Genomic DNA, 57,671 nt, shown 5'->3' with positions numbered 1-57,671 from the left:
CCGGGTTGCAGAATCTCCTCCTCATGTTCAATCTGGTAGCCGCGGTAGGCGTCCAACCCTTCTCGCTCAAATAAATCGTGGCTGTCACCCAAGTCGAACAAGGCCCGCGACGAAATCGCAACAACAAGTCTGTTGTCACCAGTGACGCTGGGATCGTGAGCGGTTTTAGTGGGGCGGATCATGAGGTCAATCTAGCGCAAAAGCGTAGGTTGGGGTGCAAACCCCAACATGGGAATGTATGCGCTTGGCAATGTTGGGGTTGTCACCCCAACCTACATCAGTCCGCCGCGAACTGCTCGTCCAAGATTCGCTGCTCCAGATTGTGCTCCGGATCAAACAACAGCCTCACGCCCTCTTCGCGCGATTGGTGCACTTCCACACTGCGCACATTACGTACTTCAAGAAAATCGGCGGTAGCGCTGACCGGACGCTTGCCAGGATCGAGCACGCGCAAGCTTACGACAGTGCGATGCGGCAGGATCGCGCCACGCCAGCGGCGTGGACGGAATGGACTGATCGGCGTCAGTGCGAGCACGTTGGCATCCAGCGGCAGAATCGGGCCGTGCGCGGAAAGGTTGTAGGCGGTGGAACCGGCTGGCGTGGAAACCAGGATGCCATCGCATACCAGGTTCTGCAGCTTCACGATGCCGTTGAGTTTCACCTCGACATGCGCCGCCTGGTTGGTTTGCCTGAGCAACGACACTTCGTTGAAGGCGAGCGCGTGGCGCGTTTGTCCGTCACCATCGATCGCTTCCATCTCCAGCGGAAACAGTTCTGCGGTATGCGCGCGTGCGATGCGTTCCGGCAATTCATCCAGATGATGCTTGTTCATCAGGAAACCGACGCGACCCAGCTTCATCCCATAGACCGGTAGCGCAACGGCGCGGTGGGCATGCAAGGTGCGCAACATGAAGCCATCGCCGCCCAACGCGACGATCACGTCGGCATCGGTTACCGGTACATCGTCGTAGCGTTCCACGAGTTTGCGGCGCGCTTGCTGGGCAACGCTGGTTTCGCTGGCGACGAACGCGAGACGCATGGTGGGAGATCCATCTGTTGGTGCTTGGCGATCGAGCTTACGACACAGAGGGAAGCATGACCATTCCTCAGTTCATGCTCCCTCCCCTGCGTGCAGGGGAGGGAGCAATCTGTGGCAAGTGCGAAATTACACCGGCACCTGCGCCAACTGCGCCAGACGACGCACCGCCACCGACGCGATCGGATAATCCGCATTCTGCGTGAGGATCTCCGCCAGCATGCTGCGGGTGTACTTCAGCGCAGGATCGTCACGCTCCAACCATGCCTGCACCGGCGACACGCTGCCATTGCCGCCATTGAGTGCAAGCACCTGGGTGACGAGCGCGCGATGCTGATGGTTGAGCTCATCCAGCAGCGAGCCACGTGCCTGCGCATGCCAGTGGCCATCCACCGGCAAGGCTTCGATCTGACCACGCAGCCATTCCAGATCCAGCGCCTGGCCCAACTCGTAGAACACGTTGGCGACCTTGGCGATGGGCTGGCCGGTCTGCTGCGCCACTTCCACCATGTCGAGCATGGCGCGCAACTCCGGCAGCTTGGCCAGGCGCAGGGCGAGATCGCTGGGCAATCCCAGGCCTTCCCATTTTTCCTGGCTGGTGGAGAAGTCAGCTTTGCCGGCCGGGGTCAGCGTCTCGGGCAAGGTATCGCTGAGCTGGGCCACCGCTGCCTGATAGCGCTCCACGTTCGCGGCGATTTCCAGCGTACCGCCCGGTCGGTTGAGCAACCAGCGCGTGAGATGACGCAGTTGCCCCCAGACCTGCATGATCGCATCGACCTGCGTGTTCTCGGCGACCTTGCTGTCCTGTGCTTCAATCTCGGCCCACAGGTCGCGTGCGCCGAGGATTTCGCGTGCAGCCGTATATGCCTTGGCGACGGCCGCCGGACCCTGCCCCGTGTCTTCCTGCATGCGCATCATGAAGGTGGCGCCCATGCGGTTGAGGGTGGAGTTGGTCACTGCGGTGGCGATGATTTCGCGCTTCAGGCGATGGCGCTGCATGTGCGCGGCATATTTGTCGTGCAGCGGTTTCGGGAAGTACCGCACCAGTTCTTTCGACAAGTACGGATCTTCCGGCACATCCGATTCCAGCAGTTGCTGGTACAGACGGATCTTGTCGTACGACAACAACACCGACAGCTCCGGACGGGTAAGGCCCTGGCCACGCGCCTTGCGATCGGACAGCTCCGTTTCGCTCGGCAGGTTTTCCACCTGGCGATCGAGCAGACCCTCGCCTTCCAGCGTGCGGATGAAGTGCGCCATCGAACCGATGCGCTTCACCGACTGACGCTCCATCAAAGTGATGGCCTGGTTCTGGCGGTAGTTGTCCCACAGGACCAACTGGCCGACCTCGTCGGTCATCGAGGCCAGCAGGCGGTTGCGATCGTCGAGCGTCATCTCGCTGCGTTGCACCGCATCGCCAAGCAGGATCTTGATGTTCACCTCGTGGTCGGAGGTATCCACGCCGGCAGAGTTGTCGATGAAGTCGGTGTTGAGCAGCACGCCATGCTGTGCAGCTTCGATGCGGCCCTTCTGGGTGAACCCGAGGTTGCCGCCCTCGCCCACCGTCTTGCAACGCAGTTCTGCGCCGTTGATACGCAGTGCGTTGTTGGCACGGTCGCCGACGTCACCATGGGTTTCGCTGCTGGCTTTCACATAGGTGCCGATGCCGCCGTTCCACAGCAGATCCACGGGCGCCTTGAGGATCGCGCTCATCAGTTCGTTCGGCGAAAGATGCTCGACGTTGGCCTTGATACCCAGCACCGCACGCACTTCCGGCGAGATCGGAATCGACTTCACGCTGCGCGGCCAGATGCCGCCACCGGTGGAAATCAGCGACTTGTCGTAGTCATCCCAGCTCGAACGCGGCAGCTTGAACATGCGCTCGCGCTCGACGAAGGACTTGGCCGTATCGGGATTGGGATCGAGAAAGATGTGGCGATGGTCGAACGCCGCCAGCAAGCGAATATGGCGGGACAGCAGCATGCCATTGCCGAACACGTCGCCGGACATGTCGCCGATGCCCACGCAGGTGAAATCCTCGCTCTGGCTGTCGCGGCCCAGCGCACGGAAGTGACGCTTCACCGATTCCCATGCACCCTTGGCGGTGATGCCCATGCCCTTGTGGTCGTAGCCGTTGGAGCCACCGGAAGCAAATGCATCGCCCAGCCAGAAGCCGTGTTCGATCGAGATGGCATTGGCGATATCGGAGAACGTCGCCGTGCCCTTGTCGGCAGCCACCACCAGGTACGGATCGTCGTTGTCGTGACGTATCACATCGTGCGGTGGTACCACCTTGCCTTCCACCAGGTTGTCGGTAATGTCGAGCAGGCCGTTGATGAACAGGCGATAGCAGGCAATGCCTTCGGCCAGCTGCGCATCGCGATCGCCCCCCACTGGCGGATGCTTCACGAAGAAACCGCCCTTCGAACCCACCGGCACGATCACGGTGTTCTTCACCATCTGCGCCTTCACCAGGCCCAGCACTTCGGTGCGGAAGTCTTCGCGGCGATCCGACCAGCGCAAGCCACCGCGTGCGACCGGCCCGAAGCGCAGGTGGATGCCTTCCACGCGCGGCGCGTACACGAAGATCTCGCGATACGGCACCGGTTTGGGTGCATCCGGCACCTGCCTGGAGTCGAACTTGAAGCTGATGTAATGACGAGGCGCGCCATCCCACAGCTGGAAGAAGCTGGTACGCAGCGTGGCGCGGATCGTGTTCATGAAACTCAGCACGATGCGCTCGTCATCCAGGCTGGCGACGTCGTCGAGCAGGGATTTCAGCGCCTGCCAAAGCATGTGCACCTGCTGGTCGCGCTTTTCCGCCAGCGCGCCAACGATTTCGTCGATCAGTTCCGGCTTGGCCTTTTGCGTGTCGACCGAAATGAGTGCCTGCATTTCGCGGCGCAGATCGTTCTTCGCCTGCTCCAGCTCGGCGGCGGAAAGCAACTCACGGCGCGGATCGAACTTGGCGTTGAACAGCTCGATCAGCAAGCCGGCGATGGCCGGATAGCGGATGAGCGTTTCCTCCATGTAGTTCTGCGAGAACGCGATACCCACCTGCTGCAGGTACTTGCAGTAGCCGCGCAACGTGGCCACCTGGCGCCAATCGGCTTGCGCCAGCAGCACGAGGTTGTTGAAGCCGTCGCTCTCGGCATCACCGCGCCACAGTGCTTCGAAACTGCGCTCGAAACGTTCACGCAGATGAGCCAGGTCGAACTTCAGCAACTGCTTCGCCTTCAGCTCGAAATCGTGGATGGTGAGCGTGCGGCCTTCGCTTTCCAGCGTGTAGACATGCTCGGCGAGCATGCGCACGCCCATGTTCTCCAGCATCGGCAGCGCATCGGACAGCGAGATCGGCGCACCAACGTGGATCACCTTGAAGCGCAGGCTTTGGTCGCGCGCGTCTTCATAAAGGTGGAGGTGGATCGAATCGTCGCTCTTCAACGTGGTCAGCGCGATCACGTCCAGCGCGGCCTGTTCCGGCGCCACATCTTCGATGTAGCCAGCCGGCAGCAACTTGCCGAAACGGTTGAATAGCGCCACGCCCTGCGCTTCGCCGGCCCTGCCGATCAAGCTGTCGCGCAGGCCGTCGTACCAGTTACGCACGATGTGCTGCAGGCGCGTTTCAAGCTCTTGCACGTTGAACTTGGGATAGTCACCCAGATGCGGACGCACGGTGACGTGCAAACGCGCGAGGGCGGATTCACCCATCAGCACGTTGGAATCCAGGCTCTCGCCGTGGAACACCTCGCGCAGCATGGCTTCGGTGCGCTCACGCACCGTGGTGTTGAAGCGCTCGCGCGGCACGAACACCAGGCAGGTGAAGAAGCGGCCATAGCGGTCGCGGCGCACGAACAGACGCGTGCGGGCACGCTGTTGCAGCTCCAGGATGCCCATGGCGGTGGCGAACAGTTCGTCTTCGGTGCTCTGGAACAGTTCTTCCGGCGGCAACGTTTCCAGGATGTGGCGCAGCGCCTTGCCAGAATACGCATCGCGTTTGAGACCGGAGCGCGCCAGCACCGCCTCCACGCGCTGGCGCACCAGCGGCACTTCCTGCGGACGCATCATGTAAGCGCTGGAGGTAAACAGGCCTAGGAAACGCTGCTCGGAAACCGGCGTACCGTTGGCGTCGAATTTGAGCACACCGACGTAATCCATGTTGCCGGCACGGTGCACGTGCGAGCGCGCATTGGTCTTGGTAAGAATGATCGCGTCGTACGAACCAGATTGCGGCAGATCGTGCGCGGCCAGCGAGCGCAGCGAGCGCGGCGCAACCGAGCGCTCGCTCTTATGCAGGATGCCCAAGCCGGATTCCTCGAGGGGACGCAGCACCTCATCGCCGTCGGCCTTGGCCACTTCGTATTCGCGATAGCCCAGGAAGGTGAAGTTGTCGTCCGCCAGCCAACGCAGGAATTCGCTGGCTTCGTTGATCGAGGCAGCATCCAGCTGCAACTTGCGGTTCGGCAGGTCAGACGCGATGGCGCGCGCTTTTTCGCGCATCGTGTTCCAATCGCGCACGGCGGCACGCACGTCTTCCAGTGCGTCTTCAATGCGCGTCTTCAGCCTTGCCTGGATGGATTCCTCCAGGATGCTGTCCACTTCAAAATGCATCACCGATTCGGGCACGCCCTGCTCGTCACCCAGCTGTTGCAGCTGGCCGTTCGCATCACGGCTCATCTTCACCACCGGATGCAGTACAAGGTGAATGGCGGAGTACTCGGCGAGAATCATGCTTACCGTGTCCACCAGGAACGGCATATCTTCGGTGACAATTTCCACCGCGCTGCGCGCCGTATGCGCGGCGCCGGTCACGCGTACTGCAGCACGCTGCGGCGTGCGCTGCTGCAGGAAATCGAGCAGGCCAGCAACCACCCGCGCCCACGCGGCAGGCGTGTGCAGGTCGATGTCGGTGCTGGCGATGCGCGAGAAAAAGGCGCTGATAAAAAATTGCGCCTCATCAAGGCGCTTGGTCGGATAACCGCTTTTCTTCAACTCTTCGAGCACGACAGACACGAGGGGGATGTCGTTGGCCGCACGGATCGCATTCATGGCTTCTACTTAAGAAGTGGAGATGATGGGGTTTGAAAGCTTTAAAAGGATACGCTTCGCTCCGCATTGAATCCATCGGCAGCGCAGCAACGTGTGTCATGTGCGAATAACCGTGCAATGTGTGCAGCACGAACCCATGCATGGCCGTCATTCCGACGAGAGCACGGAGATAGGGAAGGAAAGAACAATCCATCGTTGCTAGTTGCCAACGTGCAACATGGACGCCGCCCTGTGCGGGAAGGCGGCCATCGCATGGGTGCGAGCCTGGCCCGGCGCCTTTGTTCACAAGTAAGGCCTACCCGCCTGTGCCGTTCGTCATTTGCCTGAAAGGCTGGATTCCCGCACCGCAGAAATTGTAAACTGGCCGGTATAGTCTTGCTTACGTTCCTGCTAGCAGGGACCAACGACACAGGACAAACTGGCCTTGATCCGATAAACGTAAGAACTTCCGGCAAGTACAGCCGGGCGTCCGGCATGTCCTGCCGAGCCCACCCCATACCCCGATTACGCTAGTCATGGAGCTCTCATGAAGTCGACGCCAATGCGCACACCGGTGCTGTGCCTGAGTTTGCTGGCACTTGCCGCCTGTAGCAGCAAGGAACAAGGTCCGCCCAAGATGCCGACACCGACGGTGGGGGTGTTCGAAGCCCAGCCGCAGAACGTGCCGCTGACCAAGGACCTGGTGGGACGCCTGTCCGCCTACCGCAGCGCCGACGTGCGTGCCCGTGTATCGGGGGTGCTGCTCAAGCGCGTCTACACCGAAGGCACGGACGTCAAGCAGGGCCAGCCGCTATTCCAGATCGATCCGGTGCCCTACAAGGCCGCCCTCGCCAACGCCGAGGCAGCACTGGCATCGTCGCAAGCCAGCTACACCAATGCGCACGTGATCGCCAATCGCGATCGCCAGCTGGTGCCGCAAGGCTATATCTCACGCCAGCAGTTGGACACTGACGAAGCCAACGAACGTTCCGCGCAGGCTGCGGTGAAGCAGGCTGAGGCAAACGTGCAGACGGCACGCATCAACCTCGGCTACACCAACGTTACCGCCCCGATCGACGGTCGCGCCGGCGAGCAGCAGGTGACCGAAGGCGCCATCGTCGGCAACAGCACGTCGGATGCAGGCGCCAATGCGACCCTGCTGACCACGGTGGACCAGCTCGATCCGCTGTACGTCAACTTCACCATGAGTGCGGCCGACCTCGAGACACTGCGTCACGCCCAGTCCAAGGGCAACGTGCAACTGGCCGATCAGGACAAGACCACGGTGGAGATCACCCTGCCCAGCGGCGTCAAGTACGACAAGCAAGGCACGCTGGATTTCTCTGACACCTCGGTCAATCCGACGACCGGCGCGATCAACTTGCGCGCCGTGGTGCCCAATCCTGACCGCCGCATCTTGCCGGGCATGTATGTGACGCTCACCGCCAACATGGGTGAACTCAACAAAGTGTTCCTGATTCCGCAGGCCGGTATCCAGCGCGACCCCGCCGGCGCTTATGCCCTGGTAGTCGGCCAGGATGGCAACGTGGCACAGAAGCGCGTGTCGGCCGACACCATGCTCGGCCACGACTGGCTGGTCACCAACGGTCTTGCCGCCGGGGATCAGGTGATCGTCTCGGGCGTCCAGGGCGTCAAGCCGGGTGCACCCGCCAAGGCGACCCCATGGAAGCCTGACCAGGCGCCGGCCGGCCAAGATCCTGCCGCCGCCGGTCATCAGTAAGGAGAACACTGATGCCGAGTTTCTTTATCGACCGCCCCATTTTCGCGTGGGTGGTCGCCATTCTGATCACCCTGGTAGGCATCATCTCGGTGCTGGGCATGGGTGTGGAGTCTTACCCCAACATCGCGCCGCCACAGGTCACGGTGACAGCTACCTTCCCGGGCGCCAGCGCCCAGACCATGGAAGACACGGTCACCAAGGTGATCGAGCAGCAGCTCACCGGCGTCGACAATTTGCTGTACTTCAGTTCGGCCTCGAACTCGAACGGCACGTCCACGATCACGCTGAGCTTCGCCACCGGTACCGACCCTGACATCGCCCAGGTGCAGGTGCAGAACAAGGTATCGCTGGCCCAGCCGCAGTTGCCAGCCGCGGTAACACAACAGGGCGTGGTGGTAGCCAAGGCCAACCCGGACTTCCTGATGTTCGTGGGCCTGATCTCCAACAATCCGGAGATCGACTCCAACCGCCTCAGTGACATCGTCGGCTCGAACGTGATCAACCAGATCGGCCGTATTCCCGGCGTGGGCAGCACCTTCCAGGTGGGCTCCGAGTATGGCATGCGCGTGTGGTTGAACCCGGACAAGATGCAGGGTTACGGCCTATCCGCCACCCAGGTGGAAAACGCGATTTCTGCCCAGAACGTGCAGTTTGCGGCCGGCTCGCTGGGTTCCGATCCCGCGCCCGATGGACAGAGCTTCACCGCCACCGTATCGGCCGAGGGCCTGTTCAACACGCCCGAGCAGTTCGGCAACATCATCCTGCGTGCCAATCCCGATGGCACCGTGGTGCGCATGAAGGACATCGCGCGCATCCAGTTCGGTCCGCAGACCTATGGCTTCGTCTCCACCTGGAGCGGCCAGCCGGTGGGTGGTTTCGGCGTGCAGTTGCTGCCGGGTGCAAATGCGCTGCAGGTGGCCGAAGCTGTGCGTTCGAAGATGGACGAACTGGCCAAGGACTTCCCGCAAGGCGTCACCTGGTTCGCGCCGTACGACAGTACGCCGTTCGTGCGCGTGTCGATCAACGAAGTGGTGCACACGCTGATCGAGGCAATCATCCTCGTCTTCTTCGTGATGCTGATCTTCCTGCAGAACTTCCGCGCCACGGTCATTCCCACCCTGGTGATTCCAGTTGCGCTGCTCGGTACCTTCATCGGCCTGTCTCCGATGGGCTTCACCATCAACCAGCTGACCCTGTTCGGTATGGTGCTGGCCATCGGTATCGTGGTGGACGACGCGATCGTGGTGATCGAGAACGTCGAACGCATCATGACTGAGGAAAACCTGCCGCCGAAGGAAGCGACACGCAAGGCGATGAGCCAGATCACCGGCGCGGTGGTGGCCATCACGGTGGTGCTGGCGGCGGTGTTCGTGCCGTCTGCCCTGCAGCCTGGCGCCACGGGCGTGATCTACAAGCAGTTCGCGTTGACCATTGCCGTGTCGATGGGCTTCTCCGCCTTCCTCGCGCTGTCGTTCACGCCGGCGTTGTGCGCAACCATTCTCAAGCCCACGCACGAGCATAAGAAAAACTTCATCTATCGCGCGTTCAACAACATCTTCGACCGGGTCACGCATACCTATCAGGGTCACATCGGCAGTGCAGTGCGACACGCTCCGCGCTGGATGATCGTGTTCGTGCTGATCGCCATGCTGGCCGGCTTTCTCTACACCAAGCTGCCCACCGGCTTTGTGCCCAACGAAGACCAGGGCTTTGCGCTGGCCATCGTCAGCCTGCCGCCCGGTGCCTCGCTCGAACGCTCCGAACAGGTGATGAAGGAGATCAAGGACACGCTCGATCACAGCCCGCTGAAAGATGACTACGTGGGCATGTACCAGATCAGCGGCTTCAGCTTCGTGGGCCGCAGTGAAAATGCCGGCATGGTGTTCATCAAGCTCAAGGACTGGAGCGAGCGCTCGATCACCGCGGACGATTTCATCCTGAAGGCCAACGGCGTGTTGCACGGTGGTATTCGCGACGCGGTGATCTTCGTGGTGAACCTGCCAACCATTCGCGGCCTCAGCCAGTTCGGCGGCCTGGACATGTACCTGCAGGCACGCAGCGGCCAGTCGCGCGCCGAGTTGGGCCAGGCGATGGGCATGCTGCTGGGCAAGGCGTCCAAGAGCCCCACCCTGTTCGGCACTCGCCCGAACATCCTGCCGGATGCACCGCAGTACAACCTCACCGTGGACCGCGTGCAGTCTGGGGCACTGGGCTTGTCGGTCAGTGACGTGTACACCGCCATCCAGCTGATGCTCGCGCCGGTCTACATCAACAACTTCATCTACGAAGACCGCGTGAAGCGTGTGATGGTGCAGGCCGATGCGCCGTATCGCATGGATACGGATGCACTCAGCCACATCTACACGCCCAGCTCGCTGAGCACCAGCACCACCTCGAGCACATCATCAAGCACGTCGACCAGTACAAACTCGCCGTACGGTCCGTACAACATGATCCCGCTGTCCAGCGTGGTGCATTCCACCTGGAGCATGGCCGCGCCCTCCCTCACGCGTTACAACGGCTATCCAGCCATCGAAATCGTGGGCGATGCCAATAAGGGCTACTCCACCGGCCAGGCCATGTCGACCTTGCAGGACATCGTGAGCAACGACCTGCCCCATGGCTTCGGTGCGGACTGGACCGGTCAGTCGTATCAGGAACTGCTGGCCGGCAACTCGGCCACGCTGCTGATGATCCTGTCGATCTTCATCGTGTTCCTGTGCTTGTCGGCCCTGTATGAAAGCTGGTCGATTCCGGTGGCCGTGCTGCTGGTGGTGCCGCTGGGCCTGCTGGGCATGGTGGTCGCGTCCATGTTGCGCGGTTTCCCGAACGACATGTATTTCAAGATCGGCATGGTGACGGTCATCGGCCTGGCCGCGAAGAACGCGATCCTGATCGTGGAATTCGCGGTGGAACAGCAGGCCGAAGGCCAGACGCTGTTCAATGCCGTGGTCACCGCAGCCCGCCTGCGACTGCGCCCGATCCTGATGACCTCGATGGCCTTCATCCTCGGCGTGCTGCCGCTGGTGACATCCACCGGCGCGGGTGCCAACTCCCGCCACGAAATCGGTACCGGCGTGATCGGTGGCATGCTGTTCGCCACCTTCCTCGGCCTGCTGTTGATCCCGGTGTTCTACGTGAGCGTGCGCCGCATGCTCGGCGACAAGATGGACGAAGCCACGCATAAGCTGGCTCGGCATGAGCACCAATAGTCGTAGCTGACGTGTCAACGAAAAAGCCCCGGCCATGCCGGGGCTTTTTCGTTTCCGATCGCTATTTGGTAGCAAATGCCCCAAGACGCTAAGGTTGCCCCTGGGTAGCCTTAGCGCATGACCTGGAAAACACCATCATCGCTTAAGTGGCTGATCGTAAGGCGATCACGACTCTCAGGAATGCTCGAGAAACTTGAGCCGAAACACGCGGAGCTGAAAGGGCAATTCGAATCGATTGATGCCCGTGTAAATAAGCTAAGACAACAGCTTTCGGCACTCGATCAGACATTCCAGTTGCATGAGATCCAAATCGATCCTACTGGGTTGCGTCCGGTCGTTCCGCACGATCACCGTCGCTTGGTTCCTCATGGGCAGATGAGTCGTCAGATTCGAAGCATCCTCACCAATCGCCACGATTGGGCGTCAACGGCAGAGATCGCTCGAAGGATCATTCACCAACTAAACGCAACGGTGGATGATGACGCTTATGCATACGTGCATATAGCTGTCCGTCGACGATTGCGCGGCATGTTGAGAGAAGGTCAAGTACAGAGAATCCAGGGTATTTCCAAGGGACGTTGTTACGATGGCTCTAATCAAAGCCTATGGCGACTTCGCTAACAAAGCTTGCGAGCCAAAGAAATGGTGCAATCCAAGTTCATACGTTCGATAACGACCTTGCCAGTAGCCGCGCCACTATTCGGATTTTCCCGTCGATAGCAATACTCTCAGAATTTCCAATACCTGATCACGCTGGGATAACTTTCGGTTCGTTTCACGCCACGCGGATTCTGACATGTAATCTTGGAGATATTTCGGCCTAAAGCCATGATGCACGCCGAATTGGGCGCGACGCGCACGACTATTAAATGTCTCTGACATGTTGTTGCAGACGCCTTCCGCCGTGCAGAATTCCTCTGCGTGACAGACGCTGTAGTGCTCATAAGGCCCGGACAATACGCCATAAGCTGCGTGTTCATCGGTCATGACGATTGTGCCGGGCGTAAGAAGACGCGCTGCCAGGTTCTTTATGTCAACCGCGTTTTCAGAATGGCAAACAAATGCCAAAACGCGAGCTGAGCCATTTCCTTTACCGGCAGAGGCACATAGCGACATGACGACACGCTTATCAGCCTGACGACGCCAATTCTGCTGAGTCATACCCATCTCGATCCAAGGCCGAGATGTATTTTGGATCTTCTTACTGCCAAAGCGTTTAGCAATGGCCTCGGCGGGCATCTTGATTTTGCGATTCGGCTTTCGTGGCTTACCGCAAAAGTAAGCGCCATCCATGTGAACGGTGCCCTGCAGTGGAGTCAGGTCCGTGCACTTGACAAGAAATTCTCTAATTTTCCCCTCGAAGACTTGGCAAGTTTTCGGCGTTAGCCCTAGCTGGCGACTCATCTGCAAAATGGCGGCCCCTTTTACGTGGTTCACAAATTCGAACACAGCCTCGATGATGACCTTGAAGGGAATCTTATGGCTATGTAACGCAGACCCTGAGGTCACGCTAAATTCGCAAGTGCATTTTGAACAACGCCAACGGCGGCGGCGATGCTTACGATAGTGTCGATAAACAACTCCGCACTTCGGGCACATTTGCATGTCTTTACTGCCCCATCTGACCTCCGCCAAAAGGCTTTCTGCCTCTTCTTCAGTCATAGAGCGCCGGAAGGAGGCAAAATTTCTCGCCTCCTTGCTGTGAAGGTGGTGCTGCGCCATCTTCGATCCTAAAAACAGACGAAGGAATGGCACCCTCACAGGAATGTGAGGGTGGGCGGGGCCGATAGCCGACCACCGGGCGCGCAGCGACCTATCGCACCTGAACAGGTACGTTGGCACCTGCTCAGGCATGCCATCAACGGACTGGACCTGCCGCGATCGGTGACAAATAAGCCAGGCGCTCTACCTGATGTGGTTGTGACTCAGCTTAGAGAAAAAGCTGTGTTGGACGGTACCGAGTCGTGGTTCGAAGAACATCCAGATGCCAAGCGGCATCACGCTCTAGTGGATGCTCGTGCTCTTCGTGAGGCTTGGCTCAAAGTCAATTCGAAGGAGCGGCTTTAATTATTGGATGCCAGGGCATGAAAACCATAAAAATTGGCATCATGTCGCAAGAAAAAATCCGCGAGCGCGTGTTAGCTATCGCGACTGGAAAGCTCAAGCCATCACCCGATGACCCAAAAATATGGTTTCCATCCATGAAATCGCTTGCGACGATTCTGAGCGACGAAAACCGTGAGCTTCTACGGACCATTGCGGAGACACATCCAGCCTCTATTGCCGAACTAGCCACCACGATGGAAAGGTCGCCTAAAAACCTCTCTCGGATACTCAAGACCATGGCCAACTATGGCTTAGTCAAACTTGAGCACCAGGCCAATACGGTCAAGCCAGTTGCAGAAGCAGCAAGATTCCATATCGTGGCCATCTAAGTCGCGTCAACATCTAAATGTATGACGTGTCTACGATGGGCGTACATAGAAACGGTAGGTTCTGGATGAAAGCTAATTGTTGAGCAGATTTACTCGTAGGTTTGATTAAGGGCAATGTACTGAACTAACGCATCAAGCACGAATAGCCGCCCCTTTTAAGCGTGCCCTGCTTGTCGCCACATAGCTCTGCGCGACACATCATTCTCGCGCTTACGCTGTTGCGACTGCAGTCGGTCGACCGACAGTGGGTCGGTGATATCCGTCATCTGCAACTTATCTGAGATCACGATAAGCTCGCGACCGAAGTAACGCGCCTGCGCCGAGTAGCGAATGCCGTAATCTACTCGTTCACAGGTGCCATACAATTGCTCTATTTTCGGATGATTGTCGTAAGAAACAACCCACGGTTTATTCAGTTTCTTCTGAACAAATTTGGCGATCGCCGCGTGGTCATCAGGCCCGTAATGATTAGTGTAAAGACTTTGGCCCTGCACGTAATACGGTGGATCCAAATACACCAAAATTTGTTTTTTTAACGGATTGATCGTGTCTTTAAGGAACTCAATCGCATCTAGCTGACTGACATGAATCCGATCGGCATATCGAGCAATGCGCTTGATCTTCTTAATGAGCTCTTCTTTATTGAAGCGCGCCCCAAGCAGCCATTTGCCAGTTTGAGCCCGGCCCCCAATGGGGCCTGCAGCAAGTATTCCGGATCGATTGGTGCGATTCAGGTAGAACGCCGCAAAAGCCAACTTAGGTCCGACGCGTGTGCGGTATCGCAGATAATACTCACGCTGCACATGCCATTCGTCGATCGTGATTGGTGTACTAGCAATCAACGAACAGAATGCTTCGGGATCACGAACAATGGTTCGCCAGAACGAATAAATGGCGGGGTCGATGTCATTAAGGTAAACAGCATCGACTATCCCCTCGAACAGAAGTTCCAATGCTGCACCAGAGCCGCCGCAATATGGCTCCGCGTAGCTCACCGTGCCCAACCCATTTTCCTGAATAAGCGCCTTTAGAAACGGAGCGAGTGCTGCTTTGCCACCGGGATAGCGGAGAGGGGAGTGATTGATTGGCACGTTACATCTCCTGCGGAGGCCATTATCGTACAGAAGTCCATCGCGGCTGGCCAGCAGCACCGTGTGGATGCGTTTTGTGATGCCGCAGGGGCCGCTTTCCCGTATTCACGGCCGACGCTGTAGGCCTGTCTTCGTAATGATGTCGAGGACTTTTCCGCCCGGCATGATGCTGATCGATGCATGCCTGTGAGCGAGTGCCACGGGGACGATGGCGCTCTCGTAAAGATCGAGTTCAAAGTGCCTGATTAGGTCGCAGGCTCGCGAGATGAGCGAGCCATAGTTGGAAATTTGAGCTTTGGCGTCCGCGAATTTCTTCTGATCCCCCGACTTGTCCGAAAACGGATAAGGCAATGCAAAATTGAAGATACGGCCCTTCTCAGTTTTGAAAAGAAAATCCTGTCCATAGTAGGTTTCGAAACCAAAGTTGTCTGCTGGCGAATCGCTACCCTTTATGTATTTGTAGCGATAAGCGTCATCAAGGACGCGGAATACACCGTTTGGCAAGAAGCGACTCAACAGATTGGCGTGATCCATGACCTCACCAGTCTTCTGAAGGCCGACAATCAGCAAAGGATCCAGCTTTAGTTCCGCTAGGCGCGTGTTGACGCCATATAACAGCGCCATGATCCGGGCATGGAGCTTTGCGGGTTGACCAAATATCGCTAGCGGCCCATCCATAACAAACGCCATCTTGGATAGCGCGCGAGGGTCGGCGAGAAAAATTTGTTGGATGAGCGCAGCAAGGAGTAGATGTTCGATGGCATTCATCATGCGAGTCATCGCGCTCGTATTGTTACCAAAGTCGGAGACATCCTCGTGGAGTCGAAGCCAGTCCGTCACGAAGACCGGCTCATTACAGGATGGGCAGACTTTCTCTTGCTCGCTAATGGTGAACGTAAAGTCGTGCTCCGCGCTACAAGATGGGCACTGTCCAGCGCGGCTCGATGATCGTCCTACGCTGACTCGTCCGTCATTGACATTCACAAGAACATCCGATAGCACGAGGCGACTACCACCCCCATTACTCCGGTCAGCATTTAGTTGTCTGAAGACTGCGCGCCGGAAGCCGTCTTTGACACTCTTTGCTCCCAGGTAACGCACGTTGCTACCAGGGAGCGTGAATGTGATGGCTGCAGCGTTGCGATGCATTTCGGCAGCTTTGAACGGGTCAACGAACCGGCTTTGCGGGTCAATCAACTCGGCATAGCTATCCATGCTAACTAATATCTGGCTGACCTTGATGAAGCCGACCTGTGTGCTTGGAAGTCGATCGTTAATCGGCGTGTCACTCTTACTCGCATCCGATGCCACGACATACTTTGGAAGCAAGGACGGATCGCCCGCAGGCGCCACGCTAAAGGTCGAAGCCATCGCCCCTGCTTCGGCGTCGCTCGGCTGACGCATATAGTCGCACTCGGCCAGAAACGCCTGGACATCTGGATTTCTCACGAAATCCGAATGGCCACCTTTGCCAGCTACTTCACCTTTATACGGCATTACTTGCCACCTACTGCACTTAGTCCGACCATCTTTGCCTTGATCTCTTCGGGAGAGAATCGATTGATTTGGGCAGGAATCACAAATGGGGCGGAAAGAGTTTTGATTCGTGCAAAGCCGACGTCTTGGGCCGCCTTGAGCGAGCCGATGAAGTCGCTGAAGTCATAGAACTTACCGAGAGTCTTTAGCTCATCGTCATTGTTTAGATGAGTAACGAACCAGTTTTCGGTGTTTGCCAAGATATTCGGATGAACAGATGACGGTTCCTGGGTCGCATAGACGAACGCGATTTTCGCTTTTGCACCCTCTTTCGCCATTCGAGGCCATGTTTCGGTCAGTTCCGCACGCTTCCCGATAATGTTGTGCGCTTCCTCTACATAGATGACAACATTTTGAGGTGTATCACCACGATGCATCGTTGCCATCTGGCGCTCAAAAATTTGGCGCGCGATGCGTTCTGAAAGCACTGTGCGGATTTGGATTGGCCCCGCCGAAAGATCTAGGATGACGATTTTCCCGACATCAAGATGCCCAATCACCTCATTGGTCACGTCAGCGGCGCGCCTACTAGAATGATAATTGGTATATTTTTGTACGGCGCGCCATCCACCAAAAGACTGTTTGCGACTCGTCTCTCGGGCGAGCATGTTGAGGTACGCTTCGAGCATCGGGTCAACCCAGGAATTGCCCGGTGTCGAAGAGACCAATCCGATCTGAGGGATATTCTGATTCTTCTGCTGCTCCTTGAGCGACAGATTGATCTGTCGCAACTGCTCAAACCAAGCGCATGCCTCAGGCAACGAAACTCGTTCAGATTGCGGGATGGCAACATTCGGAACCGGGGTTTGGGAGTTGGCCCAATCGGTTACCTGCTTCGTCAGGGCCTTTGCGATCGGCACTTCGACAGCCAAACCATTGGGGGCGGCAAAGCCTGCGCGGTACAGGATGCATTGGAAAACTGCTCGGTGCCTCTTCCAGCGGGTGTGCTCAGACCGTTCACTTTGGTCTGGCTCCTCAAGCGTTGAGGACATAAAGGCGTCCAGATCTTGCCCCGAGAACGGGGACTTATCTATCTCAAATAGAGCTTGAATCAGGTTAATAGCCTGGTCGCAATCTCTGTAGAAGTTGGTTCGCAGGTCTTCGAAGCCGTTGGTTTCAATTGCTCGATACCGAACCGTTTGCGCGGGAAATACATCTGCAATCGAACTTCCGTCATCTTGATGGTTGGCATTCGCATATTCGCCATTTATGTCGAAAATCAATTGCCCCACTTTGATACCGTCGGTCATCGCTGCCAGCGCAACCGCAGAGACTGTTGTCTTCACAGTATTGGATTTACCCGTTCTGGTCATGCCAAGCACGGCAGTGCGTCGCGCGAGAAAATCTGTGGGCTGTATCATTACCGGCACAAGCGGCTCACTAGGGCCACGATGCATACGCGCCGTTGATGTATAGCGTACAGAGCCAATGTGGATGGCCGAAGGAATTCCCTTGAAGCCAGCTTTGAGAGCTTCCTCCTTCGCCTTGTCTCGAACCTCGGGATTAACGTGATTGACAATCGTTGCCAATGCCTCTCCTCGTGGCTTATATGCGCGGAGGCGCGACAAGGTCATGAAATTCTCAATATCGCTACCAAGGCGAAGGTTTGCCTTGTCGTCAATATAGAAAGTGCCTAGCACGCTGCAGCGCAGCCCTCCGGCCTGCAACTCCACCGCCGTAATGGGATCTAGGCCATCATTAACTTCGCCTGGATACTTCTCCGTTGCGGTACGGCGCTGGTGGTGCTCGATGCGGGTTCGGACAAAGTCGTTATCTTGAGGAAGGCTTACGGGTTCCAATACTCGAAGAAGCACAACCTCTTGATCAATGGTTTCCGCATCGCCGAATCGCGACGGATTGAAGCCGGCAGCAACCAAAAAGGAGTTATGTGGTATGCCATTGACCTTGTGCTTGAAAGCGTCATTGGTCAGAACAAGAACTTCGTCAAAGCGCATGCCATATACAAAACCAACAAATGACTCCTCGAAGTCCCCCAGAAGCTTCACCAGTGGTGATTCGCTCGTTACAACCTGATTAGTGATGTTGACCACGCTGTAATCCCCTTCCTTGAACTGTAGTTGCCTGGCGCTCAGCCCCTTTGACGAGCCAAGTCGTGGCGGCCTATGGCAAGGGGCCGGAAATACCTAGCTGCCGGCAGCGGCTTCCTTGCTGTCTATCTTCAGCATAACGGCAGCGGCAGGCTATCTGGAGCTGGCCAGCCTTGAAACCCCGTATCGCCGTTTCGCTTTCGGGCAATGGTGGCTGGACCGCCACGCATGGCGGTAGTTTGCGCCCCGAGTAGAGGGCGCTGGCAGCCATGACGCGCTCCCGACATGAGGTGCTTTGTATGTGACCAAGACCGATCCGCGCTTAGGTGGCAACGACAGAGCGACGGGATTGGGGGGGCTCTGCATTAATACTTAGAAAATTCAATTAGTTAAATCTTTTTGAGCCACCCTGTGGCCCGGAGCTGAGTTTGTGCAACAGCTTCCGTTTAGCGTCTTCGAGCACAAAAAATTAAAAAAGGCCCTCCAGGCAGGAGGGCCTATAATTTTCAATTAGTTATACGATGATGGTTCTTTGGGGCATTTGCTACCAAATAGCGTTTCCGATCCTCTGCACAACTCACGTGGCAGCCACTCCTGCGGAAGCGGGAACAACGGCCGTTCGGTTATGCGATCAGCGCAACCCGGTCTCCGCGCGCGCAATCACGAGCCGCTGAATCTCGCTGGTGCCTTCATAGATCTCCGTGATCTTCGCATCGCGGAAGTAACGCTCCAGCGGCATTTCCTTCGAATAGCCCATACCGCCGTGAATTTGCACCGCCTGATGCGAGATCCACATCGCCGCTTCGGAAGCCACCAGCTTGGCAACGGAAGCCTCCGTACCGAAACGTCCGCCATTCTTTTCCGCTTCGCCTTTCGCCCACGCCGCGCGTAGCGTCAGCAGCGTGGCGGCATCCAGCTTGCACTTCATATCGGCAATCTTGGCCTGCGTCATCTGGAACGTGCCGATCGGATGACCAAACGCCTTGCGATCGCGCGACCACTGCAGCGTCGCCTCATACGCCGCACGCGCAATACCCACCGCCTGCGACGCGATACCGATGCGGCCGGCGTCAAGCACACCCATCGCAATCGAAAAACCTTTACCTTCCTCGCCCAACAGGTCTTCCTTCGGACAAACGTAATCGTTGAATTCGATTTCGCAGGTCGCCGATGCGCGAATACCGAGCTTCGGCTCCGTCTTGCCCGCATGGAAACCAGGCCGTTGCGTGTCGATGATGAAGGCCGATACCCCTTTCGCGCCAATACCCGGCGTGGTGATCGCGAACAACACGATGTAGCGAGCCACCGGACCCGACGTGATCCAGCTCTTCTTGCCATTGATCACCCAATTACCATCGGCATTCTTCGACGCACGCGTATGCATGGCGGATGCATCCGAGCCCGACTGCGGCTCCGTCAGCGCATAAGCACCGATCGCTTCGCCCTGTGCAATCGCACGCACATACTTCTGCTTCTGTTCTTCCGTGCCGTGCTTGAGGATGCCGTTGCAGAACAGCGAATTGTTCACCGACATGATGGTGGACGTCGCCGCGTCGGCCGCGGCAATCTCGATCATCGCCAACACGTAGCCGACCGGGTCCATCCCTGCACCGCCGTATTCGTGCGGCACCTCGATGCCCATCAGGCCGAGCTGACCCATCTCGCGGATGTTGTCCAGCGGAAACTCGCCCTTGGCATCGAGTTCGGCCGCCACCGGCGCAATGCGCTTTTGTGCGAAATCGCGGGCGATGGATTGAAGGGAAAGCTGGTCATCGGTGAAACGGAAATCCATAAGCGGCTCCGGGGGAAGGAGGAGGGGAAAGCCGCTTATTTTAGCTGTGTGGCTGCATGAGCCTTGCTGCGGGGCAACAGAGATACAAACGTCAGGTCTGGAACGGATTGAGCAAAGCTACAGGGAAACGCTCGAAATCCCTCGTATTGCGCGTAACGACAGTGAGTTTATGGACGCTCGCCGTCGCCGCGATCATGGCGTCTTCCGACACCGTATCGGACTGTCGATGCATAAACTTGGCCCAACAGCGGAATGTGGCGACATCCATCGGCAGCACGTTGTAAGTTGCAGCCACTTGCTCAAGCCATGCCTCGATGATCGTGGCTTTATCAGAATCCTGTTCACGAGTGAGTTCAATGCCCGCCTGTATCTCGCCCAATGTGACAGCGCTCAGATGTAAGTGAGCATCGTCGACTCCTCCGATCCACGCAACGACCGCACCGTGCGGACGCGGCTTGCGCAACTCCGAGACGATATTGGTATCCAGCAAAAACATGCATATCCCTGCTTAGAACGAAGTTGGGCGACGACGCCGAACGCCGCGCTTAGGAATTTCGAGGTCGGTGCGGCCAACATCGGAAAGTAGCAAGGCCTTGAGCGAAGGACGCGCTATCTCGACCATGCGTCGCCATTCGGCAATAGGAATCAGCACGGCAGTTTCCTCACCTCGTCGGGTGATCAATTGCGCACCCTCCGTGGTGCAAGCATCCAGTAGTTCGCTGAAGCGTGCTTTTGCGTCTTGTACCGGCCAAGTGTGCATACGGGATCACCATCTGACTAGTCATATGACTAGTTTATCACTATCGAGCCCGGAACCTTAACCCTTGACGCTTCGCCATCTCGCGCCTACCCTTAACCATCTCTCTATCGCGATATAAGGATGCACGATGGATCTGGCCACCGCCTCCAGCGTGTTGCGCCTGCTGGCGGATCCCACTCGCGTGCGGCTGCTGGCCCTGCTCGAGCGGGAAGAATTGACCGTGGCGGAGCTGGCTGCGGTGCTGCATCTGGCGCAACCTCGCGTCTCCACGCACCTGGCCAAGCTGAAAGAAGCCGAGCTAGTGCGCGATCGCCGCGCGGGCGTTTCGGCCTACTACCGTGCCAACAGCGAAGGTGATGAACGCCAGCACGCGCTGATCCGCTCCCTTCGCGAAAGCATCGACGACGCCCTGCTGCGGGAAGACGCGGCACGGTTGATTGCCGTGCTGGCCCAGCGCGCCAACTCGCAAGGTTGGGCCGACACCGTGGCCGGCGACATGGAGCGCCATTACTCGCCCGGCCGCACCTGGGAAACGCTCACCCGCTCGCTGCTGCAATTGCTGGAAACCGGCGACGTATTGGACATCGCCTCCGGCGATGGCGTGACGGCCGAACTACTCGCGCCGCATGCACGCTCGATCGTCTGCGTGGATGCGAGCGAGCGCGTGGTGGAAGCGGCAGCCAAACGGCTGGCGCCTTTCAGCAACGTCGAAGTGCGCCAGGGCGACATGCACGCCTTGATGCTGCAAGCCGGCCGCTTCGACCTGGTGCTGATGCTGCATGCGCTTACCTATTCGGAACAGCCGGCCAAAGCCGTGGCCGAAGCCGCCCGTGTACTACGCCCTGGCGGCAAGCTACTGGCCGCCACGTTGGGCAGGCACGACCACCGTGCCGTGGTCGAACCGTTCGATCACCGCAATCTTGGTTTCACCGAAAGCGACCTCACCAAGCTGGTCACGCAGGCCAAGCTCGAGGTGTTGAGCTGCAATCGCCTGAGCCGCGAGCGCAAGGCACCGCATTTCGAAGTCATCAGCCTGCTCGCACGCAAGCCGTAAGGAGTCCACATGAGCACCCTCCCCTGGCGTCATCCCGACCGTGTTGCCGCGCTCGAAGCCGCCCTGCGCGAACGCATCCTGATTCTCGACGGCGGCATGGGCACCATGCTGCAAGGACATCAGTTGGACGAAGCCGGCTTTCGCGGCGATCGCTTCGCCGACGGCTGCGACAGCCAGCACACGCATGCGCACGATCATCCCGGCGCGTGCGATCTGAAGGGCAATAACGACCTGCTCACTTTGACCAAGCCGGACATCATCCGCGGCGTGCACGAAGCCTATCTCGAAGCCGGCGCGGATCTGGTCGAAACCAATACCTTCAATTCCACACGCATCAGCCAGGCCGATTACCATCTCGAACATCTTGCGTATGAGTTGAACCGCGAAGGCGCCAAGCTCGCACGTGCTGCTTGCGATGCATACACGGCGAAAAATCCATCCAAGCCGCGTTTCGCGATCGGCATCCTTGGGCCCACCAGCCGTACGGCTTCGCTGTCGCCCGACGTCAATGACCCCGGCTTTCGCAACGTCACCTTTGAAGAACTGGTCGACAACTACACCGAAGCAGGCAGTGGCCTGCTCGATGGCGGCGCCGACCTGATCATGGTGGAAACCATCTTCGACACGCTCAACGCTAAAGCAGCGCTGTTCGCATTGAGCGAATTGTTCCGCTCACGCGGCAGCCGCGTGCCGGTGATGATCTCCGGCACCATTACCGATCGTTCTGGCCGCACGCTTTCCGGCCAGACGGCGGAAGCGTTCTACTACTCGGTAAAGCACATCCGCCCGCTTTCGGTCGGCTTGAACTGCGCACTGGGTGCTGCCGATCTGCGTCCGCATGTGCAAACGCTTGCCAACACGGCCGAGTGCTACATCAGTTCACACCCGAACGCAGGCTTGCCCAATGCGTTCGGCGAATACGATGAAACGCCGGCGCAGATGGCCGCAGTGATTGGCGGTTTTGCGCGCGACGGGCTGCTCAATATGGTGGGCGGTTGTTGCGGGACGACGCCCGCGCATATCAAGGCCATTGCGGAGGCGGTGAGCAAGTATGCGCCGCGTGCGCTATCGGTTGAGAAGAAAGAAGCGGCATGAGCAGACCGAACATTCCGCTTGCCTTGATGGCCGTCATTCCCGCGAAAGCGGGAATCCATGTTGCTCTGACGCAAAAGGCAAAGATGGATTCCTGCTTTCGCGGGAATAACGTCCCCATGGGGTGCCGCTGCTATTCCGCAAGATTCATTCCTCACCCCAACCCTCTCTCCTAAGGGAGAGGGAACTGTCCGTCGCAAAATCGCCCTCGATGAATACAACTCGCCACACCCGCCTTTCCGGCCTCGAACCCCTGGTCATCACGCCGGACCTGCTGTTCGTCAACGTCGGCGAACGCACCAACGTCACCGGCTCGGCGCAATTCAAAAAACTGATCAAGGAAGATCGCTACGAAGAAGCCGTGGACGTCGCGCGCCAGCAGGTGGCGAACGGTGCGCAAATTATCGACGTTAACATGGATGAAGGCCTGATCGATTCGGAAGCCGCGATGACGCGCTTCCTCAATCTGATCGCCGCCGAACCGGACATCGCACGCGTGCCGGTGATGGTCGACTCTTCCAAGTGGACCGTCATCGAAGCCGGCCTGCGCTGCCTGCAAGGCAAGGGCGTGGTCAATTCCATCTCCATGAAGGAAGGCGAAGACCTCTTCCTGGAGCACGCACGCAAGGTGCTCGAATACGGCGCCGCGGTCGTGGTGATGGCGTTCGACGAACAAGGCCAGGCGGATACCTGTGCACGCAAAGTAGACATCTGCTCGCGCGCCTACACGCTGCTCACCGAGAAATTGGACTTCCCGCCCGAAGACATCATCTTCGACCCCAACATCTTTGCCATCGCCACCGGCATCGAAGAGCACAACAACTACGCGGTGGACTTCATCGAAGCCACGCGCGAGTTAAAGAAGCGCTTTCCGCATAGCCACGTGTCTGGCGGCGTCTCCAACGTCTCGTTTTCGTTTCGCGGCAACAACACCGTGCGCGAGGCGATCCACTCCGTGTTTCTGTACCACGCCATCAAGGCTGGCATGGACATGGGCATCGTCAACGCCGGTGCGTTGATGATCTATGACGACGTGCCCGAAGCACTGCGCGAACGCGTGGAAGATGTCGTGCTCAACCGCCGCGCCGACGCCACCGAACGCCTGCTGGAAATCGCCGACCGCTTCAAGGGAAAGAAAGGCGAAGTAGTCACCGAAAGCCTCGCCTGGCGCGAAAAACCCGTGCGCGAACGACTTGCCCATGCACTGGTACACGGCATCGACCAATTCGTCGATGAAGACACGGAAGAAGCACGTCAGCAAGCCACGCGTCCGCTCGACGTGATCGAAGGTCCGCTGATGGACGGCATGAACATCGTCGGCGACCTGTTCGGTGCCGGCAAAATGTTCCTGCCGCAGGTCGTGAAGTCAGCACGCGTGATGAAAAAAGCAGTGGCATACCTGCTGCCCTATATCGAAGCGGAAAAACTGCGCACCGGCGACGCCGGCAAGAACAACGGCACCATCGTCATGGCGACCGTGAAAGGCGATGTGCACGACATCGGCAAGAACATTGTCGGCGTGGTGCTCCGCTGCAACAACTTCGAGGTGATCGACCTCGGCGTGATGGTACCGGCACAGAAGATTCTGGATAGCGCGCGCGAACACAAAGCCGACATCATCGGCCTGTCCGGCCTGATCACGCCATCGCTGGAAGAAATGAGCCAGGTCGCACGCGAAATGCAGCGGCAGGATTTCCAGATTCCACTGTTGATCGGCGGTGCCACCACCTCGCGCGCGCATACCGCGCTGAAGATCGAACCGCATTACAAATCGCCCACGGTCTGGGTAAAAGATGCGTCGCGCGCCGTCGGCGTCGCGCAATCCCTGGTGAGCAAGGAGTTGATCGACGGCTTCATGGCGAAGATCCGCGCTGAATACGCAGACATCCGCGAACGCCACAAACAACGGGGTGCCGCAAAAACACTGGTGCCGCTGGAACACGCGCGCAAGCAGCGCTTTACCCGCGACTGGCAGAGCTACGCACCGCCACAACCCAAGAAGCCCGGCATTACGACGTTCGACGACTACGACCTGAGCGAACTGCGTACCTATATCGACTGGACGCCGTTCTTCCAGGCCTGGGAACTGGCAGGCCGTTACCCCGCCATCCTTGAAGACGACGTCGTCGGCAAGCAAGCCACCGAGTTGTTCGGCGATGCGCAGGCCATGCTCGACAAGATCATCGCCGAGCGTTGGCTGACGGCACGTGCGGTGATCGGCTTCTGGCCTGCTTGCGGTGTCGGTGACGACATCGAGATCCAGCTTCCGGAAGGAAAGCGGCACCTCCACAACCTCCGCCAACAAGCTGAAAAGCCCGTCGAGCGGCCCGATTTCTGCCTTTCCGATTTCATTGCTCCCAAGGAAACCAACAAGCAGGATTGGATCGGCGCCTTCGCCGTTACCGCCGGCATCGGCATTGAGGAGCACGTCGCGCGCTTCGTAGCAGAGCACGACGATTACTCCGCCATCCTGCTCAAGGCCCTCGCCGACCGTCTCGCCGAAGCCTTCGCCGAACGCATGCACGAACGCGTGCGTCGCGAGTTCTGGGGCTATCAGCCAAACGAGTCCCTCGACAACGAAGCGCTGATCGACGAAAAGTACAGCGGCATCCGCCCCGCTCCTGGTTATCCCGCCTGCCCCGATCACACGGAGAAGACCGCGCTGTTCGAGCTGCTCGATGCCACGCGCAACGCCGGCATTCAATTGACGGATGGCTTCGCGATGTATCCGGCCGCAGCGGTTTCCGGCTGGTATTTCTCGCATCCGGACAGCCAGTACTTCGTGGTCGGGCGTGTCACGCGCGAGCAGGTGGAAGACTATGCGAAGCGCAAGGGCTGGACGCGGGAAGAAGCGGAGCGTTGGCTGGCGCCCAACCTGGATTACGATCCGGAATAGTTTATAGGCTGGGATGCCAATCCCGGTTCTTATCAGCATGGCGATGCTGGGATTTCATCCCAGTCTACGTGCTACATGCCATTTCGAAGCGTGCCGTCATTCCGACCTACGCCTTATCCCCAATTTCATCTCCGCCGTGATTGCGCATATGCATCACCAGGTTGTACACCGACACGAACACCGGGAAGAAGTTGGAAAGAATGCCCACGGAATCATTCTTGCCGAATACGAAATACGCCAGCAACAAGGCGCTGCCCGACACCGACATCCACCAGAACGACAGCGGCATCACCACACGCTTGTATTTGCGCGTGTAATAAAGCTGCACGAACCAGCGCCCGGTGAACATAAAGGTGCCCAGGAAGCCGACCACCTTCCAAGGCGTAAGGTGGAAATTCTGCAGAGCATGCAGCATGTGCGAGAGATCGAAATGCATGGGGAGCCGTTTGGCAAAGGGAACAGGGTATTTTAGCCGCCCAAGGGCGATAGCCCACGCCAAGCAACGCAGCCACCCCACAAATGGTTGACGTTTTACCTCCTGGTCCGTATAGTTGCGCGTTCCCGGCGGGCGGTTAGCTCAGCGGTAGAGCACTGCCTTCACACGGCAGGTGTCACAAGTTCGATCCTTGTACCGCCCACCAATCTATTCAACGACTTAGGCAATTTTCGGCATCATCGAAAATGCCGAGTACGAAAAAAGTATGGAAAACCGCCCCTGTAAAAAGGGGCGGTTTTTTGTTTGTGTGCCAATGCCAACAATACAGCCAATTCTCGAGTTCGATACAGCTCAGTAACGTTGCTTTGTAGTGAACCTACAATCGGACAGCTCATCTGCAGCAACGCCACGGGGGGCTCGCATGGCGGAATGATTCAATGTTGGAGTAGCCACGATCTACAGATCGCTTCAAGAAAGTGTTTGAACGCTCCTTGGGCGAAGTCCGCAGTCATACACAGCAGTCCTCATCTACGGTGACGTCACATGCAAAGTGGACTCAAGAGATTTATTGAACTTCCCGAATCGATGGAGGTGCTTGGCACGGATAAATTCGAAGGGATTTTCCTCAACGAACTTCAGAGCATCAGCAGCGATCTCCCATTGGACGTAATGTGCAAAGAAGGTGGCCAGACGACGACTCGTTAGAGGTATCAATCGCGTCCATCCAAGATATCAACGGAAAGACTCACATTATCGTCAAGTGCGAATTCAACGAGGTTGTTCCTACGGGTTGCGCCGATATTGAGAACTCTGAAAGTGGTTACGGTGAGTTGGAAATAGTCATCGACCCAAAAAGAAAGAACGCCTATTTTCAGTGTGAGGAAGAGGACGTCTAGCCGTTTACTCAGATGCACAATCCATTTCACGAATGATTCATGCATCAGGCAATACAGGGGCTAAATAATGTCTCTAGTTAGCTTGGAGAAGCACTTTCTGTCCTTGCTCGTTCCGAGCAAATGACCACTTCCTTTCCAACACGCCAATTGTCCTGTGCCTGTGGACGAGCACCCAAAACTCATCTTCAGAATAGCGCAGTGGCCATGTTTTCTCGGTCACATTACTTCCTTAGCGCGACATCTATCTCTTCGCGAAAGCGCTCGTTATGCGTTTATGGATTGATAGAAGCAAGGATAAAATTTGGCAGTCAAGGATCAAACAAGCATCTCATCTAAAGTCAGCACTCGACTTTCCATGGCTAGACTCTTGAGATGCAAAATCACTCCCGGATCGTCGATAGCTAACGACTGAAGATCGTCAGACTGGCGATGCAATTCACGCTGGACGATGTCGCTCGCGACCACTAATTGTTCTATTTCAGGCGACCCGCGCATTTTATCGAGAGAACGTAGCGCAGCCTGATCTGCCGATTCATAGGCAATTCGTGCTGCCCACGCAGCCTCTTGAACGTCTGCAGACGCCAAGAGGCTTCGGATCGTGTATATCAAAGAAGATAGCGCATTGCCGCCGTAAACGTGAAACGGAGCCCAATGATCCTGTTCATCCGGATATGTCTCTTCAACTATAGCCAGTTGTTCGGACCACATGACCGGGGTGTTTTCCCCAAAAATTATTGTCGCCCAAAGGCTTTCAACAATGTGGCGGGCAGCTTCTCGCTTTTCAGGCAAAAACTTATCAGCGTAGGCTTCAAAAGCGTTCAGCTGCCGAGTAGAACAGCACAACGCAAATGCAACGATGGATCTCTCGGGCATTGCTGACAGCTGTTGCTTAAGTGCTTGCTCATCATATTTTAATACAGTCATTGCTTCGGCCACTGCGCTGTAGTCGGACTCGTAACCGTTCCACCCGACTGCTGTATCGCAGCTTGGCATGAAGGGCAAATTGGGCGTGATGTAGTGATCGATGAAGGAGTAAGTCCGTTGTTCGCAGCATGGTTGAGTGCGGTCACCTCAGCGTGCGCACCCGGCTGCCTCGCCAGTTGTTCACCCGCCTGCTGAGTTGCGCGCTGCGCTGGACTTAAATCTCGGCCACCAGAAGCAAGCACCCGTGTACCTTGGGAGGTATCTAAGACCGCAACTGTGCGCTTAGTCTGAGCGACCGGATCAAGGAGATTAGTTAGTCCCTGAACACGTTCTGCGGCGGGCACTTCTGAACCTGCAGCCTTCAACAATGTGGTCGTTTTAGACGCCGCAAAAGTAACATCAGCTACCTTGCTGATCATTGCTGGTACAGCACCAAGCTCAGGAGCTTCTGCAACGAGCGGATCGGTCAACTGCCGTGCAACATCCATGATGTTGTCGGCATTATCCAATTGAGCCACCTGCACCCGATTGATCACGGCTGGGTCATCTGTTCCCAACTCATTCGCAAGAGGTATCGTTTGCTTCCCGTTTGGATCAACATTTCCAATCGGGTTGTCACTAGCGTAAGCATATCGATTGAACGTGAATGTACCGCCCGCTGATGGCGTGGTTGGATCAACACTTAGAAAATGCCCAGTCGCAGAATCGTAATATCGAGCCTGCATGTAGACGAGATTTGTCTCGGGATCGTTAACATGTCCCGTATATCCCGGTCCATTAGGGGGCGTACCTAATGCCGTAGTTCCGTACGGCGTGTAGTCGTAAGTCTTGGTGATGTTCCCGTTAGCATCCGCTTCTGCTAAAGGCGTCCCCTGCGGATCGGTATATACGTACGTGACTGTCCCCTGTTGCTGGGCGTGCAATGCGCCACAAGCAAGCAGGAGCAGCAAATGGAATATACACTTGAACGATAACCGCCGAACTCCGTGACCGGTCATACTTACCCCTAATTGTCCCTAAACGGTTTCGCTAGGTTACCGCAAAGCAGCCCGTCAGCAATCTCAGATGGTCTAGCAACATAATACTGTCACTAACCTCCAGCGAAACGCTGAATCCTTGTAACGCCCACCAACCTATTTCACCTCCCGGTGGCTTTTTTATTGCTTGATTGATGCAAGTACCCGCACCCCTAGCCATCATTCGGACTACCCGCCCTTCTTGGCCAGGTCGCGGACGCGCTGGCTGAGTTCCGCGTAACCTTCCGGGCCCAGCTCTTGCTTACGGGCCTCGCCGCCCTTCTGGCCGGCTTCGCGTACCGTCATGTTGCCGGCAACTTGCGTCTGCTTCTTCGGCATGACGCTTACCTGTTCGTTAGATACGAGTGACTCGATTCCGCGTAAACCTGTCGAGGCGATTGAATCTATCGAGGCACCGGTGAAACACGCATCGAGCCCTTTGCCATGACATGTCAATAACCTTTGCGCCGGCACATCGGCTTATTTGCAAAGCGGCATGCAAGCGCCAATGAAACCTTGCGCAGCACGGGAGGCCATTCGATACGAAAAAGCACCTGCGTACGCACAAGGGATGTTTCATCGAACTGACATATCACCCCCGCATGCTTGCAACCGAAAACCGCCTCTCACTGCGCATCCCCGTGAACTAACGCATTGACGCGGCATGCGCATTCTCTTCAAGCCCCCGCTGCGAAGCTGCCGCATCGCTGTCTTTATTTGGAACACCATGAGCATCCGTAACGCCACCATCGCCAGACGCAGGCGCAAGATCAGCCTGTCCGAACAGGAACACATGACGTTGAAAGAGGCGTTGCGCCGTGCTGGCCGATCCGGCCAAAGCAAGCGGCAAGACGACCGCCTGCCTCTGAAAAAAGCAGACAAGGCTGCCAGCTGGCATGCCAATTGGGCCGAGTGGTAATCCCTTATTTGTCTCCCCGCCGATGCTCCGCGGTGCTGCCTTGCTTCATCAGCGTACGCGCCGCATCCAGATGTTCTTGCAGTACGGGAATGCCACGCGCAGCAATGGTTTTCAGCCGGTCGTCGGCGGAAGTTTTCGCGGCTGCTTCGTAAGCCACGATGATCTTGCGGTGCTCCTTCACCATCATGCCGGCAAAAGCTTGATCGAAGGCATCGCCTTGCAGTGATTGCAAATGTGCTTGCATCGCACGAATGTTCTCCGGTACGCCCTGCGCACGCCCCTTGCTGCCTTTCGTGGAGGCAAACTGCGCGAATTGCAGATTGAGCGCGGTGTGATCGCTGACGATCTTGCTTGCCAGCGCTCTCATTCGCGGATTGCCCGACTTGCTCATGGCAAGCTTGGCCAGCGTGATTTGCATGTCATCGTCCGACGTTGCCTGCGCCACAAAGGCCCGTTCGCGCGCATCGAGCAAAGGGCGGTGTTCGTTCTGCTTTGGTGCCTTGGGTGTCTTCTGCGCAAGACCAACGGCAGGCAGGACAACAAAGCACAGGAACAATGGAATGCGGGCGGACGCGAATACACGCACCCTCGTCACGGCTGCCTCCGCCCGCCGGATTCATCGTAAATCTGCTCCATCACGTAACTCGATTTGGCCGCAGCTAACTGCACATACACATACGCAATCTGCACGGCACCCAGAAGCTGCTGGAGCGTTTGCCGCGCCAGCATGGAATGTTCGACCCGTCGATCGGCACCCGAACAGGAAAACGCGCCGACAAACCCCATCCGGATACGCACCCGCGCGGATTCGTGCTCCATACACCAGCCTTTGCTCAAACTGTTTCACGCCGGGTTGCTGGCTTGCGTTCCTGCGTACGCTCGTTCCTGCGATTGAGGACGATTTGTGCCAGCCAGCCGATGCTCCCGCATCGTTACCGGCTTATGCATGCTCGGTGATGGCAGCCAGCAAGGTCTTGCGATCAAAGGGCTTGGATAGGTATTTCATCCATGACTGCAGTTCTCCCCCAGGCGGTTCGCTGTCGCCGGACATCACGATCATGGGGCATTTCAACCCTTCCTCGTGCATGGCCTTACCCATTTCGATGCCGCTCATGCCCTTTTTCAAGTTCAGGTCGGTCACCACCACGCCAATGTCCGGACGCACCGATGCCACTTGCAAGGCTTGCTCGGAATCGGCTGCCGCCACGACTTCGTAGCCGGCATCCTCAAGCATGAACGCGGTCACTTCGAGCACGTCCCTATTGTCATCCACGAGCAGAACAGTCTTCATGCCATCCCCACCCGACTTCATATGCCGAATCCGGCGATCCGCCGAACGGTATTCGGCGCCAGTACAACGGACAATGAACACACTCCTGACTCGTCGACAATAACGAAAACGGGGATGCGACTTGTGAAAGCAGAGTCAAGACAACGTCATCTTTTGCCAACGGATGATGTTCGTTCACGAATGGGCAACGTATGGCTGACTAGCTTGCCTAGGCAGCAGTCTTTTGTCTGGGGGCATAAACGAATCGGCTGGATCGTGTTCGTCGTGCTGCTGACGGGGTTCATACCCGCCGGTGCCTATCGCGCCATCTACCATGAGGAGGCACGGCTCCACACCGCACACGCCGTCTTACTGCTGATCGCCTCTTACCAGTGCTCCAGCCGCTCACTGTGGCTGTGTTCCGCATGCGGATAGCGCTTCAACGCATGCAGATCAGCGCTGCCTTCCTGCACCGATTCAAAGGCGTTCTGCACTACCGCGCGCGATAGTCTGGAAAGCCGGTCGTCCAGCAAGGCGCGCTCGTACTTTCCTTTGATGCGCTCCTCGCAGCGTTCCACTTCGTCGATCAGTGCGCAGTAGCCATAGTCCATTACATGGCGAAGATTGCCGAACAGGCGCAAGGGATGCGTGGTCGGCATGCTCTCGCTCTGCGGATTGCCGGTGACCGCCGACAGTTGGTCTTGCAGCTCCTCCGCAATCAGCTTGCGCTGGACCGAAAGATGATCGAACAAGGCACGAATTCTCGGATTGCCGACATTCCCCGCCACTTTGTGGTAATGCCTGGCACTATCCATCGTGGCACCAATGAGGACATTGAGTATGCTGATGTCGCCGTCCGCGTTCATGAGTTCTTCTCCCCACACCAGTACGCTATCTTGAATGCATGCGCGTACAAACCGGGCGGAAACTAGGTAAAAATTTTCGGCTTGCGACGTAAGTGACGCGGCAGCCGCAAAACGGTTGCCATGGCGATCAATGAATACCCGGTGGGCTGGGGTGCAAAACCCACATCGCGATGCATGGACATGCCGAAGCCGGGTTTGCACCCAACCTATCTACTACTGCACCCCTCACCTCCGCCTCTCCCCGGAAGGGAGAGGGAGTTTTTCTTTTTAACCCAAGCCGCTAAGACAAGAGCAAGTGTTACTGAGGTGTTATCAATGCCCAGCGGTCGACGGTGCGGCCGGTGTTGCTGGCGATGGTGCAGTACCGTTCGTAGCCGGCGGCATGGCTGCCGTACTTGCCGGTGCCGGGGCTGGAGCCGGGTTGGTGGCAGGCGCAGATGCGGTGGAAGGATTCGCCGGCGCGCTGCCGCTGGGATTGCTGTTGGGATTGTTGTTGCAGCCGCCCAAGGCAAAGCCGATACAGGCAACTGCAATAGCAAGTGTCGTGCGATTCATGAGATTTCTCCTGACGTGACATGGAAATTTTCGCGTCGTGCCAAGTGGATCTGTAATCGTTCATCGCCCTAAGCCGCCTATCTCATTTAACGATTACAAGCCTCACCTTGACCCCCTTGTATGCAAGATTTCGTGGAGTAATTGTCAACGCCATGTTTCAAAAACCGAATAGACCCTGACAATCGGCCTCAAGGCCGCTAAAAAGCCGGCCTTTCATGAACGAACTCTCAGTGCATCTATTCCCTCCTTTTGGTTCGCTCAACGCAGCAGAGACCTACCCGATCGACCGTAAACCCGTATTCCTTCACCACCGTTTCGCCCAGAGCCGAGGCGCCAAAACGGTTTACATCCAGCATGGCGCCACGCGGGGGAAACGGATAGTGTCGATCCCCTTCTGATCGAATTCGAGGGACATAGGCTTTGCAGTCTGCCGACGCTGGCTCATCCACTCTGAGCAGCCGTGCAGGCCTTGTGCCCGCAACTGCATTGCGTATTTTCTGTGCGCAGCTTATCCGCCTGGCGGCAGTTGTCACTGCAATACTCGCCCCATTGGGCAACCTTGCACTGGCAAGGTCCATAGGCACATTTGTGATCGATCTCCATGCGAATATCGCTTCCGTTCAAGAGAACAGCTGATGCTTTGAACACGCACAATGCAACGCAGCCGGTTTGCCTGGAGTGAAGATTAGCGATAGATCGATCTAAGCCGTATTGAATCGAGCCATGAATAAACAGATCAGCATGCCAGCCGCTGATCCATTAATTAATCAGGCAAGTTGATGAAGACTGCTGACACATGCACGACATCTTTCTTTCACATGCAGGTCACCCCGCAAGTGAATGATCGCAGCAGGGGAATGCGGGATTACCGTGCATGCGGAGGCGGGAATGCACGTACTCGTCGTCGAAGACGACCTGGACACCAGAGATCTTCTTCAGCACGCGTTGAAGAAAGAAGGTTATGAGGTTTCTCAGGCTTTGGGCGTCTCAGATGCCTTACGGCTATCACGCATGCATCCTGATATCGATGTGGTAGTGATGGACATGCATCTATGCTGCCGTCAATCGATCGAAGAAATTACGCGGGAAATCCGCCGATGCCTGCACAACAGCCACTACGTATTGGCATCCGGCGACTGGGATACGCTCGAATCTCGCTGCCGCAATCAGCGAGATACGACGGTGCTGCGTAAGCCTTACGGCAAGCAGGAATTGCTACGTGCCATCGGGCGCAGCGTTGCCCGCCTCAGCCTTGGCGACAGCTATAAACGGCACGATTGAAAGGCGACGTGCTGGCGCTGGTATCACGATCATCCCGCAAGGTATTGGCTCCCGTCGCGCGCATCGAATTGCTGAGTTTCGGATCGATGCGAAATACCTTGCAAAAAAGCTCACCCTTTAATCTCCTCTACCTGCTGGGGATAAAGTTAAGGTGATGAAACAATCTTGCGAAGGATTCACCTTTTAGCAAGAAACCCGCACAAACATTTCCAAGACTATCGCTCATTTCGCAAGCATGCCCCTCACCGTAATCATCTCCTTGAAGGCAGAGGGAGCGAGATGCCAACATCCTGGTCACATTCGCTTGCCCTGCCCTTGACATATCCCGTTGCAAGGTCGCCCATACACAAGACTGTCACGGCAGAGCGCACGTGAGCCTTCGGGAATATCAGCGAGAGCACGATTTCGGAAACGCCAGGGTGTCCAAACCAGATGCAGTGGTTCCGAAGGGTAGCCATGTGCCGCGGCAAGATCTTCGTCGATTACCTGCGCAACAGCCACGGCAGCACCAGCATCGCCAGCTATTCGCTGCGAGCCCGCACGGGTGCATCGGTCGCCACGCCACTGCGCTGGGAAGAACTATCGAAAATCGAACGCGGCAATGCCTTCAACATCCTCTCCCTTCCCAAGCGTCTGGCGCGATTGCGCAAAGACCCATGGGTAGGCATCGACACCGTCGAGCAATCACTCGATACAGCGCTCGGAACTTTTGCATAACGAACAGTGCCCTGTTCCATCTACCCCGGAGAACCGCACATGACGACTACGCTTGAAAAACCCCTGAGGCGCGAAATCGACGTAGAAGGGCAGCCCTACACGGTAGTGATGGATGCACAAGGGCTGAAGATCACGCGTAAAGCCCACCGCAGAGGTATCGAGTTGAAATGGGCCGAACTGATCAATGGTGATGCAGCGGGGTTGAACGGGTCGGCAGATGAGGATCAGGGATAACACCTGGCACTACTACTCCCTCCTCTATTTGCAAGGGAGCGAGTTGATCCAGCAAGCGTGCAAGAAGCGCAGTGGAGATCCCGCTGGTTTATCACCAGTGCCGCAAGCGTTGATTTAAGGTCCCCTGCTCGGCCGTCATTCCCGCCTTCGCGAGAATGACGGCCATCTACTAGCCATGTAGCAATGATCCACAAGGTTCATCGCATAGTTAGCATCGGCGGCGTGATTCGCATGTATCCATCGAGAAAACTTGCGCATGACGTTGTGGACGCATGGTGCGTCCATATCTCATCGCTCACGTGCAAGTTATGTTCAAAGTTCTACAGTGCCACGTAACAGCGAACGTCATGGAGCATGATCATGACTGAACTTGTCGTTGCCTGTTTCGATACACAATTCGACGCTAACGCGGCCGCGGAAAAGTTACTGTCCAGGGGCATTCGGCGTGAACAAATTGTTCTGAGTTGCGACGAAAGCGTTGGCAACTCGCCTTCCAGTTCCAGTGCCCCCACCACGGTGGTGTCGCAGGCCAGCCACACTGGCCGCATCGATACGAGCACCGGACGCGATAAACCGAAACACACTTTCTCATCCGATCGCATACCTCTGCAATTACCTGATCCAAGCCTGATCGGGCATTCCACACTGGTGATCGAGCTGCATGGCGAAATGACGATGGATGATGTGTGCGACTTGCTTGATGTCGCCGGTGCAAGTTCCGTCCGCTCGCACGAACAAGGTCTGCGCCGCCGCGAAGACCCGGCCATGTGGCCATCCCTGGGGCGTGCATCGCAGGAAGACGTGCAGCGCAGTGTGGATGCGGCCAAGGGCGGTTCGACGCTGAGAGTACGCCGCCCTCGCTAGCGATGGATCTTCGGCGTCACTGCCGCGCCTCCAAGCGCATTCCTCGCGGTGTAAGCCAGCGTTCCACGCCTTCAAACAAACCCTGCACCACCAGCGCCATGCATGCGGCCGGAATCGCCCCTTCCAGAATCAAACCCGTATCGTCCAACCGGATGCCGGTAACGATGGGCTGTCCATAACCACCCGCGCCAATCAACGCGCCGAGTGTCGCCGTGCCGACATTGATCACTGCCGCCGTCTTGATGCCCGCCAGAATCGAGCGCGTTGCCATGGGCAGTTCCACCTGGCGTAGCCGCACACCGCGCGGCAACCCCAGCGCGGCAGCAGATTCGCGCAGATCCGGCGGAATGCTGACCAGCCCCGCATACGTATTGCGCACGATGGGCAGCAGGCTATACAGGAACAAGGCAGCAATGGCCGGCCAGGTGCCGATGCCGAAGAACGGAATCATGAACACGAACATGGCCAGCGAGGGAATGGTCTGCAGCACGCCGCTAAGCGCCATGACCAGCTGGCCCAGTCGTTTCGCACGCGCCGCAAACACGCCCAGCGGTATCGCGAGCAACACTGCTGCCGTCAGTGAGATAAGCACCAGGCGCAGATGCTCCACGGTTCGCTGCCACAGCCGAGCCCATAACCCGGCGCCGTCGCTATCCGGCTGCACGCCAAGGAAACCTGCGGCGACCACGGTCTCCTTTTCGCCATGCAATTTCACCATCGCGTTCATCTGCCGCATCGCATCGGCATTGATGCGACCGGTGAGGTTCTTCAGCACCTCGACGAAGGCCGGCGAACGTTGTTCCAGATCGAGCCGGTACAGGTAGACCGCGTCGTACGGTGGGAAATAATGCCGGTCGTCTTCGAGCGTGCGCAGGTGATAGTAGGGAATCTCCGCATCGGTACTGTAGAGATCGATCGCATCCACCGCATTGCTGGCCAGCGCGCGGTAGGAAAGCGCGTGATCCAGCCCGCGCACCTGCTTCTGCAGCAAGCCGTACCGTTGACGCAAACCCGGCCAACCGTCGCTGCGCGCCATGAATTCGTTGGAGAAGCCCAAGCGCAGTTCCGAGTGTGACGCCAAGTCGGAAAGACGGCGGATGCCCAGTTGTGCAGCACGATCCTCGCGCATGCCGATGGCGTAGGTGTCATTGAAACCCAGCGAATCGGTGATGCCGATGCCGAGTGGCTTGAGCGCAGCGCGTAGCGTGGAGATATCCGCATCCGGCGGTACGTTCTTCAACAACTCATGGGTGAGCGTGCCGGTGTATTCCGGATACGCATCGATATCGCCGTGTTGCAACGCGCTCCACAAAATCGCAGTACCACCCAGCTCGCGTTGATGCATGGCTTGCACACCCGCCTGCCTTGCGGCCAGGCGCGCCACTTCGCCGAGAATCACCGATTCGGTGAATTGCTTGGAGCCGATGCGCACTGGCGCTGCATGCGTCCACGCGGGCAGCAGCAGCAAGGCCATCATCGCCAGCCACACTCGTTTCATGACGACACACCTTGCAAGGTGCGCTGCGCTTCCACGAAGCGGGTAACGAAGGGATCGGCCGGACGACGGCAGAAATCGTCCAGCCGTCCATCCTGCACCACCTTGCCGTTGCGCATCAGCACCAGGCGATCGGCGAACCACGCCGCTTCCGCCATATCGTGCGTGACGACGATGACGGTCTTGCCGAGCCGGTCGAAGATCGCCTTCAACTCGTCCTGCAATTCATGGCGGACGATCGGATCGAGCGCCCCCAGCGGCTCATCCAACAGCAAGGCATCGGGATCGAGCATCAATCCGCGCATTAATGCCACGCGTTGGCGCTGGCCACCCGATAACTCGGCGGGATAACGCTCCAGCACGCCATCGGGCAGATGCGTCAGCACGGCAAGTTCTTCCGCACGCTGGCGGATGCGGTCGCGGCTCCAGCCCAGGTGATGCGGCAACAACCCCAAGTTGCCCAGCGCGGTGAGATGCGGAAACAGGCCGCCTTCCTGGATCACGTAACCCACGCGCCGACGCAGCGCCAGTACTTGCGCAAGCTCAAGTACGGAACCATCCACCCAGATATCGCCGCTGTCTGGCCACTCCAGACCAAGCAGTACACGCAGCAAGGTCGATTTGCCGGAACCGCTGCTGCCGATCAGCGCGGTATTGCTACCCGCAGGAAAACGCAGGCTGACGTCATCCAACGCGATGACGCTGCCATAACGCTTGCTGACGCCGCGGAGCTCGAACGCTTCGGAGGAGGCGTTGCTGGTGGAGGGCATGCGGGAATGGGGTGGCGGCGGAGGGTTGAAATCTAGCGTATGCCTCACCGCTCGTCATTCCATCGTAGGTTGGGGTGCAAACCCCAGCATCACCATGTCTGTGGTCAAGCCATGTTGGGGCTTGCACCCCAACCTACGTGAGGAGACAAACCTGGCGATGAAAGGTGGATGTTGCAAAGCAGCATGTATCCTACCCAGCATGCCCTCCCACCCCGCCCTGCTCCATTACTGGCGCCGCCTCCGTGGCTCGGACCGTTTTGCCGAATGCCAGCGCGTGCTGCTCGCACTCGGTGGCGTGATTCTGTATTGCCTGTGGGGCCACCATGCTGCCGCGATGATCCCCGCCATGCTGGGTGTGATCGCCTGTGCACTGGCCGAAACCGAGGATCATTGGCGCAGCCGCTCACTCACCCTGCTGGTCACGCTGTGCTGCTTTGCCGGCGTGGCTTTTACGGTGGAATGGCTGCTGCCTTATCCATGGCCGTTCGCGTTTGCGCTGGCGGTGATGACCTTCGTGCTGGTGATGCTCGGCTCGATCAGCGCGCGCTACGCCACCATTGCCGGCGGTACGCTGATCCTGGCCGTGTACACCATGATCGGCACCGACCAGCCGCATCCACCCGCATCGCTGCTGACCGAGCCTTTGCAGCTGTTGGCCGGCGCCGCCTGGTATGGCTTGTTGTCGCTGCTGTGGAGCGTGCTCTCGCCCCAGCTCGCCGTGCGCCACGCGCTGGCCCGCGTGTTCGATGCGCTGGGCGATTACCTGGAAACCAAGGCCGCGCTGTTCACGCCTGTACACGGCAACGATCGCGATGCACTGCTGCTGACGTTGGCGATGCAGAACGAACAGGTGGTGGAAGCACTCAATGACACCCGCATCGTGCTGATCGACCGCATCGGCATGCGCCGCCCACGCGGTGCCACGGCGGCGCGCCTGCAGTTGTACTTCAAAGCGCAGGACATCCATGAACGCATCAGCTCCGCGCATTATCCCTATGCGGAGTTGGCCGAGGCGTTCTATCACAGCGATGTGCTGTTCCGCTGCGAACACATCCTGCACCTGCAGGCGCACCAGTGCCGCGGGCAGGCCGAAGCCTTGCGTCTGCGCACCTCACCTAAGCCTGCCGCCGATCTACGTGCCGCGCAAAGCGACTTGCGCAACGCCATCTACGCATCGCGCGGCAACCCGCAAACACCATCCGAACAACTGCTGCGCTCGCTGGACGCGCTGCTGCGGAATATCACCGCCATCCAGGCTCTACTGGAAAACGATCAAACGCCGATGACCCTCGACGGCGAAGACAGCGCCCTGCAAAACCCGGGGCCGCAAACCTTGGGGGAGGTCTGGCAACGCATCACCATCCAACTCACGCCGCGTTCGTCGCGCTTCCGTCACGCAGTCCGCCTGGCGCTGGCACTGACGGCCGGCTTCGGCGTGCTGCGCCTGGTGCATCCGCTGCACGGCTACTGGATCCTGCTGACCACCTTGCTGGTCTGCCAGCCGAGCTACGGCGCCACGCTCACGCGCATGCTGCAGCGTGTATCCGGTACGGTGATCGGCGTGGTGATCGGCTGGGCCACCTTGCGCTTGCTACCCGCTGCACCCTGGCCACTGCTGTTGATCGTGCTCTCCTGCGTGGTGTTCTTTGCCGCGCGGCTGCGGCGCTACACGCTCGCTACCGCATCGATCACCGTCTTCGTGGTGCTCTGCTTCAGCGAGGCCGGCAATGGCTACGACGTCATGTGGCCGCGCCTGCTTGATACCCTGATCGGCTCCGCCATCGCCGCCCTGTCCATCTACCTGATCCTGCCGGATTGGCAAGGCCGCCAGCTCGACCAGGTGCTGTCCAACACGTTGCGCAACGACGCGCGCTACTTGCAGCAAGTCATCGCGCAATATGTACATGGCAAGCGCGACGACCTGCCCTACCGCATCGCCCGCCGCGAAGCCCACAACGCTGACGCCGCGCTCAGCGGCATGCTCGCCAACATGCTGCGCGAACCAGGCCGCCAGCGACGCGGCAACGAAGATCTGCTGCGCTTCCTCACCATCGCCCACACCATGCTTGGACACATCTCCGCCTTGGGCGCACACCGCCAGGCGATCAGCCGCACAGATGCCCGCGACACCGTCACCCTCGCCGGCAATCTGGCCGTGACTAAGCTGGAACAACTGGCCGATGCGCTGCTGACCAACGCAGCCACCTTGCCACTGGAAAGTGAGGCCGAACAGAGCACCGTGCCGCAGGTGGATGGGGTGGAGGATGAAACGGCGCGACTGGTGCTGGGACAGCTGACGCTGATACTGGCGCAGCGGGATCGGTTGGGAAGTGTGGTGCGGGATATCCGAACTGGCTGAAGCCCGTAGGTTGGGGTGCAAACCCCAACATACCGATCCGATGGACATGGCGATGTTGGGGTTTGCACCCCAACCTACGAAAGAGGCGCCATTCTGTCCCGATATAGCGCCAGACCCCATGCACCAACCACCAACCTGACAAAACCGTCATAGACGTCTCCCTCCAATCAGCGGATAGTTACACTCACCTCTGAGCGCACCACACACAACTCCGAGACACCCGGCCTAAGGTTCCCTCACCCGGAATACGGCCAGGCGTCCGTGATCCCCTTAGGGACCACCAGGGCGACCGCGGAAACGCGACCGCCTCCCCACTTGGAAAGGAGCAAAGATGCATGTCCCCGCTGGCTGATCGCTACGGCCGTCGGTTTCCGTATTTGCGGTTGTCGATCATTCCTGCGTGCAATTTCCGTTGCACGTATTGCTTGCCGCACGGCTATCACGCCGAGGCGAATGCCGCCGCGCCGCTATCCCTGCCGGAGATCACGCGACTGCTGCGCGGCTTTACGGAACTGGGCATGCACAAGCTGCGCATCACCGGCGGCGAACCGAGCGTGCGCAAGGACCTGACGGACATCCTGCGTACTGCCGCAGCCGTACCCGGCATCACCAAGCTGGCGATGACCACCAACGGCACCTTGCTCAGCCGCCACTTGCACGAGTGGATGGATGCCGGCCTCAACGCCATCAACGTCAGTGTGGACAGCCTGGATCGCGCAGCCTTCGCCCGCATCACTGGACATGACCGGCTGGACGACATCCTGCACGGCGTCGACATGGCGCTGGCTGCCGGCTTGCCTTCGGTGAAACTCAATGCGGTATTGCTGCGCGACGTCAACGACCAACAATTGCCGGCCTGGCTGGATTACCTGCGCGACCGTCGCATTGGCGTGCGCTTTATCGAACTGATGCAGACCGGCGACAACCTGTCGTTCTTCCACGACCACCACGTACGTGCGGAAACCCTGGAAGCCGAACTGCTAGCACACGGCTGGCAGGTCCTGCCGCGTGCCGCCGACGCTGGCCCCGCGCGCGAATACCGTCATCCGGACTACGCCGGCCGCATCGGCATCATCGCGCCGTATTCCAAGGATTTCTGCACGGGTTGCAACCGCCTGCGCGTCACGGCGACCGGCGATCTGCGGCTCTGCCTGTTCGGCGAATTCGGCATTCCCTTGCGTCCGCTGCTGCAGTCGGACGACCAGGTCGAAGACCTGGTACGCGCCATCGGTGGCCAGATCGGCCGCAAGGAACAGGGGCACTTCCTGCACGAAGGCCGCACCGGCATTACACCTCATCTTGCATCTACCGGAGGCTGATTCATGCATGAGCGCGAGGATGGCGCCCATTTTCATATGGCAGATGTGCGCCGCAAACGCATCACTGCGCGACGAGCAGTGGCAATTGGCGAATTGAGCGCAGGTGCCGACGCTTTTGCGCAAATCGTCGAACGGCGCCTACCGAAGGGCGACGCCATGGTGATGGCGGAAATCGCCGGCCTGCAAGGCGCGAAGAACGCCTCGCAACTGATGCCGCTATGCCATCCGCTGCCATTGGAATACATCGACGTGCGCTGCGAGCCGGTGAGCGAGCGCCACGCCATCCGCGTTTACTGCGAAGTCGCGACGTTTGCCCGCACCGGCGTGGAGATGGAAGCACTGGCCGGCGCGAGTGCTGCCCTGCTTACGCTTTACGATCTGACCAAACCGGTGGAACCCGCACTTTCATTCGGTGGCGTGCGTTTGCTGTTCAAGGAAGGCGGCAAGAAAGGCTTGTGGCTGCATCCGGATGGCATGAGCGACGCGGAGCGCGAACACTACAAGCCGCGCGGCCTGGCAAAACTCGACGGCATCAGCGCTGCAGTCATCACGCTGAGCGACCGCGCAAGCCGTGGCGAATACACGGATGCTTCCGGCCCACTCTTGGTCGAACGCCTGCGCGAACTGGGCGCGGACGTGCATGACGTCGAGCTGCATCCGGACGAACCTGCACCACTCGCCGCACGCCTGCGCGAACTGGCCGGCAGCGGTATCAAACTGATTCTCTGCACCGGCGGCACCGGCCTCGGACCGCGCGATCGCACACCCGAAGCGCTGGCGATGGCGGCAGATCGCCACGTCGACGGCATCGGCGAACTGTTCCGCAGCGAAAGCAGCCAGCACACGCCGATGGCCTGGCTGAGCCGCGCGGATGCGGTGCTGGTCGGCAGCACGCTGGTGATCGCGCTGCCCGGCAGCGCGAAGGCAGTAGCACAAGGCATGGATATTCTGGCGCCCATCCTCGCGCATGCGATAAGCATGGCCGCAGGCGGAGGACACGCATGAGCCAGGACACGCTCGCCTACGACGAAGCCTTGCGCATCGTGCTCGGTGCCAGCGCGAAACTCGGCACGGAAGATTGCTCGCTCAGTGCATGCCTTGGTCGTGTGCTTGCCGAGCCGGTGATCAGCGCCGTCAACCTGCCGCCCTTCGACAACTCCGCCATGGATGGTTTTGCGCTGAGCGGCAGCTCCATCGTTCCGGCAGGCACCGAACTGGCTATCGAAGGCGAACAAGCCGCCGGCGACGGCGTTGTGCACGCCGGCATCGGCGCGTGGGAAATCATGACCGGCGCGCGCATTCCCGATGGGCTCGATCGCGTGATTCCGGTCGAACAGACCGAACGCTTCGCGCCATCGCGTGTCCGTTTGCTGGCCGACGTCACGCCCGGCCAGAACGTGCGCACGGCAGGTTCGGATGTGGCGTGCGGCGAAACCTTGCTGGACGCCGGCATCGCGCTGCAAGCGCAGCACCTGATGCTGCTTGCAGCACTCGGCATCGCAAACGTGACGGTAACCGAGCGGCCGCGAGTGGCGGTGATCTGCACCGGCCGCGAGCTGGTCGACGATCCCGCGCAAGCGTTGGAACCGGGGCAGATCCGCAATTCCAACGGCCCCTTCCTGGCTGCACGCCTGCCACTGGCTGGTGCCGACGTGGTGCACGTGGAAACGGTAGGTGACGATACGGATGCCTTCGAATCCGCCATGCGCCGCGCGCTAAGCGCAGGCGCAAAGGTCATCGTGACCAGCGGCGCCGTCTCCATGGGCCGCTACGATTTCGTGCCGCACGCACTGCAACGTCTTGGCGCGCAAACGCTGTTTCATAAAGTGGCCATACGCCCGGGCAAGCCACTGCTGTTCGCGCGCTTGCCCGGTGACGTGTTGCTGTTCGGTTTGCCGGGCAATCCCATCGCCGTGGCCGTCGGACTGCGTTTCTTCGTGGAGCCGGCGCTACGCGTGATGCTGGGCATGCCGCGGGAAACGTCGCGCCGCATTGCGCTGGTCACGCCATACAGCAAAAAGCCGCGCCTGCGTTTTCATCTCAAGAGCCGCTTGCATGTCGACGCTCAAGGTCGCTTGGGCGTAGAGGTGCTGGACGGCCAGGAGTCTTACCGCATCCGCCCGCTGGCCGGCGCCAATGCGTGGGCGGTAGTGCCCGCCGAGGTGGATGCGCTACCCGCCGGTGCACTGGTCGATGTCTACGGTGTGGGCCATCTTGAATTTCCCTTGCCTTACGGGAGTGCTGCATGAAGGTCCGCATCGCCCTGTTCGGCGCCCTACGAGATGCCGATCCGCACGGCTTCCTCGAACTGGAAGCACCCGAGCATTGCACGGTCGCCGAGTTGCGCGAATTGCTGCGCGATCATCTGCACGAGCATGCGCCGCATATCAGTGCGAGCCTCGTGCAGCGCTCGGCGTTTGCCAGCAACGATGAAATTCTGCATAACCATCGCACGTTGCCGGAGGATGGACAGCTGGCGATCTTGCCGCCGGTGAGTGGGGGTTGATATACCTGGCACTCGCCTCACGGCCGTCATTCCCGCGAAAGCGGGAATCCATCTTCGCTCTTGCATCAGAGCCAAATGGATTCCCGCTTTCGCGGGAATGACGACACAATGAAGGCCGAATCTCAACGCCTTTTGAAGACACTAGAAGAAACATGACTGACCTACACACCGCCGTCGTCGACATCTGCGAATCGCAACTCGATCCCGCCGCCGCCCTCGCCTTCGTTTCCGATCCACGCTTCGGCGGCATCGACATGTTCATCGGCAAGGTACGCGAGCACAATCTCGGCCGCGTCGTCACCGGTATCAGTTATGACTTGTTCGAGCCGCTTGCCCTGCGCATGTTCGAAGCCATCGGCGAACGCGCCCGCAAGGAAATCGGCGGCCCGATGAAGCTGTACATCGCGCATGCCAAAGGTGACCTACGCATCGGCGAAATCGCCGTCATCGTCGCCGCCGGCACGCCGCACCGCGATGAAGCTTTCCGCGCCTGCCGCCTGGCGATTGAAGCCGTCAAGCATGAAGCACCGATCTGGAAGCAAGAGCACTACGTCGACGGCGACAGTGCATGGAGTGAAGGCTGCTCCCTGTGCGAGGAACACCGCGAAGCCGAACGCACGGCCGTTCATGGCAAAAAATCGCATGCCCACGGGCACGAGCACTGAACATATGCCCTTGATCGGCGTGGTGCTGGCCGGTGGACTTTCTTCGCGTATGGGGCGCGACAAGGCATTGTTGCCATGGGAAGGCCGCCCGCTGATCGAGCACCAGATCGATGTGCTGCTGGCCGCAGGTGTGCATGAGGTGAGAGTGAGCGGGGATCGCCCTGACTACCACGGCGTCACCGATCCGGTACCGCAAGCCGGTCCGGTCGGCGGCATTGCAGGTGTCGCTGCGGCTTGCGAAGACGGCGAGCTATTGATCATTCCCGTCGACATGCCACGATTGCAACCTGCATTGCTTGCGCGCCTTTGCAACACCAAGGCTGCGGCCGGTTGCGTACGCTTTACGGATCACATGCTACCCATGCGCCTGCGGCTGGATGCAGCGTGCCGCGATGCCTTGGCGTCGCTGCTGGCATCCCGTGACAAGCACGCACGCTCCGTACGTGCGCTGCAGGAACAGGTTGGCGTACAGGAGATCACACTGTCCGCTGAAGAAGCTGCACAATTGATCGACTGCAATACGGAAGAAACCTGGCGAGAGGTGAATGCATGAGAGTGCAACTGGAAGGCCAGAGTCTGCGGCTGCGGATTGATGAAAACGAACTGGCCCGCCTGCTGGAAGGCGGCTCGGCCGACAATCGCACCAGCCTGCCCGATGGGCATGTGGAGATGCAGCAAGTCAGTTTGTCGCCGCGGATCGAATGGCGGCGGGAGAGCACGGTGCTGCATATCTCTTTGCCGGAATCGGAGGTGCGCGCGCTTAGCGAACGGTTGCCGACGCGGGATGGGTTGCAGTTCTCGCTGTCCACGCCGAGTGGCGAGACGTTGCAGATCATGTTTGATGTGGATGTGCGAGATAGCGCACGCAAGCGCTTGCATAAATCTTCAGGAGGAGATGTTTCATGAACGCTTTGCACTGCCATTTGGACACAATGGTAGTCACTCGTCATTCCGGCGAAAGCCGGAATCCAGTCAAATACGTTGCGCGAAGCGCGCAAAACCTTATTTTGAGTGCTGCGCACAGCGTACTTAAACTGGATTCCGGCCTTCGCCGCAATGACGGCCAGGCTCCAAGAAGCTTCCAGAGAAAGCTGTTGCACTTCTTCGCTTTTGTGGCGTGCAGCCTGATGTGCATGACAGCTTTGGCACAGACGCCATCGGTGATCCGCATCGCATACGCCGGCTCCATGGGCGTCGTCATGGACAACGCCGCCGGCCCCGCCTTCGCCAAAACCCATCACGCCACCTACCAGGGCATCGGCCAAGGCTCCTATGCCTTGGCGCGGCTGCTCGCCGCGCACCAGTTGCAGGCAGATGTCTTCGTCACCATCACCCCAGGCCCCATGCAGGTGCTTAAGCAAGCCGGGCTGGTGACCAGTGCGGTTCCTGTCGCCAGCACGCAGATGGTCGTGATCTACAGCCCGCACAGCCGCTTCGCCGCCGACTTCGCTGCAGCGTCGCGTGGTGAAAAGAAATGGTACGACGTGCTCAGCGAAAAAAGCTTGCGCCTCGGCCGCACCGACCCGGCCGTCGATCCGCAGGGCGCGAACATGTTGCTGACGCTGCAGCTTGCGGCGGACTACTACCATCAGCCCGATCTGCTGAAGACCATTGCAGGTGCGCCGCAGAATCCGACGCAGATCTTCACCGAACCGTCGCTGATGTCGCGCTTGGAAGCCGGTCAGATCGATGCGGCCATCGGCTATCTCAGCGCGGCGCAATCGCATCATCTTCCGACGATTGTGCTGCCGGATGAGATCAATCTCGGTAATCCGGATATGCAGAAGCCCTGGTATGACCGCGCCTCCATCACGCTGGACAACGGCAAGACGCTGCGCGTGCAGCCGCTGGTGTTCTACGCGGGCGCACTAGGCAATGCGCAGCAGCCGGCGTTGGCGCGCGACTTCGTGAGCTTCCTGCAAAGCGCGGAAGGTCAGGCGTTGTTTCGCGAGCATGGTTACAGCCCGCCACGTGGAAACGGCTTGTGATTCGCCGCTCGCGGCAATCTGCGCTCTCCCAACCTCCCCCCGCAAGCAGGGGGAGGGATCGCATCCCGCAAACATGACGTCGGCCGTGCCTCGGTCAGGCCTATCCGCTTTGATCAGCGCATTGACGCTGCTCCTGCTCGCCGCCCCCTTCATCGGCCTCGCCTTCGTCACCTCATGGAGCCACTTCGGCTTCGCCGACGGTGATGGCAGTGCCATCGCGGTATCGCTCTGCTATAGCGTGCTCGCCCTGATCCTGATCATTGCGCTGGGCACACCGCTCGCATGGTGGTTGGCGCGCCACCACATGCGTGGCCAATGGCTGATCGATGCGCTGCTGCTGCTCGCCCTGCTCACACCACCGCTGGCGCTCGGCCTGCTGCTGGCATCCATGTACGGCCCGTACGCGCTGGCCGGCAGCTTGTTGGAACGTGCTGGCCTTACGCTCACCAATTCCGGACCGGCCTTCGTCATGGCGCAGTTCTACAGCGCCCTTCCCTACTACGTAATTGCCGCGCGCGCTGCGTTCGAAGGTGTACCGCGCGAGTTGGAGCAGATCGCCCTGACGCTTGGCCATTCGCCATGGCGTAGTTTCGTGCACGTCAGCCTTCCGCTCGCACGGCTTGGTCTCGCCGCGGCGATCGCGCTTGCGTGGGTACGTGCACTGGGTGAGTTCGGCGCGGTGCTGATCGTGGCGTATTACCCGCAAGGCATCCCGGTGAAGCTGTGGGTGAACTTGCAGAACATCGGATTGAATGCGGTGTATCCGCTGCTGTGGGTGTTCTTCCTGGTCGCCATGCCGCTGCCGCTGATACTTGGCCTAGCTGCCCGTCGCAGGCGCCTGATCTGATGCGTATCGATTACCGGATCGAGCACCCTGTCGCCTTGCATGCCACCTTCGACGTCGAAGGCTTTACCGTGCTGCTCGGCGCCAGCGGCGAAGGTAAATCACTGCTATTGCGCGCAATTGCGGGACTGACACCGGCGCAAGGCGAACCGTTCGGCGGCATGGCGCCACAGCACCGTGCCGTGGGTTATCTGCCGCAAGGCTATGCGTTGTTTCCGCACCTCAATGCCTGGCAGAACGTAGCCTTTGCATTGCGCGGCGCGCAGCGGCGTGCGCAAGCATCGCAACTGCTGGAACGCGTGCATATGGCAGCCTTTGCGGAGCGTTATCCAGGCACGCTATCCGGCGGACAACAGCAACGCGTGGCCCTGGCACGCGCCCTGGCACGCAGGCCGCAGCTGCTGTTGCTGGATGAACCCACCTCTGCCCTCGATCCGGTCACTCGCGACGACGTGATTGCGGAATTGATCGGTGAAGTGCACGAATTCGGCATACCCGCGCTGGCAGTCAGTCACGATCCGCACTTGGCGGCCGTCGCGGACCGGTTAGTGTTGATGCACGGACGGCACATCATCCAGATCGGATCACCTGGCGAGGTCAATGCGAACCCCATTGACGGTTCGGCAGCACGTTTGCTTGGGCATCGCAATGTGTATCGCGGACGAATCGATGGTGCACGACGATTGATATGGCAGGACGGTGCCATTGCGTTTCCCATCGACAGCGATACGTTTGCAGGAGACGTCGATTGGGCGATCGATCCGGAAGCGATTCGCTTGGTGGACGCACATGATGATTTGCCGGATGCCGTTCCGGTGTCGGTCGAAGTGCGGCATGTCATGGGGCGCACGGTGCAACTGGGCGTGCGATGCGGCCAAGGGCGATTGTGGGTGTCGGCGGCGGTAGACCAGGCCGTTCCCGAATCGGTAGCCGTGCAGCTTCCTGTTGAGGCGATTCATTGGTGGAAACGGAATTCGTAGGTTGGCGTGCAAACCCCAACATGGTGTGATGACACGTATGGCGATGTTGGGGTTTGCACCCCAACCTACGGACTCAACACAACACGAAAACCCTGATCAGGGCCGCTACCGTTCGCCGCCAGGCTGCCCCGAAATGCCACTGCAGCGGTAAAGGCAACACCCATCCAACCACCACCCTTCCAAACCTTGCCAAAGCCGCTTTGGCTGCCTCGGGGATCCGCGACGTTGCTCGCCAGACTTCCTCGCCAATCCCAGCACCATTCCCGCACGTTGCCTGACATATCGTAGAGCCCCAGCTCGTTGGGCTTCTTGCTGCCGACCGGTTGGGTTTGATCATGGTTCTGCGCGATGGCGGGCCAGCTCCACCATCCCGTCAACGTGTTATCGCCGGAATTTCTCCAATACCAGGCGACGTCGTCGATGTTGTCGCTGCCGCTATAGGTGTAGCCCTGACTCAGCTGGCCACCGCTGGCTGCATATTCCCATTGCGCTTCCGTCGGCAAACGGTAACCGTTGGCGCCTTCGTTGATCGTCACCGTCCACTTTATATGGTCGAGCTCGCCGAATTTGGGATCTGGCTGATTGTTGGGATCTTTGCTGCGTCTGTCGATGCGGTAATAGGGTTGCAATCCCTCCTTGATGCTCCGCTTGTTGCAATATTCAATGGCGTCATACCAGCTCACCGTTTCTACCGGCCGATTGTCGCCTTTGAATTGCGAGGGGTTGTTGCCCATCACCTCGATCCATTCTTTTTGGGTAACGTCGTATTTGTCGATATAGAAATCCGATACGACCACGCCTTTCCCGTAGTAATTGGACGCCTTGTTCTTGAAGGTACCGCCCTTGACCAAGATGAAGCTGTCGGGCACAGCGCCACCTGCAGGCATGGCAAGTGCCACGTTTGCAACCAGCAAGACGGCCATCAAAAGGAACGACTTTTTCATCGGCGTGGATGTTCCGGATGGTTCTTTCACATGCATGAAACCGCCGGCGACCCGGTCGCCGGCGTCACCATGTCGAGCGTGCTTACCACACGGTTGCGTTCACTTCCCCGCTGGCGCCGTTATAAGCCTCCGTCGCCAGGATCATGTAATTGAAGCTGCCGAGATTCATGCCAAGGCTCTGCCAATGGCTGAAGTGGTTGCCGGTGGTGACGGTGTAGTTGCTGCCGATCGATGCCCCACCCCAGTCATCCAGGTACTGTTCGAACGTGGCAGTGCCTTCGATGGAAGGCTGGTTCACCTGCAAATGCTCGTAAGTGCTGTAGCTGTGCCCATCGCTGGTCATGCTGCCTTTGTAAGTGGCATTGGCGGTGTACAGCGAACCAAGCTCGGTGATGTAGTACTCGACGAGCGGATTCGTCGTCCACCCATAAACCGATATCGTGTTGTAGCCACTGGCGGAGCCGACGTTATAGCCCACGCTCATGTTGCCGCCGGTGCTCCAGCCTTTGCCGCCAACCATGTCGCCGACACCGGACCAGGTGATGGCGTAATTACCAGGATAGGTACCGGCTTCGGGAAACGTCATGCTGGCCGAGCCGCTGCTGGTATACAGCGAATAGTAGTAGCCGTTGTTCGTGCCCGTTCCGTTGTTTTGTACCGTCTGGGCATTGGCCGCCATGGCTGAGCAAGTTGCCATAACGGCGAAGAAGATGCTCTTTTGAACGCGTGACGCCACGAAGCTAGATGCTTGCATAGGATGGTCCTCGTTCGTTGATGACGTACGACGACAGCGCGTAGCGTGCGCTAAGCGAATCGACGCAGCTTTACATATAGTCAAACCACGTAGCCTGATGCTTGCCACGCTGCGCCCCTGCATGCCATGGAAAGGAGCCGATCATCGCAAGCAACAAGCAATACGCGTCAAGTTAGCGGCATTTGTGTTAACGCTATCATAGACGCACCAAAATCTACGCATGATGACATCAGGAAAGTCAAGTGAAGAGTGAGCCGCAACGATGGGCTCCTGCAAGTTTCAGTCAAACGCGTCGTGTTGTTGATGTTTTCCGATCCAGGCATGCAACGCCGTAGGTATAACCCGCCAGAGTGGCCTGCGGCGCAATGCTGGGCAAAAAGCACCGTTTCCTGCACAACGCACGAAGCAGCTTTATGGATTTGCGTATGCAAAATTCCTTTCCGTGACGCATCACGCCGTATGGTCATGCTTTCTTCACCACACTCGTTTCGCCGTACGGCCGTGCGCTTTTTCGCGCTATCGTCACGCATTCCTGCACCATATTTTTGCATCGCATCAAATGTTTTTACCCATAAATCATGATATTGGTAGCGCTAACTCAATGCGGCGAATGCAAATGAAAAATCATTAAAGTCCATCCGCTGTTTCGTAATTGTGCGTGCATGACCCGTCATATCCACTACGCCAACGCCCAAGACGGGGCGCCGGGGGCGCCTTGCCAAATGGCTTGACCGGCTTAAGTCCGGCATGACGATGAAAAACAGATAAGCCGGCTGGCGCACGCCAGTAACGGCCTTGCATACCGACGAGGGGAGTGTCGAAAGATGAAGAGCAAGAGGCAAACTTTGGGGTTGCAGCATGGCGCGTATCCATCTGCCACCGTTTCGTTGTCCGGCCGCCGACTGGCCATAGCAGTCGCCTTGGGTTTGGCATGGCTGGATGTACCGGCGGCGTCCCTGGCGCAAAACACCGGCCCCACCGCCAACGCTTCGGCACCGAAGCCAGCTACCGCTGACGCAAAAGCCGATCCCGCGAAGAAGAAAAAAACCGAGCAACCGAACGACATCAAGAATCTTGCCGGCGTCACCGTTACGGGTATTCGCGCCAGCCTCGAATCGTCGCAGTCGCTGAAACAGAACGCAGACCAGATCATCGATTCGGTCACCGCCACCGACATCAACGCACTGCCCGACCGCAGCGTGACCGAAACCCTGCAGCGCATCAGTGGCGTGACGGTCGACCACTATCTGGCCGATGACGATCCGGACCATCCGTCCGCCGAAGGCAGCGGCGTGCTGATCCGTGGCCTGCCCTACGTCGCCAGCCTGCTCAACGGCGCCGAAAGCTTCTCCGCCAACAATGGCCGCGCGCTGAGCTTCGAGGACGTACCAGCGGAGCTGATGCAAGGCGTGGACGTCTACAAGAACCCATCCGCGGAACTTATCGAGGGCGGTATCGGCGGCACGGTGGATCTACGCACGCGCATGCCATTTGACGCACCAGGCCAGGTGGCCGCTTTCTCGACGGGCGTCAATGAAGGCGACATGTCGAAGCGGAGCAAACCGTCCGCATCGTTCCTGTACAGCAATCGCTGGAAGACCGAAAACCTCGGCGAATTCGGTGCATTGTTCGATGTGTCTTTCTCCGAATTGGCCTCGCGCACCGACGGCATCCAGATCAATCCCTACGTGCTCGAACCTCAAAACAATCTCGGCAATTGCCCGTGCGAACCCACGTCATCCGCCGGCAACGTGGCGATTCCGGGCGATATCAACTATTACGAGATGGACATGCAACGCAGGCGCACCGGTATTTACGGCGCCTTCCAGTGGCGTCCGACCGACAACCTGGAATTCGATTCGCGCTTCTTCCGCTCCACTTACAACCTTCAGTGGCAGGAGCACGAAGTCCAGACCAACGAGGGCAACTACTACAACATGATCCCGGTGCCGGGCACGTCGTTCGACTACGACAACGGCGTCTACGAGAGCGGCGACATGGCGTCCGCGTCGTGGCAGGGAGGTGGCACCGGCCCCGCCAAGGCAACGCTGAACACGGGTTACCCGCCGATCGGTGGGCCCAATTACTACGCCCTCACCCGCCAGCAGACCCAGTTCGTGCGCACTACCGACTGGACCAACACGTTCAAGTACAACATCAGCAGCAACATGATCTGGTCGGGCGGCATACAACTCGTCAAGTCCACCGCCAACACGATCGACTTCACGGTGTACAACCAGTTCTTCATGCCGCCCGCCGAGGTGAACATGGATGGCGGCATACCCAGCCTTACGCTGCTGAACAATACGACGTACAAGTACATTCCATCGAACACCACCAATCCCAATAGCCTGACCAACTACGCCAACTACTACCTCGGCGCCGCGCTGGATCATCTCGAGTACGACTACGCGATGATGCGCACCGTGCGCACCGACCTCGAATACAACTTCGAGGACAGCAACTGGCTGCAGTACTTCCGTGTGGGCGTACGTTTCACCAACCACGATACGTACAGCAACAACAACAGCAGCAGTTACAACTGGGGCCCCATCAGCCAGGACTGGGAAGGCGGCTACAAAGGCCCCTCTTCACTGGACTGGACTAACAACGTCCCGGCGTGGATGAACCAGCAATTTACATTCAGCGACTTCTTCCGCGGCCAGACCAGGCTGCCCAGTACGCTGGTATTTCCCACCATGGCGCTGGTGGGCAATTACTACGGCGCGATTTCAGCATTGCGTGCGCTTGAAATGTCCGGCGGTGCAGGCGGCTGGTGTCCGCAAATCTTCAGCACGAGCCAGGGCGACGTATGTAATCCCGGCTCAGGCATGAGCGCCGACTACATGCACGAATCGACCCAGGCCGCCTATGCCTCGCTGTATTTTGGCAACGACACGGCGCTGGGCACTCCCTTCGACGGCAACATCGGCCTGCGCTTCGTCCGCACCAGCGTGAATGCGAACGGCTCCGTCACCTACCCCTCGTCGAACACCATCCAGAATTCCGCAGGCATCACGCCCGCCGAGATGGCGCTGTTCAACGGCGCCACGACACCCATCAACGGCGCTTACAGCTACCACAACGTGCTACCCAGCCTTAACCTGCGCTTCAAGCTGACCGACACGTTGCAACTGCGTCTGGCCGCCTCCAAGGCGATGACCCGCCCGACCATCAGCCAGCTCAATTCGTACATGGTGATCGGCACGTCGTGGAGTGCAGCCGGCGCGGGCCAGCAGGCAAAGCTCGCCGGCTTCAACGCCACCACCGGCGGCAATCCCAACCTGAAGCCGCTGGAGGCCAATCAGTTCGATGCCGCACTGGAATGGTATTTCGCGCCTACCGGCGAGCTGTACACCACGCTGTTCAAGAAGAACCTTTCCAACTACACCACGACCGAAGTCCACACGCAGATCATCGACGGTGTACCGGTGGCAGTAAGCGGCCCCACCAACGCGGGTCGTGGCACGGTCAAAGGTGCCGAAGCAGGCTACTCGCAATTCTTTGATTTCTTGCCGGGCGCCTTGAAGGGTCTAGGTGTGCAGGCCAACTACACCTTCCTGCAGAGCAGCAAGATCCAAGGCACCACCTCGTGCGATCCAAACCATGGCAACGGCTCGTGTCCATCGAGCGATGTCGTCACCAACCCTGGCCTCCCCATGCAGGGCCTGTCGCCACACAACTACAACGTCACAGGCATGTATGAGTACGGCAACTGGTCGGCTCGCCTGGCCTGGTCGTGGCGCAGCCGCTATCTGATCACGCCGGTTGATTCAGGCGACACCTATCTGCCGATGTGGAACGCTGCATCAGGCCAGCTCGACGCCTCGATCTTCTATCACCTCAACAAGAGCATGCAGGTGGGCCTGCAAATGAACAATCTCACCAACACCGTGCAGAAGGTGCTGATGGGACCCACCACGTACATCAACGGTTACGTGGATTGGAACTTGTACACGCGCGCGCTGTTCATGACCGATCGTCGCTACGAACTCGTATTCCGCGCAAGCTTCTGACGATTCCCCAGCTGACACGCAAGCTGATTGACGTTTGCCTGTCCCCGTTCCCGCCGCCGGTGTTGTATGCATGCCGGCGGCGGTTTTTTTTATGCAGTTTGGGGTGCAAACCTCAACATGGCGCACCAATGGGCATGGCGACGTTGGGGTTTGCACCCCAACCTACTTACGCATGCAACTTGCCATCGATTTCTGCCAGCCGCCCGACGCCCTTCTTCGCCAACGGCTCCAAACCTTCGCCACCCGCTGCCAGATGCGCCACGATCTGCTTGCGCATCCCCGGCTCCCAGAACCGCTTCAAGTGATCGGCAATTCCCGCCACGCCCAGCGCTTCATCCGGCTCGGCAGCAAAGTAGCGGCCGATATCATTAACCATCGCAACCAGACGTTCGATATTCATGCCGTTGCTCCTGCAGCGTGCAGCAAGCGCTGCGGATGAGTGTAGACGACGTAGCTTCCAGGCCGCGCAAAACCGACCAGGGTCATACGCGTGCTTTCGGCCAGGTGGATGGCCAGCGCGGTGGGCGCGGAAATCGCCGCCATCAAGGTGATACCCGCACTGGCGGCTTTGGTGACCATTTCATAGCTGGCACGGCTGGTGACGAGCAGGAAACCCAGCTGCGCATCGAGGCGCGCCGTCACCATCGCACCAATCAATTTGTCCAACGCGTTATGGCGGCCGACGTCCTCGCGCACCAGCATGATTTTGCCGTCGACATCGACCCACGCCGCAGCATGTACGGAACCCGTGGCGTTGTTCACGGGCTGCTGGGTCTGCAGCGCTTCCAGTGCATGCTCCAACGCGGATGCTTCGATGCTCGGTCCATGGCCTACGGGAGCAGGATGGCGCACGGCATCTTCCAGCATGCGCGCACCGCACAGGCCGCAACCACTGCGTCCCGGCAGCAGCCGCTCACCACCCTCACCGACGCGCTGGTTGACCGTATCGGATGCCACCTGCATCGCCAGTTCCACGCCTTCCAGGCGCGGGCGCACGTCGATGGACAACAAGTCTTCCGGCTTCGCCACCAGCCCTTCGCTCAGCGAAAAGCCCAGCGCGAAATCCTCCAGATCCAGCGGCGTCACCATCATCACGGCGAAAGGTACGTCGTTGTAGAGCATCGCCACCGGCACTTCTTCGGTGATGGCGTCGTTCGCGTGCTCGTGCTTGCCGTGGCGGTAGCGATCCACACGGCGAGTCACGTAGCCGTTGCCGGCAGGCGATGGATCAAGATGTTTCCGCTGCATCCAACAAAGCCTGCTGCGTTTGGGTGAAAGCCTGATAGCGCTTCTGCCATTCCGAAGGCTGGTTGACGCGCGTCACCTGTACGGCCGTCACCTTGTATTCGGGGCAGTTGGTGGCCCAATCCGAGTTTTCGGTGGTGATCACGTTGGCGCCTGAGCCGGGGAAGTGGAAGGTGGTGTAGACCACGCCCGGCTGCATGCGCTCGGAAATGCGTGCGCGCAATACCGTCTGGCCTGCACGGCTTTCAATGCCGACCCAATCGTCTTCGCTGATGCCGCGTTCCTCCGCGTCGTGCGGGTGGATCTCCAGGCGATCCTCGTCGTGCCACATCACGTTGGCGGTGCGGCGCGTCTGCGCGCCCACGTTGTACTGGCTGAGGATGCGTCCCGTGGTCAGGATCAACGGATACGTCGCATTGACCTTCTCCGATGTCGGCACGTATTCGGTAAGCATGAAGCGGCCCTTGCCGCGCACGAACTCACCGACATGCATCACGGGCGTGCCTTCCGGATGTTCCTCATTGCACGGCCACTGGATCGAGCCGAGGCGGTCGATCTTCTCGAAGCTCACGGCATGGAAGGTGGGCGTCAAGCGTGCGATCTCGTCCATGATCTCGGAAGGATGCTGGTAGTTCATGGGATAACCCATGGCATTGGCCAGCCATTGGGTCACCTCCCAATCCGCATAGCCATTCTTCGGCTCCATCACCTTGCGCACGCGCGAAATACGGCGTTCGGCATTGATGAAGGTGCCGTCCTTCTCAAGGAACGAGCAACCAGGCAGGAACACGTGCGCAAACTTGGCGGTTTCATTGAGGAACAGGTCCTGCACCACCACGCATTCCATCGCTTCCAGTGCAGCCGTGACGTGCTGCGTGTTGGGATCGGATTGGGCGATGTCCTCGCCTTCGATGTACAAGCCTTTGAAACTGCCATCGATGGCAGCCTCGAACATATTGGGAATACGCAAGCCGGGTTCGTCATGCAGGTGTACGCCCCAGGCCGCTTCGAACGAGGCGCGCACCACCGGATCGCCCACGTGGCGATAGCCGGTGAACTCATGCGGGAACGAACCCATGTCGCAAGAGCCCTGCACGTTGTTCTGCCCGCGCAGCGGATTGACACCCACGCCTTCACGGCCGATGTTGCCGGTGGCCATGGCGAGGTTGGCAATGCCCATCACGGCGGTAGAACCTTGCGAGTGTTCGGTAACACCCAGACCGTAATAGATCGCAGCGTTGCCGCCTGTGGCGTACAGCCGCGCTGCGCCACGGATCATCGCAGCAGGCACGCCGGTTTCGGCTTCCATCGCTTCGGGGCTGTGATTTTCCTGCGCGACGAACGCACGCCACTTCTCGAACGCCAGCTGTTCGCAACGCGCGGCGACGAAGTCCTCGTCGACCAGCCCTTCGGTGACGATCACGTGGGCCAGTGCGTTGAGCATGGCCACGTTGGTGCCAGGCCGGAGCTTCAAGTGATAGTCCGCCTTGATGTGCGGCGTACGCACCAGGTCGATGCGGCGCGGGTCGATCACGATCAGCTTGGCGCCGGCACGCAAGCGCTGCTTCATTTGCGAACCGAAGACTGGATGCGCATCGGTGGGATTGGCGCCAATCACCAGCACCACATCGGTGTATTCGATGGAATCAAAATCCTGCGTACCGGCCGACTCGCCCATAGTCGACTTCAACCCATACCCCGTCGGCGAATGGCAGACACGCGCGCAGGTATCCACGTTATTGTTGCCGAAGCCGGCACGCACCAGCTTCTGCACGAGGTAGGTTTCCTCGTTCGTGCAACGCGATGACGTAATGCCGCCGATCGAAAACTTGCCATATTTGGCCTGCAGCCGCTTGAACTCGCCGGCAACGTGCGCGATGGCTTCGTCCCAGCTCACAATGCGCCAGGGATCGCTGATCTTCTGGCGGATCATCGGCGTGTTGATGCGATCGGGATGGGTGGCATAGCCAATGGCAAAACGCCCTTTCACGCAGGAATGGCCGTGGTTGGCATGGCCATCCTTGTTCGGCACCATGCGCACGATTTCCTCGCCCTTCATCTCCGCACGGAAACTGCAACCTACGCCG

Annotated in this window: 50 protein-coding genes, 1 tRNA gene and 1 riboswitch (2 of these 52 only partly in view); of the genes, 25 read left to right on the top strand and 26 right to left on the bottom strand. The window is 58.8% G+C overall.

The window, feature by feature from the left end; all coding sequences use genetic code 11:
* From IEX75_RS19965 to IEX75_RS19955, 3 genes are all read right to left on the bottom strand, one after another.
* Positions 1–182: the start of a 5'-nucleotidase gene (locus IEX75_RS19965; protein ID WP_188797036.1), read on the bottom strand. Its footprint begins 748 nt before the window's first position; the window shows 182 of its 930 coding nt (coding positions 1–182); the start codon lies at positions 180–182; its stop codon lies beyond the left edge, outside the window.
* A 95-nt stretch (positions 183–277) separates the two neighbouring features.
* Positions 278–1,039, bottom strand: a complete 762-nt coding sequence (locus IEX75_RS19960) for an NAD kinase (RefSeq protein WP_188797035.1) — start codon at positions 1,037–1,039, stop codon at positions 278–280.
* A gap of 126 nt (positions 1,040–1,165) precedes the next feature.
* Positions 1,166–6,085 (bottom strand): NAD-glutamate dehydrogenase, encoded by a 4,920-nt coding sequence (locus IEX75_RS19955; RefSeq protein WP_188797034.1) that lies wholly within the window; start codon positions 6,083–6,085, stop codon positions 1,166–1,168.
* A 526-nt stretch (positions 6,086–6,611) separates the two neighbouring features.
* Between IEX75_RS19955 and IEX75_RS19950 the strand changes: the two genes are divergently transcribed.
* From IEX75_RS19950 to IEX75_RS19940, 3 genes are all read left to right on the top strand, one after another.
* On the top strand, positions 6,612–7,805 hold the full coding sequence (locus IEX75_RS19950; protein WP_188797033.1) for an efflux RND transporter periplasmic adaptor subunit: 1,194 nt from the start codon (positions 6,612–6,614) through the stop codon (positions 7,803–7,805).
* An 11-nt stretch (positions 7,806–7,816) separates the two neighbouring features.
* Entirely contained in the window at positions 7,817–11,017 is a 3,201-nt protein-coding gene (locus IEX75_RS19945; RefSeq protein ID WP_188797032.1) for a multidrug efflux RND transporter permease subunit, read from the top strand.
* Positions 11,018–11,197: 180 nt separating this feature from the next.
* Positions 11,198–11,638, top strand: coding sequence for a hypothetical protein (locus IEX75_RS19940; protein WP_188797031.1), 441 nt, complete (start codon positions 11,198–11,200; stop codon positions 11,636–11,638).
* Between the two features lie 75 nt (positions 11,639–11,713).
* On the opposite strand, the gene IEX75_RS19935 is transcribed toward IEX75_RS19940, so the two are convergent.
* Positions 11,714–12,739: an IS1595 family transposase gene (locus tag IEX75_RS19935; RefSeq protein WP_188797030.1), complete on the bottom strand. Its 1,026-nt coding sequence runs from the start codon at positions 12,737–12,739 to the stop codon at positions 11,714–11,716.
* Positions 12,740–13,101: 362 nt separating this feature from the next.
* On the opposite strand from IEX75_RS19935, the gene IEX75_RS19930 reads away from it, so the two are divergent.
* A complete protein-coding gene (locus IEX75_RS19930; protein ID WP_188797029.1) occupies positions 13,102–13,452 on the top strand; it encodes an HVO_A0114 family putative DNA-binding protein in 351 nt (116 codons plus the stop codon).
* A gap of 155 nt (positions 13,453–13,607) precedes the next feature.
* Here IEX75_RS19930 and IEX75_RS19925 read toward each other — a convergent pair whose 3' ends face one another.
* From IEX75_RS19925 to IEX75_RS19900, 6 genes are all read right to left on the bottom strand, one after another.
* Complete coding sequence (locus IEX75_RS19925) at positions 13,608–14,543, bottom strand: DNA adenine methylase (protein ID WP_188797028.1); 936 nt, start codon at positions 14,541–14,543, stop codon at positions 13,608–13,610.
* A gap of 105 nt (positions 14,544–14,648) precedes the next feature.
* On the bottom strand, positions 14,649–16,040 hold the full coding sequence (locus IEX75_RS19920; RefSeq protein WP_188797027.1) for a DNA double-strand break repair nuclease NurA: 1,392 nt from the start codon (positions 16,038–16,040) through the stop codon (positions 14,649–14,651).
* Complete coding sequence (locus tag IEX75_RS19915; RefSeq protein ID WP_229720983.1) at positions 16,040–18,130, bottom strand: ATP-binding protein; 2,091 nt, start codon at positions 18,128–18,130, stop codon at positions 16,040–16,042. Before IEX75_RS19915 ends, IEX75_RS19920 begins: the two co-directional genes overlap by 1 nt.
* A 628-nt stretch (positions 18,131–18,758) precedes the next feature.
* A complete protein-coding gene (locus IEX75_RS19910) occupies positions 18,759–19,919 on the bottom strand; it encodes an acyl-CoA dehydrogenase family protein (RefSeq protein WP_188797026.1) in 1,161 nt (386 codons plus the stop codon).
* A gap of 91 nt (positions 19,920–20,010) precedes the next feature.
* Complete coding sequence (locus IEX75_RS19905; RefSeq protein WP_188797025.1) at positions 20,011–20,415, bottom strand: type II toxin-antitoxin system VapC family toxin; 405 nt, start codon at positions 20,413–20,415, stop codon at positions 20,011–20,013.
* 12 nt (positions 20,416–20,427) lie between these two features.
* On the bottom strand, positions 20,428–20,679 hold the full coding sequence (locus IEX75_RS19900) for a type II toxin-antitoxin system Phd/YefM family antitoxin (protein ID WP_188797024.1): 252 nt from the start codon (positions 20,677–20,679) through the stop codon (positions 20,428–20,430).
* A 127-nt stretch (positions 20,680–20,806) separates the two neighbouring features.
* Here IEX75_RS19900 and IEX75_RS19895 point away from each other — a divergent pair, with 127 nt between their 5' ends.
* The 3 genes from IEX75_RS19895 (at position 20,807) to metH (ending at position 25,721) form a co-directional block, all read left to right on the top strand.
* On the top strand, positions 20,807–21,733 hold the full coding sequence (locus IEX75_RS19895; RefSeq protein ID WP_188797023.1) for an ArsR/SmtB family transcription factor: 927 nt from the start codon (positions 20,807–20,809) through the stop codon (positions 21,731–21,733).
* A gap of 9 nt (positions 21,734–21,742) precedes the next feature.
* Positions 21,743–22,828 carry a homocysteine S-methyltransferase family protein gene (locus IEX75_RS19890; RefSeq protein WP_188797022.1) on the top strand — a complete coding sequence of 362 codons (1,086 nt, stop codon included), beginning with the start codon at positions 21,743–21,745 and terminating at the stop codon, positions 22,826–22,828.
* A gap of 208 nt (positions 22,829–23,036) precedes the next feature.
* Positions 23,037–25,721: a methionine synthase gene (metH, locus tag IEX75_RS19885; RefSeq protein WP_188797021.1), complete on the top strand. Its 2,685-nt coding sequence runs from the start codon at positions 23,037–23,039 to the stop codon at positions 25,719–25,721.
* Positions 25,722–25,827: 106 nt separating this feature from the next.
* Here the strand turns inward: metH and IEX75_RS19880 are convergent, their stop codons facing one another.
* Positions 25,828–26,157 carry a lipid-A-disaccharide synthase N-terminal domain-containing protein gene (locus IEX75_RS19880; RefSeq protein ID WP_188797020.1) on the bottom strand — a complete coding sequence of 110 codons (330 nt, stop codon included), beginning with the start codon at positions 26,155–26,157 and terminating at the stop codon, positions 25,828–25,830.
* 130 nt (positions 26,158–26,287) lie between these two features.
* On the opposite strand from IEX75_RS19880, the gene IEX75_RS19875 reads away from it, so the two are divergent.
* Positions 26,288–26,362 (top strand) — tRNA-Val (locus IEX75_RS19875).
* A 1,006-nt stretch (positions 26,363–27,368) separates the two neighbouring features.
* Here IEX75_RS19875 and IEX75_RS19870 read toward each other — a convergent pair.
* The 3 genes from IEX75_RS19870 to IEX75_RS19860 all read right to left on the bottom strand — a co-directional run bounded on the left by IEX75_RS19870 (position 27,369) and on the right by IEX75_RS19860 (position 29,332).
* Positions 27,369–27,977, bottom strand: a complete 609-nt coding sequence (locus tag IEX75_RS19870; RefSeq protein WP_188797017.1) for a DUF416 family protein — start codon at positions 27,975–27,977, stop codon at positions 27,369–27,371.
* Complete coding sequence (locus IEX75_RS19865; RefSeq protein WP_188797016.1) at positions 27,974–28,975, bottom strand: RHS repeat-associated core domain-containing protein; 1,002 nt, start codon at positions 28,973–28,975, stop codon at positions 27,974–27,976. Before IEX75_RS19865 ends, IEX75_RS19870 begins: the two co-directional genes overlap by 4 nt.
* A 207-nt stretch (positions 28,976–29,182) precedes the next feature.
* Positions 29,183–29,332 carry an Em GEA1 (EM1) gene (locus tag IEX75_RS19860; RefSeq protein ID WP_188797014.1) on the bottom strand — a complete coding sequence of 50 codons (150 nt, stop codon included), beginning with the start codon at positions 29,330–29,332 and terminating at the stop codon, positions 29,183–29,185.
* Between the two features lie 388 nt (positions 29,333–29,720).
* Here IEX75_RS19860 and IEX75_RS19855 point away from each other — a divergent pair, with 388 nt between their 5' ends.
* Positions 29,721–29,912 (top strand): hypothetical protein, encoded by a 192-nt coding sequence (locus IEX75_RS19855; protein ID WP_188797011.1) that lies wholly within the window; start codon positions 29,721–29,723, stop codon positions 29,910–29,912.
* A 4-nt stretch (positions 29,913–29,916) separates the two neighbouring features.
* Here the strand turns inward: IEX75_RS19855 and IEX75_RS19850 are convergent, their stop codons facing one another.
* The 5 genes from IEX75_RS19850 to IEX75_RS19830 form a co-directional block, all read right to left on the bottom strand.
* Entirely contained in the window at positions 29,917–30,507 is a 591-nt protein-coding gene (locus IEX75_RS19850; RefSeq protein ID WP_188797009.1) for a DUF4142 domain-containing protein, read from the bottom strand.
* Positions 30,504–30,731 (bottom strand): hypothetical protein, encoded by a 228-nt coding sequence (locus IEX75_RS19845; RefSeq protein WP_188797007.1) that lies wholly within the window; start codon positions 30,729–30,731, stop codon positions 30,504–30,506. Before IEX75_RS19845 ends, IEX75_RS19850 begins: the two co-directional genes overlap by 4 nt.
* Before the next feature lie 121 nt (positions 30,732–30,852).
* Positions 30,853–31,203 carry a response regulator gene (locus IEX75_RS19840; protein ID WP_188797005.1) on the bottom strand — a complete coding sequence of 117 codons (351 nt, stop codon included), beginning with the start codon at positions 31,201–31,203 and terminating at the stop codon, positions 30,853–30,855.
* A 365-nt stretch (positions 31,204–31,568) separates the two neighbouring features.
* On the bottom strand, positions 31,569–32,048 hold the full coding sequence (locus IEX75_RS19835) for a PA2169 family four-helix-bundle protein (protein ID WP_188797003.1): 480 nt from the start codon (positions 32,046–32,048) through the stop codon (positions 31,569–31,571).
* Positions 32,049–32,360: 312 nt separating this feature from the next.
* Positions 32,361–32,603: a hypothetical protein gene (locus IEX75_RS19830; RefSeq protein ID WP_188797001.1), complete on the bottom strand. Its 243-nt coding sequence runs from the start codon at positions 32,601–32,603 to the stop codon at positions 32,361–32,363.
* 888 nt (positions 32,604–33,491) lie between these two features.
* Between IEX75_RS19830 and IEX75_RS19825 the strand changes: the two genes are divergently transcribed.
* From IEX75_RS19825 to IEX75_RS19810, 4 genes are all read left to right on the top strand, one after another.
* Entirely contained in the window at positions 33,492–33,884 is a 393-nt protein-coding gene (locus tag IEX75_RS19825) for a response regulator (RefSeq protein WP_188796999.1), read from the top strand.
* Between the two features lie 432 nt (positions 33,885–34,316).
* On the top strand, positions 34,317–34,601 hold the full coding sequence (gene ligD / locus IEX75_RS19820; RefSeq protein ID WP_343213850.1) for a non-homologous end-joining DNA ligase LigD: 285 nt from the start codon (positions 34,317–34,319) through the stop codon (positions 34,599–34,601).
* A gap of 39 nt (positions 34,602–34,640) precedes the next feature.
* Positions 34,641–34,835, top strand: coding sequence for a hypothetical protein (locus IEX75_RS19815; protein ID WP_188796996.1), 195 nt, complete (start codon positions 34,641–34,643; stop codon positions 34,833–34,835).
* Positions 34,836–35,195: 360 nt separating this feature from the next.
* On the top strand, positions 35,196–35,699 hold the full coding sequence (locus IEX75_RS19810) for a hypothetical protein (RefSeq protein ID WP_188796994.1): 504 nt from the start codon (positions 35,196–35,198) through the stop codon (positions 35,697–35,699).
* A 16-nt stretch (positions 35,700–35,715) separates the two neighbouring features.
* Here the strand turns inward: IEX75_RS19810 and IEX75_RS19805 are convergent, their stop codons facing one another.
* Positions 35,716–37,197, bottom strand: a complete 1,482-nt coding sequence (locus IEX75_RS19805; protein ID WP_188796992.1) for an ABC transporter permease/substrate-binding protein — start codon at positions 37,195–37,197, stop codon at positions 35,716–35,718.
* Positions 37,194–37,964, bottom strand: coding sequence for an ATP-binding cassette domain-containing protein (locus IEX75_RS19800; RefSeq protein ID WP_188796990.1), 771 nt, complete (start codon positions 37,962–37,964; stop codon positions 37,194–37,196). The genes IEX75_RS19805 and IEX75_RS19800 overlap by 4 nt, the downstream gene beginning before the upstream one ends.
* A gap of 199 nt (positions 37,965–38,163) precedes the next feature.
* On the opposite strand from IEX75_RS19800, the gene yccS reads away from it, so the two are divergent.
* The 11 genes from yccS to IEX75_RS19745 all read left to right on the top strand — a co-directional run bounded on the left by yccS (position 38,164) and on the right by IEX75_RS19745 (position 48,625).
* Positions 38,164–40,323, top strand: coding sequence for a YccS family putative transporter (gene yccS, locus IEX75_RS19795; protein WP_188796988.1), 2,160 nt, complete (start codon positions 38,164–38,166; stop codon positions 40,321–40,323).
* A 197-nt stretch (positions 40,324–40,520) separates the two neighbouring features.
* A riboswitch (molybdenum cofactor riboswitch) is annotated at positions 40,521–40,663 on the top strand.
* On the top strand, positions 40,659–41,642 hold the full coding sequence (gene moaA / locus IEX75_RS19790) for a GTP 3',8-cyclase MoaA (protein WP_188796986.1): 984 nt from the start codon (positions 40,659–40,661) through the stop codon (positions 41,640–41,642). Its footprint overlaps the riboswitch before it by 5 nt.
* A 3-nt stretch (positions 41,643–41,645) precedes the next feature.
* Positions 41,646–42,647, top strand: coding sequence for a bifunctional molybdenum cofactor biosynthesis protein MoaC/MoaB (gene moaCB / locus IEX75_RS19785; protein ID WP_188796983.1), 1,002 nt, complete (start codon positions 41,646–41,648; stop codon positions 42,645–42,647).
* The gene (locus tag IEX75_RS19780) at positions 42,644–43,891 is read left to right on the top strand and encodes a molybdopterin molybdotransferase MoeA (protein WP_188796982.1); all 1,248 of its coding nucleotides are present in this window, start codon (positions 42,644–42,646) and stop codon (positions 43,889–43,891) included. The genes moaCB and IEX75_RS19780 overlap by 4 nt, the downstream gene beginning before the upstream one ends.
* A complete protein-coding gene (locus tag IEX75_RS19775; RefSeq protein WP_188796980.1) occupies positions 43,888–44,148 on the top strand; it encodes a MoaD/ThiS family protein in 261 nt (86 codons plus the stop codon). Before IEX75_RS19780 ends, IEX75_RS19775 begins: the two co-directional genes overlap by 4 nt.
* Positions 44,149–44,300: 152 nt before the next feature.
* Positions 44,301–44,813, top strand: a complete 513-nt coding sequence (locus IEX75_RS19770) for a molybdenum cofactor biosynthesis protein MoaE (protein ID WP_188796977.1) — start codon at positions 44,301–44,303, stop codon at positions 44,811–44,813.
* 4 nt (positions 44,814–44,817) lie between these two features.
* Positions 44,818–45,366 (top strand): molybdenum cofactor guanylyltransferase, encoded by a 549-nt coding sequence (gene mobA / locus IEX75_RS19765; RefSeq protein ID WP_188796975.1) that lies wholly within the window; start codon positions 44,818–44,820, stop codon positions 45,364–45,366.
* Positions 45,363–45,719, top strand: coding sequence for a DUF7009 family protein (locus tag IEX75_RS19760; RefSeq protein WP_188796974.1), 357 nt, complete (start codon positions 45,363–45,365; stop codon positions 45,717–45,719). The genes mobA and IEX75_RS19760 overlap by 4 nt, the downstream gene beginning before the upstream one ends.
* Before the next feature lie 227 nt (positions 45,720–45,946).
* Positions 45,947–46,801 carry an extracellular solute-binding protein gene (locus IEX75_RS19755; RefSeq protein ID WP_229720982.1) on the top strand — a complete coding sequence of 285 codons (855 nt, stop codon included), beginning with the start codon at positions 45,947–45,949 and terminating at the stop codon, positions 46,799–46,801.
* An 85-nt stretch (positions 46,802–46,886) separates the two neighbouring features.
* On the top strand, positions 46,887–47,648 hold the full coding sequence (locus IEX75_RS19750) for an ABC transporter permease subunit (protein WP_229720981.1): 762 nt from the start codon (positions 46,887–46,889) through the stop codon (positions 47,646–47,648).
* Positions 47,648–48,625, top strand: a complete 978-nt coding sequence (locus tag IEX75_RS19745) for an ABC transporter ATP-binding protein (protein ID WP_188796967.1) — start codon at positions 47,648–47,650, stop codon at positions 48,623–48,625. Before IEX75_RS19750 ends, IEX75_RS19745 begins: the two co-directional genes overlap by 1 nt.
* A gap of 65 nt (positions 48,626–48,690) precedes the next feature.
* On the opposite strand, the gene IEX75_RS19740 is transcribed toward IEX75_RS19745, so the two are convergent.
* Positions 48,691–49,569, bottom strand: coding sequence for a formylglycine-generating enzyme family protein (locus tag IEX75_RS19740; protein ID WP_188796965.1), 879 nt, complete (start codon positions 49,567–49,569; stop codon positions 48,691–48,693).
* 82 nt (positions 49,570–49,651) lie between these two features.
* Positions 49,652–50,323, bottom strand: coding sequence for a glycoside hydrolase family 11 protein (locus tag IEX75_RS19735; protein WP_188796963.1), 672 nt, complete (start codon positions 50,321–50,323; stop codon positions 49,652–49,654).
* A gap of 824 nt (positions 50,324–51,147) precedes the next feature.
* Here IEX75_RS19735 and IEX75_RS19730 point away from each other — a divergent pair.
* Positions 51,148–54,339: a TonB-dependent receptor gene (locus IEX75_RS19730; protein WP_229720980.1), complete on the top strand. Its 3,192-nt coding sequence runs from the start codon at positions 51,148–51,150 to the stop codon at positions 54,337–54,339.
* Between the two features lie 166 nt (positions 54,340–54,505).
* Here IEX75_RS19730 and IEX75_RS19725 read toward each other — a convergent pair whose 3' ends face one another.
* The 3 genes in view from IEX75_RS19725 to fdhF are tightly spaced (each overlapping or abutting the next) and all read right to left on the bottom strand, a layout consistent with a single transcriptional unit that may run on beyond the window.
* Positions 54,506–54,739 carry a formate dehydrogenase subunit delta gene (locus IEX75_RS19725; protein ID WP_188796961.1) on the bottom strand — a complete coding sequence of 78 codons (234 nt, stop codon included), beginning with the start codon at positions 54,737–54,739 and terminating at the stop codon, positions 54,506–54,508.
* The gene (gene fdhD, locus IEX75_RS19720; protein WP_188796959.1) at positions 54,736–55,587 is read right to left on the bottom strand and encodes a formate dehydrogenase accessory sulfurtransferase FdhD; all 852 of its coding nucleotides are present in this window, start codon (positions 55,585–55,587) and stop codon (positions 54,736–54,738) included. The genes IEX75_RS19725 and fdhD overlap by 4 nt, the downstream gene beginning before the upstream one ends.
* Positions 55,568–57,671: the 3' portion of a formate dehydrogenase subunit alpha gene (gene fdhF, locus IEX75_RS19715; RefSeq protein WP_188796957.1), read on the bottom strand. Its footprint extends 776 nt past the window's final position; only the last 2,104 of its 2,880 coding nucleotides appear in the window; its start codon lies beyond the right edge, outside the window — the gene reads right to left on this strand; it ends in the stop codon at positions 55,568–55,570. Before fdhF ends, fdhD begins: the two co-directional genes overlap by 20 nt.

The sequence above is a fragment of the Dyella nitratireducens genome, assembly GCF_014642835.1.
In the GTDB taxonomy this organism is placed as follows: Bacteria; Pseudomonadota; Gammaproteobacteria; order Xanthomonadales; family Rhodanobacteraceae; genus Dyella_B; species Dyella_B nitratireducens.
The sequence above is the reverse complement of the archived record's forward strand: the minus strand, read 5'-3'. Positions and strand labels throughout refer to the sequence as shown.

Coding starts and splice junctions, on each gene's coding strand:
- IEX75_RS19890 (WP_188797022.1), top strand. CDS start 21,743: ATGAGCACCCTCCCCTGGCGTCATCCCGACCGTGTTGCCGCGCTCGAA.
- IEX75_RS19835 (WP_188797003.1), bottom strand. CDS start 32,048: ATGAACGCGGACGGCGACATCAGCATACTCAATGTCCTCATTGGTGCC.
- IEX75_RS19845 (WP_188797007.1), bottom strand. CDS start 30,731: ATGGAGCACGAATCCGCGCGGGTGCGTATCCGGATGGGGTTTGTCGGC.
- IEX75_RS19800 (WP_188796990.1), bottom strand. CDS start 37,964: ATGCCCTCCACCAGCAACGCCTCCTCCGAAGCGTTCGAGCTCCGCGGC.
- IEX75_RS19900 (WP_188797024.1), bottom strand. CDS start 20,679: ATGCACACTTGGCCGGTACAAGACGCAAAAGCACGCTTCAGCGAACTA.
- IEX75_RS19955 (WP_188797034.1), bottom strand. CDS start 6,085: ATGAATGCGATCCGTGCGGCCAACGACATCCCCCTCGTGTCTGTCGTG.
- IEX75_RS19860 (WP_188797014.1), bottom strand. CDS start 29,332: ATGCCGAAGAAGCAGACGCAAGTTGCCGGCAACATGACGGTACGCGAA.
- IEX75_RS19870 (WP_188797017.1), bottom strand. CDS start 27,977: ATGACTGTATTAAAATATGATGAGCAAGCACTTAAGCAACAGCTGTCA.
- IEX75_RS19930 (WP_188797029.1), top strand. CDS start 13,102: ATGAAAACCATAAAAATTGGCATCATGTCGCAAGAAAAAATCCGCGAG.
- IEX75_RS19960 (WP_188797035.1), bottom strand. CDS start 1,039: ATGCGTCTCGCGTTCGTCGCCAGCGAAACCAGCGTTGCCCAGCAAGCG.
- moaCB (WP_188796983.1), top strand. CDS start 41,646: ATGCATGAGCGCGAGGATGGCGCCCATTTTCATATGGCAGATGTGCGC.
- IEX75_RS19945 (WP_188797032.1), top strand. CDS start 7,817: ATGCCGAGTTTCTTTATCGACCGCCCCATTTTCGCGTGGGTGGTCGCC.
- IEX75_RS19840 (WP_188797005.1), bottom strand. CDS start 31,203: ATGAAGACTGTTCTGCTCGTGGATGACAATAGGGACGTGCTCGAAGTG.
- IEX75_RS19880 (WP_188797020.1), bottom strand. CDS start 26,157: ATGCATTTCGATCTCTCGCACATGCTGCATGCTCTGCAGAATTTCCAC.
- IEX75_RS19770 (WP_188796977.1), top strand. CDS start 44,301: ATGACTGACCTACACACCGCCGTCGTCGACATCTGCGAATCGCAACTC.
- fdhD (WP_188796959.1), bottom strand. CDS start 55,587: ATGCAGCGGAAACATCTTGATCCATCGCCTGCCGGCAACGGCTACGTG.
- moaA (WP_188796986.1), top strand. CDS start 40,659: ATGTCCCCGCTGGCTGATCGCTACGGCCGTCGGTTTCCGTATTTGCGG.
- metH (WP_188797021.1), top strand. CDS start 23,037: ATGAATACAACTCGCCACACCCGCCTTTCCGGCCTCGAACCCCTGGTC.
- mobA (WP_188796975.1), top strand. CDS start 44,818: ATGCCCTTGATCGGCGTGGTGCTGGCCGGTGGACTTTCTTCGCGTATG.
- IEX75_RS19805 (WP_188796992.1), bottom strand. CDS start 37,197: ATGAAACGAGTGTGGCTGGCGATGATGGCCTTGCTGCTGCTGCCCGCG.
- IEX75_RS19855 (WP_188797011.1), top strand. CDS start 29,721: ATGAGCATCCGTAACGCCACCATCGCCAGACGCAGGCGCAAGATCAGC.
- IEX75_RS19920 (WP_188797027.1), bottom strand. CDS start 16,040: ATGCCGTATAAAGGTGAAGTAGCTGGCAAAGGTGGCCATTCGGATTTC.
- IEX75_RS19950 (WP_188797033.1), top strand. CDS start 6,612: ATGAAGTCGACGCCAATGCGCACACCGGTGCTGTGCCTGAGTTTGCTG.
- IEX75_RS19810 (WP_188796994.1), top strand. CDS start 35,196: ATGACTGAACTTGTCGTTGCCTGTTTCGATACACAATTCGACGCTAAC.
- IEX75_RS19935 (WP_188797030.1), bottom strand. CDS start 12,739: ATGGCGCAGCACCACCTTCACAGCAAGGAGGCGAGAAATTTTGCCTCC.
- ligD (WP_343213850.1), top strand. CDS start 34,317: ATGCAGTGGTTCCGAAGGGTAGCCATGTGCCGCGGCAAGATCTTCGTC.
- IEX75_RS19740 (WP_188796965.1), bottom strand. CDS start 49,569: ATGAAAAAGTCGTTCCTTTTGATGGCCGTCTTGCTGGTTGCAAACGTG.
- IEX75_RS19730 (WP_229720980.1), top strand. CDS start 51,148: ATGAAGAGCAAGAGGCAAACTTTGGGGTTGCAGCATGGCGCGTATCCA.
- IEX75_RS19760 (WP_188796974.1), top strand. CDS start 45,363: ATGAGAGTGCAACTGGAAGGCCAGAGTCTGCGGCTGCGGATTGATGAA.
- IEX75_RS19905 (WP_188797025.1), bottom strand. CDS start 20,415: ATGTTTTTGCTGGATACCAATATCGTCTCGGAGTTGCGCAAGCCGCGT.
- IEX75_RS19755 (WP_229720982.1), top strand. CDS start 45,947: ATGACAGCTTTGGCACAGACGCCATCGGTGATCCGCATCGCATACGCC.
- IEX75_RS19815 (WP_188796996.1), top strand. CDS start 34,641: ATGACGACTACGCTTGAAAAACCCCTGAGGCGCGAAATCGACGTAGAA.
- IEX75_RS19830 (WP_188797001.1), bottom strand. CDS start 32,603: ATGAATCGCACGACACTTGCTATTGCAGTTGCCTGTATCGGCTTTGCC.
- yccS (WP_188796988.1), top strand. CDS start 38,164: ATGCCCTCCCACCCCGCCCTGCTCCATTACTGGCGCCGCCTCCGTGGC.
- IEX75_RS19725 (WP_188796961.1), bottom strand. CDS start 54,739: ATGAATATCGAACGTCTGGTTGCGATGGTTAATGATATCGGCCGCTAC.
- IEX75_RS19745 (WP_188796967.1), top strand. CDS start 47,648: ATGCGTATCGATTACCGGATCGAGCACCCTGTCGCCTTGCATGCCACC.
- IEX75_RS19910 (WP_188797026.1), bottom strand. CDS start 19,919: ATGGATTTCCGTTTCACCGATGACCAGCTTTCCCTTCAATCCATCGCC.
- IEX75_RS19735 (WP_188796963.1), bottom strand. CDS start 50,323: ATGCAAGCATCTAGCTTCGTGGCGTCACGCGTTCAAAAGAGCATCTTC.
- IEX75_RS19780 (WP_188796982.1), top strand. CDS start 42,644: ATGAGCCAGGACACGCTCGCCTACGACGAAGCCTTGCGCATCGTGCTC.
- IEX75_RS19775 (WP_188796980.1), top strand. CDS start 43,888: ATGAAGGTCCGCATCGCCCTGTTCGGCGCCCTACGAGATGCCGATCCG.
- IEX75_RS19825 (WP_188796999.1), top strand. CDS start 33,492: ATGCACGTACTCGTCGTCGAAGACGACCTGGACACCAGAGATCTTCTT.
- IEX75_RS19940 (WP_188797031.1), top strand. CDS start 11,198: ATGCTCGAGAAACTTGAGCCGAAACACGCGGAGCTGAAAGGGCAATTC.
- IEX75_RS19895 (WP_188797023.1), top strand. CDS start 20,807: ATGGATCTGGCCACCGCCTCCAGCGTGTTGCGCCTGCTGGCGGATCCC.
- IEX75_RS19865 (WP_188797016.1), bottom strand. CDS start 28,975: ATGACCGGTCACGGAGTTCGGCGGTTATCGTTCAAGTGTATATTCCAT.